51 protein-coding genes and 1 tRNA gene (1 of these 52 only partly in view) are annotated in these 56,217 nt (G+C 68.5%); 20 read left to right on the top strand and 32 right to left on the bottom strand.

What is annotated here, in order from left to right; all coding sequences use genetic code 11:
• From ACFXI3_RS04545 to ACFXI3_RS04535, 3 genes are all read right to left on the bottom strand, one after another.
• Positions 1 to 527, bottom strand: partial view of a siderophore-interacting protein gene (locus tag ACFXI3_RS04545; RefSeq protein WP_378398036.1) — the 5' portion only. 166 nt of this gene lie to the left of the window's left edge; only the first 527 of its 693 coding nucleotides appear in the window; it begins with the start codon at positions 525 to 527; the stop codon falls past the left edge of the window.
• A gap of 64 nt (positions 528 to 591) precedes the next feature.
• Positions 592 to 1,422, bottom strand: a complete 831-nt coding sequence (locus ACFXI3_RS04540; RefSeq protein WP_378398035.1) for a BTAD domain-containing putative transcriptional regulator — start codon at positions 1,420 to 1,422, stop codon at positions 592 to 594.
• A 165-nt stretch (positions 1,423 to 1,587) separates the two neighbouring features.
• On the bottom strand, positions 1,588 to 2,826 hold the full coding sequence (locus ACFXI3_RS04535) for a nucleotide disphospho-sugar-binding domain-containing protein (protein ID WP_378398034.1): 1,239 nt from the start codon (positions 2,824 to 2,826) through the stop codon (positions 1,588 to 1,590).
• Between the two features lie 111 nt (positions 2,827 to 2,937).
• On the opposite strand from ACFXI3_RS04535, the gene rfbA reads away from it, so the two are divergent.
• Positions 2,938 to 3,810 (top strand): glucose-1-phosphate thymidylyltransferase RfbA, encoded by an 873-nt coding sequence (gene rfbA, locus ACFXI3_RS04530; protein ID WP_378398033.1) that lies wholly within the window; start codon positions 2,938 to 2,940, stop codon positions 3,808 to 3,810.
• Here rfbA and ACFXI3_RS04525 read toward each other — a convergent pair.
• Complete coding sequence (locus ACFXI3_RS04525; RefSeq protein ID WP_378398032.1) at positions 3,777 to 4,427, bottom strand: dTDP-4-dehydrorhamnose 3,5-epimerase family protein; 651 nt, start codon at positions 4,425 to 4,427, stop codon at positions 3,777 to 3,779. The two genes, rfbA and ACFXI3_RS04525, sit on opposite strands and share 34 nt — an antisense overlap.
• A gap of 124 nt (positions 4,428 to 4,551) precedes the next feature.
• Between ACFXI3_RS04525 and rfbH the strand changes: the two genes are divergently transcribed.
• The 5 genes from rfbH to ACFXI3_RS04500 are packed head-to-tail and all read left to right on the top strand — an operon-like array spanning position 4,552 to position 14,805.
• The gene (gene rfbH, locus ACFXI3_RS04520; protein ID WP_378398031.1) at positions 4,552 to 5,859 is read left to right on the top strand and encodes a lipopolysaccharide biosynthesis protein RfbH; all 1,308 of its coding nucleotides are present in this window, start codon (positions 4,552 to 4,554) and stop codon (positions 5,857 to 5,859) included.
• A gap of 3 nt (positions 5,860 to 5,862) precedes the next feature.
• Positions 5,863 to 7,311, top strand: coding sequence for an NDP-hexose 2,3-dehydratase family protein (locus ACFXI3_RS04515; RefSeq protein ID WP_378398030.1), 1,449 nt, complete (start codon positions 5,863 to 5,865; stop codon positions 7,309 to 7,311).
• 5 nt (positions 7,312 to 7,316) lie between these two features.
• Entirely contained in the window at positions 7,317 to 8,285 is a 969-nt protein-coding gene (locus ACFXI3_RS04510; RefSeq protein WP_378398029.1) for a Gfo/Idh/MocA family protein, read from the top strand.
• Positions 8,282 to 9,220, top strand: coding sequence for an NAD-dependent epimerase/dehydratase family protein (locus tag ACFXI3_RS04505; RefSeq protein ID WP_378398028.1), 939 nt, complete (start codon positions 8,282 to 8,284; stop codon positions 9,218 to 9,220). The genes ACFXI3_RS04510 and ACFXI3_RS04505 overlap by 4 nt, the downstream gene beginning before the upstream one ends.
• Positions 9,217 to 14,805 carry an SDR family NAD(P)-dependent oxidoreductase gene (locus ACFXI3_RS04500; RefSeq protein ID WP_378398027.1) on the top strand — a complete coding sequence of 1,863 codons (5,589 nt, stop codon included), beginning with the start codon at positions 9,217 to 9,219 and terminating at the stop codon, positions 14,803 to 14,805. The genes ACFXI3_RS04505 and ACFXI3_RS04500 overlap by 4 nt, the downstream gene beginning before the upstream one ends.
• A 118-nt stretch (positions 14,806 to 14,923) precedes the next feature.
• Here ACFXI3_RS04500 and ACFXI3_RS04495 read toward each other — a convergent pair whose 3' ends face one another.
• The 11 genes from ACFXI3_RS04495 to ACFXI3_RS04445 form a co-directional block, all read right to left on the bottom strand.
• Positions 14,924 to 15,217, bottom strand: coding sequence for a gas vesicle protein K (locus tag ACFXI3_RS04495; RefSeq protein ID WP_344284139.1), 294 nt, complete (start codon positions 15,215 to 15,217; stop codon positions 14,924 to 14,926).
• A gap of 11 nt (positions 15,218 to 15,228) precedes the next feature.
• Positions 15,229 to 15,441 (bottom strand): gas vesicle protein, encoded by a 213-nt coding sequence (locus ACFXI3_RS04490; protein ID WP_378398026.1) that lies wholly within the window; start codon positions 15,439 to 15,441, stop codon positions 15,229 to 15,231.
• Positions 15,408 to 16,148, bottom strand: a complete 741-nt coding sequence (locus ACFXI3_RS04485; protein WP_378398024.1) for a GvpL/GvpF family gas vesicle protein — start codon at positions 16,146 to 16,148, stop codon at positions 15,408 to 15,410. Before ACFXI3_RS04485 ends, ACFXI3_RS04490 begins: the two co-directional genes overlap by 34 nt.
• Positions 16,145 to 16,477: a gas vesicle protein gene (locus tag ACFXI3_RS04480; RefSeq protein WP_378398023.1), complete on the bottom strand. Its 333-nt coding sequence runs from the start codon at positions 16,475 to 16,477 to the stop codon at positions 16,145 to 16,147. Before ACFXI3_RS04480 ends, ACFXI3_RS04485 begins: the two co-directional genes overlap by 4 nt.
• Before the next feature lie 15 nt (positions 16,478 to 16,492).
• Positions 16,493 to 17,521 carry an SRPBCC family protein gene (locus ACFXI3_RS04475; RefSeq protein WP_378398021.1) on the bottom strand — a complete coding sequence of 343 codons (1,029 nt, stop codon included), beginning with the start codon at positions 17,519 to 17,521 and terminating at the stop codon, positions 16,493 to 16,495.
• The gene (locus ACFXI3_RS04470; RefSeq protein ID WP_378398019.1) at positions 17,514 to 18,044 is read right to left on the bottom strand and encodes a hypothetical protein; all 531 of its coding nucleotides are present in this window, start codon (positions 18,042 to 18,044) and stop codon (positions 17,514 to 17,516) included. The genes ACFXI3_RS04475 and ACFXI3_RS04470 overlap by 8 nt, the downstream gene beginning before the upstream one ends.
• 13 nt (positions 18,045 to 18,057) lie before the next feature.
• Positions 18,058 to 18,294, bottom strand: a complete 237-nt coding sequence (locus tag ACFXI3_RS04465) for a gas vesicle protein GvpG (protein ID WP_344284121.1) — start codon at positions 18,292 to 18,294, stop codon at positions 18,058 to 18,060.
• Entirely contained in the window at positions 18,294 to 19,022 is a 729-nt protein-coding gene (locus ACFXI3_RS04460) for a GvpL/GvpF family gas vesicle protein (protein WP_378398016.1), read from the bottom strand. The genes ACFXI3_RS04465 and ACFXI3_RS04460 overlap by 1 nt, the downstream gene beginning before the upstream one ends.
• Positions 19,019 to 19,456: a gas vesicle structural protein GvpA gene (locus tag ACFXI3_RS04455; RefSeq protein ID WP_378398014.1), complete on the bottom strand. Its 438-nt coding sequence runs from the start codon at positions 19,454 to 19,456 to the stop codon at positions 19,019 to 19,021. The genes ACFXI3_RS04460 and ACFXI3_RS04455 overlap by 4 nt, the downstream gene beginning before the upstream one ends.
• Before the next feature lie 19 nt (positions 19,457 to 19,475).
• The gene (locus ACFXI3_RS04450) at positions 19,476 to 19,742 is read right to left on the bottom strand and encodes a gas vesicle protein (RefSeq protein ID WP_344284112.1); all 267 of its coding nucleotides are present in this window, start codon (positions 19,740 to 19,742) and stop codon (positions 19,476 to 19,478) included.
• Between the two features lie 263 nt (positions 19,743 to 20,005).
• A complete protein-coding gene (locus ACFXI3_RS04445; RefSeq protein WP_378398011.1) occupies positions 20,006 to 20,920 on the bottom strand; it encodes a hypothetical protein in 915 nt (304 codons plus the stop codon).
• A 184-nt stretch (positions 20,921 to 21,104) separates the two neighbouring features.
• Here ACFXI3_RS04445 and ACFXI3_RS04440 point away from each other — a divergent pair, with 184 nt between their 5' ends.
• Positions 21,105 to 21,848: a S1 family peptidase gene (locus tag ACFXI3_RS04440; RefSeq protein WP_378398009.1), complete on the top strand. Its 744-nt coding sequence runs from the start codon at positions 21,105 to 21,107 to the stop codon at positions 21,846 to 21,848.
• 62 nt (positions 21,849 to 21,910) lie between these two features.
• Here the strand turns inward: ACFXI3_RS04440 and ACFXI3_RS04435 are convergent, their stop codons facing one another.
• The gene (locus ACFXI3_RS04435; protein WP_378398007.1) at positions 21,911 to 22,507 is read right to left on the bottom strand and encodes a bifunctional DNA primase/polymerase; all 597 of its coding nucleotides are present in this window, start codon (positions 22,505 to 22,507) and stop codon (positions 21,911 to 21,913) included.
• A 465-nt stretch (positions 22,508 to 22,972) separates the two neighbouring features.
• Here ACFXI3_RS04435 and ACFXI3_RS04430 point away from each other — a divergent pair, with 465 nt between their 5' ends.
• The gene (locus ACFXI3_RS04430; protein ID WP_378398005.1) at positions 22,973 to 24,067 is read left to right on the top strand and encodes a serine hydrolase domain-containing protein; all 1,095 of its coding nucleotides are present in this window, start codon (positions 22,973 to 22,975) and stop codon (positions 24,065 to 24,067) included.
• A 44-nt stretch (positions 24,068 to 24,111) separates the two neighbouring features.
• Complete coding sequence (locus ACFXI3_RS04425) at positions 24,112 to 24,897, top strand: MerR family transcriptional regulator (protein WP_378398003.1); 786 nt, start codon at positions 24,112 to 24,114, stop codon at positions 24,895 to 24,897.
• Positions 24,898 to 25,387: 490 nt separating this feature from the next.
• On the opposite strand, the gene ACFXI3_RS04420 is transcribed toward ACFXI3_RS04425, so the two are convergent.
• Positions 25,388 to 25,816 (bottom strand): hypothetical protein, encoded by a 429-nt coding sequence (locus ACFXI3_RS04420; protein WP_378398001.1) that lies wholly within the window; start codon positions 25,814 to 25,816, stop codon positions 25,388 to 25,390.
• A gap of 334 nt (positions 25,817 to 26,150) precedes the next feature.
• On the opposite strand from ACFXI3_RS04420, the gene ACFXI3_RS04415 reads away from it, so the two are divergent.
• The 4 genes from ACFXI3_RS04415 (at position 26,151) to ACFXI3_RS04400 (ending at position 31,893) form a co-directional block, all read left to right on the top strand.
• Positions 26,151 to 27,137 carry an aldo/keto reductase gene (locus ACFXI3_RS04415; RefSeq protein ID WP_378397999.1) on the top strand — a complete coding sequence of 329 codons (987 nt, stop codon included), beginning with the start codon at positions 26,151 to 26,153 and terminating at the stop codon, positions 27,135 to 27,137.
• A 692-nt stretch (positions 27,138 to 27,829) separates the two neighbouring features.
• A complete protein-coding gene (locus ACFXI3_RS04410; protein WP_378397997.1) occupies positions 27,830 to 30,415 on the top strand; it encodes a Pls/PosA family non-ribosomal peptide synthetase in 2,586 nt (861 codons plus the stop codon).
• A 268-nt stretch (positions 30,416 to 30,683) separates the two neighbouring features.
• The gene (locus tag ACFXI3_RS04405) at positions 30,684 to 31,253 is read left to right on the top strand and encodes a D-alanyl-D-alanine carboxypeptidase family protein (protein WP_378398082.1); all 570 of its coding nucleotides are present in this window, start codon (positions 30,684 to 30,686) and stop codon (positions 31,251 to 31,253) included.
• Between the two features lie 4 nt (positions 31,254 to 31,257).
• Positions 31,258 to 31,893: a TetR/AcrR family transcriptional regulator gene (locus tag ACFXI3_RS04400; protein WP_378397995.1), complete on the top strand. Its 636-nt coding sequence runs from the start codon at positions 31,258 to 31,260 to the stop codon at positions 31,891 to 31,893.
• Between the two features lie 42 nt (positions 31,894 to 31,935).
• On the opposite strand, the gene ACFXI3_RS04395 is transcribed toward ACFXI3_RS04400, so the two are convergent.
• The gene (locus tag ACFXI3_RS04395; RefSeq protein WP_378397993.1) at positions 31,936 to 33,249 is read right to left on the bottom strand and encodes an amidase family protein; all 1,314 of its coding nucleotides are present in this window, start codon (positions 33,247 to 33,249) and stop codon (positions 31,936 to 31,938) included.
• Positions 33,250 to 33,317: 68 nt separating this feature from the next.
• Positions 33,318 to 33,908 (bottom strand): LuxR C-terminal-related transcriptional regulator, encoded by a 591-nt coding sequence (locus ACFXI3_RS04390; protein ID WP_378397991.1) that lies wholly within the window; start codon positions 33,906 to 33,908, stop codon positions 33,318 to 33,320.
• A 376-nt stretch (positions 33,909 to 34,284) separates the two neighbouring features.
• On the opposite strand from ACFXI3_RS04390, the gene ACFXI3_RS04385 reads away from it, so the two are divergent.
• Both ACFXI3_RS04385 and ACFXI3_RS04380 read left to right on the top strand, forming a co-directional pair.
• Positions 34,285 to 34,965, top strand: coding sequence for a response regulator transcription factor (locus ACFXI3_RS04385; protein WP_378397989.1), 681 nt, complete (start codon positions 34,285 to 34,287; stop codon positions 34,963 to 34,965).
• A gap of 5 nt (positions 34,966 to 34,970) precedes the next feature.
• Positions 34,971 to 36,275 (top strand): sensor histidine kinase, encoded by a 1,305-nt coding sequence (locus ACFXI3_RS04380; protein WP_378398080.1) that lies wholly within the window; start codon positions 34,971 to 34,973, stop codon positions 36,273 to 36,275.
• Here ACFXI3_RS04380 and ACFXI3_RS04375 read toward each other — a convergent pair.
• The 4 genes from ACFXI3_RS04375 to ACFXI3_RS04360 form a co-directional block, all read right to left on the bottom strand.
• Positions 36,264 to 37,487 carry a DUF1501 domain-containing protein gene (locus ACFXI3_RS04375; RefSeq protein ID WP_378397987.1) on the bottom strand — a complete coding sequence of 408 codons (1,224 nt, stop codon included), beginning with the start codon at positions 37,485 to 37,487 and terminating at the stop codon, positions 36,264 to 36,266. The two genes, ACFXI3_RS04380 and ACFXI3_RS04375, sit on opposite strands and share 12 nt — an antisense overlap.
• A 6-nt stretch (positions 37,488 to 37,493) precedes the next feature.
• The gene (locus ACFXI3_RS04370; RefSeq protein ID WP_378397985.1) at positions 37,494 to 38,792 is read right to left on the bottom strand and encodes a DUF1800 family protein; all 1,299 of its coding nucleotides are present in this window, start codon (positions 38,790 to 38,792) and stop codon (positions 37,494 to 37,496) included.
• A gap of 441 nt (positions 38,793 to 39,233) precedes the next feature.
• Entirely contained in the window at positions 39,234 to 39,440 is a 207-nt protein-coding gene (locus tag ACFXI3_RS04365; protein WP_378397983.1) for a hypothetical protein, read from the bottom strand.
• On the bottom strand, positions 39,431 to 40,135 hold the full coding sequence (locus tag ACFXI3_RS04360; protein ID WP_378397981.1) for a LysR family transcriptional regulator: 705 nt from the start codon (positions 40,133 to 40,135) through the stop codon (positions 39,431 to 39,433). The genes ACFXI3_RS04365 and ACFXI3_RS04360 overlap by 10 nt, the downstream gene beginning before the upstream one ends.
• Before the next feature lie 372 nt (positions 40,136 to 40,507).
• Here ACFXI3_RS04360 and ACFXI3_RS04355 point away from each other — a divergent pair, with 372 nt between their 5' ends.
• A complete protein-coding gene (locus ACFXI3_RS04355) occupies positions 40,508 to 42,010 on the top strand; it encodes a flavin-containing monooxygenase (protein WP_378397979.1) in 1,503 nt (500 codons plus the stop codon).
• Between the two features lie 246 nt (positions 42,011 to 42,256).
• On the opposite strand, the gene ACFXI3_RS04350 is transcribed toward ACFXI3_RS04355, so the two are convergent.
• Positions 42,257 to 43,855 carry an FAD-dependent oxidoreductase gene (locus tag ACFXI3_RS04350; protein WP_378397977.1) on the bottom strand — a complete coding sequence of 533 codons (1,599 nt, stop codon included), beginning with the start codon at positions 43,853 to 43,855 and terminating at the stop codon, positions 42,257 to 42,259.
• A gap of 35 nt (positions 43,856 to 43,890) precedes the next feature.
• Positions 43,891 to 44,364 carry a MarR family transcriptional regulator gene (locus ACFXI3_RS04345; protein ID WP_344284063.1) on the bottom strand — a complete coding sequence of 158 codons (474 nt, stop codon included), beginning with the start codon at positions 44,362 to 44,364 and terminating at the stop codon, positions 43,891 to 43,893.
• A gap of 929 nt (positions 44,365 to 45,293) precedes the next feature.
• Here ACFXI3_RS04345 and ACFXI3_RS04340 point away from each other — a divergent pair.
• Both ACFXI3_RS04340 and ACFXI3_RS04335 read left to right on the top strand, forming a co-directional pair.
• Positions 45,294 to 45,797 (top strand): acyl-CoA thioesterase, encoded by a 504-nt coding sequence (locus ACFXI3_RS04340; RefSeq protein WP_378397975.1) that lies wholly within the window; start codon positions 45,294 to 45,296, stop codon positions 45,795 to 45,797.
• Positions 45,798 to 46,287: 490 nt separating this feature from the next.
• Positions 46,288 to 47,907 carry an alpha/beta hydrolase gene (locus tag ACFXI3_RS04335; protein WP_378397973.1) on the top strand — a complete coding sequence of 540 codons (1,620 nt, stop codon included), beginning with the start codon at positions 46,288 to 46,290 and terminating at the stop codon, positions 47,905 to 47,907.
• A gap of 1,789 nt (positions 47,908 to 49,696) precedes the next feature.
• Here ACFXI3_RS04335 and ACFXI3_RS04330 read toward each other — a convergent pair.
• From ACFXI3_RS04330 to ACFXI3_RS04320, 3 genes are all read right to left on the bottom strand, one after another.
• Complete coding sequence (locus ACFXI3_RS04330) at positions 49,697 to 49,957, bottom strand: hypothetical protein (protein WP_378397971.1); 261 nt, start codon at positions 49,955 to 49,957, stop codon at positions 49,697 to 49,699.
• Between the two features lie 2 nt (positions 49,958 to 49,959).
• Positions 49,960 to 50,646, bottom strand: a complete 687-nt coding sequence (locus ACFXI3_RS04325) for a hypothetical protein (RefSeq protein ID WP_378397969.1) — start codon at positions 50,644 to 50,646, stop codon at positions 49,960 to 49,962.
• 240 nt (positions 50,647 to 50,886) lie between these two features.
• Positions 50,887 to 50,959, bottom strand: a tRNA-Asn gene (locus ACFXI3_RS04320).
• A gap of 175 nt (positions 50,960 to 51,134) precedes the next feature.
• On the opposite strand from ACFXI3_RS04320, the gene ACFXI3_RS04315 reads away from it, so the two are divergent.
• On the top strand, positions 51,135 to 51,314 hold the full coding sequence (locus ACFXI3_RS04315; protein WP_067586600.1) for a hypothetical protein: 180 nt from the start codon (positions 51,135 to 51,137) through the stop codon (positions 51,312 to 51,314).
• A gap of 24 nt (positions 51,315 to 51,338) precedes the next feature.
• On the opposite strand, the gene ACFXI3_RS04310 is transcribed toward ACFXI3_RS04315, so the two are convergent.
• From ACFXI3_RS04310 to dnaG, 4 genes are read right to left on the bottom strand one after another with little or no spacing between them, the layout of a single operon-like run.
• Positions 51,339 to 51,914, bottom strand: a complete 576-nt coding sequence (locus ACFXI3_RS04310) for a class I SAM-dependent methyltransferase (protein WP_378397967.1) — start codon at positions 51,912 to 51,914, stop codon at positions 51,339 to 51,341.
• Positions 51,914 to 52,681: a trans-aconitate 2-methyltransferase gene (locus ACFXI3_RS04305; protein WP_378397965.1), complete on the bottom strand. Its 768-nt coding sequence runs from the start codon at positions 52,679 to 52,681 to the stop codon at positions 51,914 to 51,916. The genes ACFXI3_RS04310 and ACFXI3_RS04305 overlap by 1 nt, the downstream gene beginning before the upstream one ends.
• 52 nt (positions 52,682 to 52,733) lie before the next feature.
• Positions 52,734 to 53,258, bottom strand: coding sequence for a hypothetical protein (locus tag ACFXI3_RS04300; protein ID WP_378397963.1), 525 nt, complete (start codon positions 53,256 to 53,258; stop codon positions 52,734 to 52,736).
• Position 53,259: 1 nt separating this feature from the next.
• Positions 53,260 to 55,173 carry a DNA primase gene (gene dnaG, locus ACFXI3_RS04295; RefSeq protein WP_377927143.1) on the bottom strand — a complete coding sequence of 638 codons (1,914 nt, stop codon included), beginning with the start codon at positions 55,171 to 55,173 and terminating at the stop codon, positions 53,260 to 53,262.
• A gap of 52 nt (positions 55,174 to 55,225) precedes the next feature.
• On the opposite strand from dnaG, the gene ACFXI3_RS04290 reads away from it, so the two are divergent.
• On the top strand, positions 55,226 to 56,167 hold the full coding sequence (locus ACFXI3_RS04290; RefSeq protein ID WP_378397961.1) for a sigma-70 family RNA polymerase sigma factor: 942 nt from the start codon (positions 55,226 to 55,228) through the stop codon (positions 56,165 to 56,167).
• Positions 56,168 to 56,217 lie beyond the last annotated feature (50 nt).

Genomic DNA, 56,217 nt, shown 5'->3' with positions numbered 1-56,217 from the left:
GCGGCGACGAGAGCGGCTGACGCGGCCGCCGGCGCGCCGTCGCGGTACCGCCAGGTGATCCGCTCCCCCAACGGGAGCCGATCGTCCGGGTGATCCACTTCGAGCACGCCGAATACGCCGGAGCCTTCGGGCAGCGCGCGCAGCATCGGCCCGAAAGCGACCATCGCGGTCTCCTCGCCGACAAAGACGTGGTACGGCGCGGAATGCGGGACCAGCTTCCCTTCCGGTTTGCTGAACACGACTTCCTGACCCGGCCGGGCGGACCGGGACCAGCGTGCCCCCGGTCCGTTCCCGCTGTGGTCCAGCACGCACAGTTCCACCGTGTCGTCCCGGCGATCCCACAGCGAGTAGGTCCGGACCGGCCCCCGGCCCGGCTCCCCGACCCGTACGCCGACCTGCTGCCCGGGCGTCCAGGGCACATCGCGAAGTTCCGGCCCGCTGATCAGGATCCGGCGCATTCGCCGCGCGATCCGGTCCACCGATTCGACCCGGCCGCTGACGTATTTGCCCATCATTCCCCCAGCCATTCCCGCCGTCTGGTCGCGATGGCGGCCGAAACCGCCCGTTCGCAGCGTAGCGCGGTCCGGATCATCACCCGGCGAGGGTCAGCTTGCCGAATCCGGCCGGTGCGGAATCGACATCGCTGAGCATCGCCTGGTGCAGTTTCCGCAATTCGCTCGACGGTTCGAGGCCGACCTCGTCGATCAGTGTGGTGCGCAGCCGCTGGTACGCGCCGAGAGCCTCGGACCGGCGGCCGGATCGGTGCAAGGCGAGCATGAAATGCCCGTGCAGCGTCTCGTTGTAACGGTGTTCGGCGACGAGCGCCGCGAGTTCGCTCAGCACTTCACGATGATGCCCGGCCAGCAGTTCGCTCTCGATGCACTGCTCGTGGGTGACCAGCCTGGCCTCCTGGAGCCCGCGCACTCTCGGCTCGATCACCGGTCCGGCGGGCACGTCCACCAATGCGTGTCCCTGCCAGGTCTCCAGTGCGCCGCGGAACAGCTTGGCGGCGAGCGCGGCCTCCCCCGCCGCCATCGCCTGCCGTCCCCGCGCGGTCAGCTGAGTGAACACGTCGAGGTCCAGTTGGCTCGGCTTCAGGCGGAACAGGTAGCCGCCGCGCATGGTGACAAGCAAAGTACGGCCGACCACGCTCTGCGGGATGCCGAGCGCGCCGGCGAGAAACTTGCGCAGGTGCAGGATGTAGGTCTGCAAAGTGGTCAGCGCGCTGCGGGGCGGCTCCTGGTCCCACAGCTCGTGCATGAACTCGCTGATCGGCACCATCCGGTTGCTGTTCAACAGCAACAATGCCAGCACCTGTCTCGGCTTGAACGCGCCAGGCGAGTGCTCGACCCCGCCGATCCGCAGGTGCAACGGGCCGAGCACGGTCACCCGCAGGTCGGCGTCGTTGATCTCCATGGCCATTGCGCCCTCCCCAGTGTGGCTTGCCTCCAGTGCTGCCCACCGAAGCCGGTGGGGCTAGAGGCATGATCGGGGCGCGCTGATGACTCGCTGGTGCCTGCGGGCGAGCTGCTCGGCCCAGGGAGCACTGGTGCTCGTCAGCCGTGCGGAGGACACGGTTCACGACAGTTACGCCAGTTTTTCCAGACTGGCGACCACTTCCGCGGGCGCCGGCTGGTTCGCGATCTCTTTGCGCAGCCGCTCCGCGGCTTCCCGGTGGGCCGGATCTTCCAGCAACCGCGCCGTTTCCTGCCGGATCGTGACAGTACCATCCGCTCCTTCCGGTATGTCGCTTAACAGCAGATTCCGGCCGGCGCCGGTGGCCGCCACGCGGTCGCCGAGCAACGCGAAGTGCGGCGGCCGGGACATGATCAGCTGCGGGACGCCGTGCGCCGCCGCGGTCAGCGCGGTGCCGGCGCCACCATGGTGGATGACTGCCGAACAGCTCGGCATCAGCATGCCGAGCGGCACGGATGCCGCCGGGAAGACGTTGGGCGGCAAGTCGTCGAGCCGGTCCCGCAGTGCCGGGCTGACCGCGGCCACCACCTCGACGTCGAGCTCCGCGAGCGCGTCGACGGTGCGCCGCACCAGATCCAGCAGGGCCGTGCCCTGCTTCTCGAAACTGCCGCCCCAGGTCGCGCACACCCGGGGTTTCGCGGGCGGCTCGCGCAGCCACTCCGGCAGGACACCGCGCCCGTTGTACGGGATGTTGCGCATGGGCAGCACGACGGAATCGGCCGGGTACGGGTATTGCACGCTCGGCGGGCACGGGTCGATCCACGCGTCCGGCTCGGTGCGCGGTTCGACCCCGTACTTGTGGAACAGGTCCAGGTACTGCGGAACGGCTTCGACGCCGTAGCAGCTCTCGATCCGCATCATTCCGGGCATGCCGAGCAAATAGCGCGCGCTCGGCGCGTTGAGCACCGCCGCGGCGACCGCTCCGGCGAACTGGTCGCTGTCGTACACGATCAGATCGGGCTGCCAGCTCCGTCCGAACTCGATCAGGTCGCCGAGCATCGCGTCGCTGATCGCGGCGGCCCGTCCGCTCATTTTGGCGAAATAGCCTTGCTGCGTGGCATTCAGCCGGTCCGGGAACCGCGGCCAGTCCGGCGCCCACACCTCACGCTCGATCTCGTCCTCGTGTGTTTTGCCCGGCGGCGGCGCCATTCCGGCGGCCTTGGTGATCGCCGCCGCCTGGCCGTCCGGGCCGATCGGGACGGCCGGCAGGCCGGACTCCACGACGGTGTCGACGAGCGCGGGCATGCTCGCCATCCGCACCTCGTGACCGGCCAATGCGAACGCCCAGCCGAGCGGGACGATCGGCAAGTAATGCGATCCCCACGGGAACATCGTGAACAGCACACGCATGAGGCCTACTGTCGTGCGCCGGACTCGACATTCGATGGAACCGGGGTGGAAGAATACCTCGGCGAGCGCGTCGCGAGCAGTTCTCGAGGCTGGGCGCTCAGCCTGCCACGAATGAAGGGAATCGTGCTGGCGACCGGGCGCGGAACGCGCCTGCACCCGATCACCCTCGCCGTTTCCAAGCACCTGCTTCCGGTGCACGACAAGCCGCTGATCTATTATCCGCTCTCCGTTCTGATGCTGGCGGGAATCGACGAGATCCTGCTGATCAGCACACCCGCGGACCTCCCCCGATTCCGTGCGCTGCTCGGCGACGGCAGCCGCTTCGGCATCGAAATCGGCTATGCCGCGCAACCGGAGCCGGGCGGCACGGCCGCCGCGTTCGTTCTCGGGGCCGACCACATCGGATCAGATTCCGTCGCGCTGATACTGGGCGACAACATCTTCCACGGTCCCGGGCTGGGCGGGTTGCTCCGCGCACAGGCATCCGACGTGAACGGATGCGTGCTGTTCCGGCACCCGGCCGGCGATCCGCGACGGCATGGAACCGGCGACGCCGACGACACCGGGAAACTGGTCGCGCTCGAAGAGAAGCCGCCTGGGCCCCGGTCCGGCCGGGCAGTCACCGGGCTTTACCTCTACGACAACGACGTGGTCGACATCGCCAAGAACCTGCGTCCGCCGCCGTTCGGCGAACTGGAGATCGCCGAGGTCAACCGGACGTACCTGGCGCGCGGCCGAGCCGCCCTCGTCGACCTCGGCCGCGGATTCGCCTGGCTGGACGCGGGCACCCCGGACTCGCTGCTGGAAGCAGGCCGGTACGTACGGATCCTCGAACACCGGCAGGGCATCCGGATCGCGTGCCTGGAGGAGATCGCGCTGCGGATGGGATTCATCGACGCGGACGCGTGCCATCGGCTCGGACGGAAGCTGGCGAACTCCGGATACGGCCGCTACGTGATGGACGTCGCCCGCGTCTTCGCTTGAACGCCGGCTCGCAGCCGTGCGGACCACGCGACGCAATCCTCGTACGCGGGAAGCAATCCGGCGTCGATCGCCTCTTTGAGGCTCGGCGAACCGGCGTCCTTTTCGGACACGACGGGATTGTCGACAAGTCCGCCGCCCGGCAGCCGCCAAGGCAGAGCGAGATCGGAATCGAACGGGTTGACGTCCAGCTGCGTTCCCGGCACGAACTCGGTCGAGCACAGGTATCCGACGCACGTGTCGTCGGCGAGTGCGACGAACGCGTGGCCGAGGCCGTCCGCGAGATACACCGACCGGCCGGATTCCGCGTCCAGCACGGTCGAATCGGAGACGCCGAAGGTGGGCGAGCCCAGACGCAAGTCGACCACGACGTCGAGCAGCGCTCCTCGATGGCACGTCACCACCTTCTCCTGGCCGGGCGGGAGAAGCGTGCCGTGGATGCCGCGCAGGACGTTCCGGCGAGACACCGAGTAGTTGATCTGGGCAGGGCGGAACGAATGGCCGATCGCCTCGGCGAACTCGCTGGTGCGGTAGGCCTCGTAGAAGCGGCCTCGGTCGTCCCGGAGCGAGTCCGGCTCGATCGAGTAAGCGCCGGGAACCGCGAGCGGGCGGAATCTCATGCGCGGCACCGTAATCCCGGCCGGTAGAGGCCCGGTCGAGCTCGCCGGCGCGGCGCTGTCGACCAGCGCTCGAGGAGACTTCCAGCCGCTGCCGACAGGATCCGGCGCAGGGAGGTGACCGCCCATGACCGACGACAAGGCCCGGATCCTGGAGCGGGTCCGCAAGTACCACCAGGAAACCGTCAGGCACGGGTTCGTCCCGGGGGTCACCCCCGTGCTGTCGTCCGGCGCCTCGCTGAACGAGGAGGACCGGGTCGCCCTGGTCGAGGCCGCGCTGGACCTGCGGATCGCGGCCGGGGTCAGCGCGCGCCGCTTCGAGCGCGAGTTCGCCAGGCATTTCGGGCTGCGCAAGGCCCATCTGGTCAACTCCGGCTCGTCGGCGAACCTGCTGGCGTTGTCCGCGCTGACTTCGCCGGAGCTCGAGGATGCCCGCCTGCGCCCCGGCGACGAGGTGATCACCGTCGCGGCCGGCTTTCCGACCACGGTGAACCCGATCATCCAGAATCGGCTCGTCCCGGTGTTCGTGGACGTCGAACTCGGCACCTACAACACCACTCCGGAGCGGATCGCCGAGGCCATCGGCCCGCGCACCCGGGCGATCATGGCCGCGCACGCGCTGGGCAACCCGTACGCGGTCGCCGAAATCGCCGAAATCGCCGCTCAGCACGAACTCTTCCTCGTCGAGGACAACTGTGACGCGGTCGGCTCTACCTACCAAGGAAAACTGACCGGCACCTTCGGCGACCTGGCCACGGTCAGTTTCTACCCCGCGCACCACATCACCATGGGCGAGGGCGGCTGCGTTCTCACCGCGGACCTCGGGCTGGCCAGGATCGTGGAGCAATTGCGGGACTGGGGCAGGGACTGCTGGTGCGAGCCGGGCGAGGACAACACCTGTTTCAAGCGGTTCGACTATCAGCTGGGCAGTCTGCCCCGCGGTTACGACCACAAATACATTTTCTCGCACGTCGGCTACAACCTGAAAGCCACCGACCTGCAAGCGGCGCTCGGCCTGAGCCAGCTCGCCCGGGTCGGCGATTTCGGGTCGGCACGACGGCGCAACTGGCGGCAGCTGCGGGAAGGCCTCGACGGCGTTCCGGGGCTGCTGCTGCCGAGCCCCACGCCCGGCTCCGATCCGAGCTGGTTCGGGTTCGTGCTCACGGTGACGCCGGACGCCCCGTTCACCATGCGCGCGCTCGTCGATTTCCTCGAATCGCGAAAGATCGGCACCCGCAGGTTCTTCGGCGGCAATCTCACCAGGCACCCGGCCTACGCGGACGTCGAATACCGGGTTTCCGGCAGTCTGGCCAATTCAGACATTCTCACCGAGCACACCTTCTGGATCGGGGTGTACCCGGAGATCACCGCGGAGATGGTCGACTACGTGGTGGCCTCCATTCGAGAATTCGTTCTCGCGGCAGGGCGGGGGTAGACGGTGTCCATTGTCGGTACTGCGCGCAACAGCGTACTCACGCCGGCCTCGAGCGAGGTGTCCCGCCGGTTCAGCGAATCGGCCGCGACCGGCGACAACCGGTTGATGCCGACGCCGCAGTTCCACGAGTGGTTCACCGAACGCAGGCTGAGCAACGATTATCTGGTCGAGCACGTGCCGTTCGACCGGATGGCAGGCTGGCGGTTCGAGCCGGACACCCGCGATCTCGTGCATGAAAGCGGCCGGTTCTACTCGGTGCGGGGACTGGAGGTGCGCACCGACCACCGCGAGGCGGCCGCGTGGAGCCAGCCGATCATCGTGCAACCGGAGATCGGCATCCTCGGCATACTGGTCAAGCAGTTCGACGGCGTGCTGCACTGCCTGATGCAGGCCAAGATGGAGCCGGGCAACGTCAATACGATGCAATTGTCCCCGACAATCCAAGCGACCCACAGCAATTACACGAGAGTGCACAAGGGAAACGCGATCCCGTACCTCGAGCACTTCGTGGCGCCTCGCAGAGGGCGCGTTCTCGCGGACGCGCTGCAATCCGAACAGGGCGCGTGGTTTCTGCGAAAACGCAACCGCAACATGGTCGTCGAGACGACCGAGGACATTCCGCCGCACGAAGACTTCTGCTGGCTGACCGTCGCGCAACTGCATGAACTGCTGCGCTTCGACAACCTGGTGAACATGGACGCGCGCACCGTGCTGGCGGGCTTTCCGTTCGCAGCGCCGGTCGATCGCCCGTCCGTCCTCGGCGAGGACTCGTTCCGGGGAGCGCTGACCCGGTCGCTGGCCGAGGAACACGGCGCGCTGCACGACACGGTGAACCTTCTCAGCTGGTTTACCGAACTGAAGTCCCGCCACAGCCTGCGGCAGCGGATCGTGCCGCTGGCCGGACTGAAGGACTGGCGCCGCACCGCCGATCGGATTTTCCACGAGCGGGACAAGTACTTCAGCGTGATCGGCGTCGACGTGCACGCGAGCAACCGGGAGGTCACCCGGTGGAGCCAGCCGCTGCTGGCGCCGCGCAGCATGGGCCTGCTCGCGTTCGTGACCAAGCGGATCGAGGGTGTGCTGCACATCCTGATCCAGGCCCGTACCGAGGCGGGCACTCAGGACGTGGTCGAGATGGCGCCGACCGTGCATTGCGCGCCGGAGAACTTCAGCCGTTCGCGAGACGACCCGCGGCCCGCCTTCCTCGATTACGTGGAATCCGCGCCGAGATCACAGATCCGGCACGATGTCGTGCACTCCGAGGAAGGCGGCCGCTTCTATCACGCGCAGAACCGGTACCTGGTGATCGAAGCGGACGACAGCTTCCCGATCGAGACGCCGGACGACTTCGTGTGGATGACAGCGCGCCAGGTGACCAACCTGATCCAGTACGGCAGCCACTTCAACGTCGAGGCCCGCAGCCTGCTGGCTTGCCTCCACACCCTGTGGTGAGCGGGATGGACGCGGCGATCCGGCTCGGCGTGCTCGGCTGCGCCGACGTCGCGGGCCGGAAAGTACTGCCCGCGCTGGCCTCGGTCAGCGAAGTGCGGCTGGTGGCGACGGCCAGCCGGACGACGGCCAAGGCCGAGGCGTTCGCGGCGAAATTCGGCTGCGAGCCGGTGACCGGCTACCAAGAGCTGCTCGACCGGTCCGATGTGGACGCGGTCTATCTGCCGCTGCCCTCCGGCCTGCACGCCGAATGGATCGAAAAGGCTTTGCTGGCGGGCAAACACGTGCTCGCCGAGAAGCCGCTTACCACGAGCCACGCGGAAACCGTGCGGCTGACCAGGCTCGCGGACTCGGCGGGTCTGGCGCTGCTGGAGAACTACATGTTCCCGCAGCATCGCCAGCACGACAGGGTGAAACAGCTGGTCTCGGACGGAGCGATCGGGGATGTTCGCGCCTTGTCCGCCTCGTTCACCATTCCGGCGCGCGCTCCCGGCGACATCCGGTGGCGGCCGGAACTGGGCGGCGGCGCGCTGCTCGACACCGGCGGCTACCCGATCCGCGCGGCCCAGCTGCTGCTCGGCGCGGATCTCGCGGTGCTCGGCGCGAGCCTGGCCCAAGACCGGCCGACAGGCGTGGATCTCGACGGCAGCGCGTTGCTGCGGCACGGGAACGGCGCCACCGCACAGCTCACGTTCGGCATCGCGCACGGGTACACGTGTGCCTACGCATTGCTCGGCAGTACCGGACGGATCACCGTGGACCGGGCTTTCACCCCACCGGCCGGCTTCCCGCCGAAGGTGGTGCTGGAACGCCGGAGCGGTGTCGAACAAGTCGAACTGCCCGCCGAAGACCAATGCGCAAAGACGATCAGGATGTTCGCCGCCGCTGTCCGGAACGGTCGAGGTACGCCCGCGGCGACCAAAGCCATGGTGCGGCAGGCGTATCTCGTCGACGAGATCCGAAGGACGGCGGTATGACCACCGCGATGGTGCTCGGCGGCAGCGGATTCCTGGGCAGGCACCTGTGCACGGCGTTCGCCGCGGACGGGTGGAACACGGTCTGCGTGTCCCGTCGGCCCGATCCGGTGGCGGGCGCCCGGACCGTCTCGATGGATCTGGCCGAGGTCCGGGCGGACGCGCTCGCCGGCTTCTTCGAGCGGGAACAGCCGGACGTCGTGGTGAACGCGGCCGGAGCGGTCTGGCGGGTGGACGACGGCCGCCTCGAGCTGTCCAATGTGGTGCTGGTGAAGCGATTGACGGCCGCCCTCGCCGCCTCGGACCGGAAGCCTCGATTGCTGCAGCTCGGAACGGTGCACGAGTACGGGCTGGCGGCCGCGCGCACCAAGTTCACCGAGAAGTCGCCGTCGAGGCCCGTGACCGAATACGGCCGTACCAAGGCGCGCGCGACGGAGATCGTTTTGTCCGCGAGCCTCGACGCGGTGGTGCTGCGCGTCGGAAACGTCGCGGGCCCGGGGACGCCGGAAGGAAGTCTGCTGGGCAACGTCGCGGCGAGCCTGGCCTCCAGCGCCGCGAGCGGCGCGCCCGCGGAACTGGAACTGCCGCCGCCCACGGTCTGGCGCGATTATGTCGACGTCCGGGACGTCGTCCGCGCGGTGCTCGCCGCGGCCGCCGCGCCGGCAGGCGGGCGAATCATCAACGTCAGCCGCGGACAGGCGGTCCGCGTCCGTGAACTGGTCGCCCACCTCGTGGCTGTCAGCGGGGCACCGGCGCGGATCGTCGGGCAGCCGGCGACGCGGCGGGAAACCTGGCAGGAAGCCGACATCACCGCGGCACGCGAACTGCTGGGCTGGCAGCCGAGGCACGATCTCGCGGACTCGATCCGCACCTTGTGGGCCGTGCTCCACCGCGGTTCGAGCAGCCGCCAAGAAGCCTCGGCCAAGGTACGAGGGTGACCGGGGAAGACTTCGCGACGGAAAGGCCGGCGGCGACGCGCGGACGGGCGCTGCTCGATCTCGTGCGGGCAGAGACCGCGGAGGTGCTGCGCCGGATGGCGCCGGAGGGGCCGCCGGTGACGATCGGCGACCGGCGGCCGTTCCGGGAGCTGGGAATCGACTCGCTGGCCGCGGTCGCGCTGCACACCAGGCTGGCAGCCGCGACCGGCGCGGCGTTGCCGGTGACGATGGTGTTCGACTATCCGAACCCGGCTGAACTCGCGGATTTCATCCGGTCCCGGCTGACCGCCGATTCCGCGGAGGAACCGGAGCCGGTCACCGCGAGCGCCCAGGACGAGCCGATCGCCATCACCGGGATCGGGTGCCGGTACCCGGGCGGTGCGACGACGCCGGAGGACCTGTGGAGGCTGGTCGCCGAAGGCAGGGACGTGGTGTCCGGATTCCCCGCCGACCGGGGCTGGGACCTGGCCGGCCTGTTCGACCCGGATCCGGCCAAGCCGGGCACCAGTTATGTGCGGTCCGGCGGGTTTCTGCCGGACGCCGCGGAGTTCGACCCGGAGTTCTTCGGAATCGGCCCGCGTGAGGCGCTGGCGATGGACCCGCAGCAGCGGCTTGTGCTGTCCGCGTGCTGGGAGGCGTTGGAGCGGGCGGGGATCGCTCCGGACGCCTTGCGCGGCACTCCAGCCGGTGTGTTCATCGGCGCGGAGCCTCAGGAGTACGGACCACGCCTGCACGAGGCTCCGGAGGGACTGGACGGCTACCTGCTGACCGGCGTCGCGCACAGCGTGGTTTCCGGCCGGGTCGCTTACGTACTGGGTCTGGAAGGCCCCACGCTCACCGTCGACACCGCGTGCTCCGGCTCCCTGGTAGCCCTGCACCTGGCTGTGCGCGCCCTGCGGCAGGGCGAGTGTTCGCTCGCGCTGGCCGGCGGGGTCGCCGTGATGGCTTCACCGGGTGCGTTCACCGCTTTCAGCCGGCAGCGCGGGCTGGCTCCGGACGGACGGGTCAAGGCGTTCGCCGCGGCGGCGGACGGCACCGGTTGGGGCGAAGGAGCCGGTGTTTTCGTGCTGGAGCGTCTGTCCGACGCTCTCCGCGACAAGCATCCGGTTCTCGGGCTGGTGCGAGGTACGGCGATCAACCAGGACGGCGCGTCCAACGGGCTGACCGCGCCGAACGGCCCGTCTCAACAGCGGGTCATCCGTCAAGCGCTGGCTGACGCGGGTCTCGCCGCGCGGGACGTCGACGTGGTGGAAGCGCACGGCACCGGTACGGCGCTGGGCGATCCGATCGAGGCGCAGGCGTTGCTGGCGGCGTACGGCCAGGATCGCGACCAGCCGCTGTGGCTGGGCTCGGTGAAGTCGAACATCGGGCACGCACAGGCCGCCGCGGGCTCGGCCGGCGTGATCAAGATGATCATGGCGATGCGGCACGGCGTCGTGCCGAGGACGTTGCACGTCGACGAACCCACGCCCAAGGTGGATTGGTCGTCCGGCGCGGTGAAGCTGGCGACCGAGGAGCAGGCGTGGCCGGAGACCGGACACCCTCGACGCGCGGGTATCTCGTCGTTCGGCGTCAGCGGCACCAACGCGCACGTGATCATCGAGGAACCTCCGCCCGCTCGTCCCCTGGCGGAGCGGCCCGACCTGCCCGCAGTGCTTCTGCCGGTATTGCTGTCGGCGCAAGGCGAACCTGCTTTGCGTGCGCAGGCGAAGCGCCTTCTGTCCGTCGCAGAGAACAGCGAAGTGCTGGACCTGGCTTACTCGACAGCGACCAGCCGGGCGGCGCTGACCGATCGCGCAGTCGTGCTGGCTTCCGGCCGCACGGATCTGCGCCACGGTTTGGATGCTCTCGCTGACGGACGGACAGCGCCAGGCCTCGTGCGCGGTTCGGCTCTGCCCGGAGGCCTGGTTTTTGTGTTTTCGGGTCAGGGTTCGCAGCGGGTGGGGATGGGCCGGGAACTGGCCGGAAGGTTCCCGGTGTTCGCCGACGCGTTCTCCGAGACGGCGGCCTTGTTCGATCCCCACCTCGACCGGTCCTTGTCCTTGCTCGACGCGGTCTGGGGACACGACCCCGCGGCCCTCGACCACACCACCTATGGGCAAGCCGCCCTCTTCACCCTCGAAACCGCCCTCTTCCGGCTCTTCGAGTCCTGGGGCGTGCGCCCCGACTACCTCACCGGACACTCCCTCGGCGAAATCACCGCCGCCCACGCCGCCGGCATCCTGTCATTGGACGACGCCGTCCTCCTCGTCGCCACCCGCGCCCGACTCATGCACCACCTCCCCCCCGACGGAACCATGGCCGCCATCCCCGCCACCGAACACCAAATCCAACCCCTCCTCGACCACCACACCGCCATCGCCGCCCACAACACCCCCCACAACCTCGTCGTCTCCGGACCCCGCCCCACCATCACCCGCATCCTCGCCGCACACGGCGGCACCCTCCTCAAAACCGCCCACGCCTTCCACTCCCCCCTCATGGACCCCCTCCTCCCCGACCTCCACCGCACCGCCAGAACCCTCGCCTACCACCCACCGACCATCCCCGTCGTCTCCACCCTCACCGGCACCCTCGCCGACCACGACATCTGCACCCCCGAACACTGGACACGCCACACCCGCCACACCGTCCGCTACACCGACGCCATCCGCACCCTCCACACCCACGGCGCCACCACCTACCTCGAAATCGGACCCGACACCACCCTCACCACCCTCACCCCCCACAACCTCCCCACCACCAACACCAGCAACCACGCCTTCATCCCCGCACTCCGACCCCACACCCCCGAAACCCGCACCACCGCCACCGCCCTCGCCCGCCTCCACACCACAGGCACCCCCATCAACTGGAACACCTACTTCACCCACACCCACACCACCCCACTCCCCACCTACCCCTTCCAACGACGCCGCTACTGGCCGGAGCCCGCGCCCCCTTCACTGAAGGCCGACGGGATCGGCCAGCGCACGATCGAGCATCCGCTCATCGGCGCCGTCGTGGAATCGCCGGACTCCGGGCGAGTGACCCTGACCGGCCGGATTTCGGCGGAATTCCACTCCTGGCTTTCCGAGCACGTGGTAGTGAATTCGACGCTGGTGCCGGGGACCGCATTCGTCGAATTGGCAATCCTCGCCGGCGACGAGGTCGGCTGTCCCGTCGTCAAGGAACTGACGCTGGAAGCACCATTGGCGCTGCCGGAACACGGCAGCGTCGCGCTCCAAGCCGTAGTCGACACCGCGGAGGGCGGTTCGCGGCAATTCGCCGTCTATTCGCAGCCGGACAGCACATCGGGTTGGACGCGTCATGCGAGCGGAGTGCTTGAAGCTTCCGTCGACACGGCGCCCGTCGATCTGAAGGACTGGCCGCCTCCGGATTCCGTGCGGGTCGACACCAGCGAGTTGTACGACGATTTAGCCGCGCAGGGCTACGAATACGGCCCGATTTTCCGTGGCGTTCGATCAGTCTGGCGGCGCGGCGACGAAATCTTCGCGGACGTCGCGCTGCCGGAGAATACGGATCCGGGAGCGTTCTCTTTGCATCCAGCTCTGCTGGACGCGGCATTGCACGCTTCCGACCCGATCGACGACGGGCAGGCGTGGCTCCCGTTCGCTTGGCGAGACGTGGTTGTGCACACGACGGCCGCGACCAGGCTGCGGGTACGCATTCAGTCAACCGGACGGGACGAGATCTCGCTGGCGCTCGCCGACCAGACCGGCGCCCCGGTCGCGACAGTCGGATCGATGGTCTCCAGGCCGATCACCGCCAAGCAGCTCGGTACCGGCCGTCGGCCCGCACCTCTGTATCGGGTGGATCAGGTCCCGCTGAGTTCGTCGGCGTCCTCCCCGGCGAATGTTGTTGTCGCCGGGCCTGACGATTTGGATCTGCGCACGGCTCTGGCCGTTCCGGCGTACTTCGGCCTCAGTGAAATCCCGGGTGCGCCGGATGCCGTGGCGGTCTCGCTCGTTAATCGAGGCGGCGACGTTCCTGCCGCTGTTCACGCGGTGACCGCTGAAACGCTGCGGTTGGTGCGAGAGTGGCTCGGCGAGTCGAGGTTCGCGTCGTCGCGGCTGGTTGTGGTGACCCGTGGTGCGGGTGATCCGGTGCTCGCGTCGGCACGAGGGCTGCTGCGGGCCGCGGCCGCGGAGAACCCCGGCCGCGTGGCGTTGGTCGATGTCGACGAGATCGGACCGGAGCTGGCCGTGGCGTTGGCTTCGGACGAGCCTGAACTCACGGTTCGCGGCGGTGCGGTCCTCGCGCCCCGGCTTGCCGAGGTCGCCGCCTCCGACCGGGAATTCTCGTGGGCATCGCCGGTGTTGGTCACCGGCGGCACCGGAGGTTTGGGCGCGGCGGTCGCCCGGCATCTGGTGGTCCGGCACGGGGTCCGGGAATTGGTGCTGACAAGCCGGCGCGGGGCTCACGCGCCGGGTGCGTCCTCCCTGGTCGCCGAATTGACGGAGTTGGGCGCCGAGGTTCATGTCGTGGCTTGCGATGTCGGAGATCGGGCGGCAGTGCGCGCTTTGCTGGCCGAACGTCCGGTGAGCGCGGTAGTGCATGCTGCCGGTGTTCTGGACGACGGCGTCGTGACCGCGTTGACCCCGCAGCGGCTTGGCACTGTGTTGCGCCCCAAGGCGGACGGGGCTTGGCACCTGCACGAGTTGACCCAGAACATGGACCTTTCGGCGTTTGTGCTCTTCTCGTCCGCGGCGGGCACAGTGGATGGCGCGGGGCAGGGAAACTACGCCGCTGCCAACTCTTTCCTCGACGCGCTGGCCGAGCATCGACGGGCTTCCGGGCTTCCAGCGACGTCGCTGGCCTGGGGGCTGTGGGCCGAAGGCATGGGGACCCGGCTGGATCCGGTCCAGGCCTCGCGCGCTGGCTTTCCCGCGTTGGCTGTTCCGGACGGGCTCGCCTTGTTCGACGCGGCCTTGGCGGTCGCCGATCCGGTGCTGGTGCCGATTCGGCTGGACGTCGCCGCTCTGCGCCGCGGGCCGGTTCCGGCCGTGCTGCGCGGGTTGGTGCGTCCGCCCTCGCGACGGAATGTTCCCGTCGATCCTGATTTGTCCGCGCGCCTCGCGGGCAGGTCCGACGCCGAGCGCCGGCGTGCGTTGCTGGATCTTGTGCGCACTCAGGTTGCCGCGGTGCTCGGCCACGACACCGCGCGAGACGTCGAGCCCGAGCGCGGTTTGCTCGACATGGGGGTTGATTCGCTGGCCGCGCTCGAACTCCGCAATCGGCTGGAGGCTGCCGCCGGTGTCCGGCTCTCGGCCACTCTGGTCTTCGATCATCCGACCGCGGCCGCTGTCGCCGAGCACCTTCGCGCGGAACTCGGCGGCGGCTCGGCGGCCAGCGCAGTGGACGCTGAAATCGGGAAGCTCGAGACAACCTTGGCCTCAGCCACCTTCGGCGAGGGCGACCGAGAACGGATCACCGCCCGGCTGCGGGCTATGACGCTGAAACTTCTTCCGTCCGGCGATTCCGGTTCCGGTGATCACGCACGCGAGGTGGCAGCGGCTTCCGTCACCGAGTTGTTCGACATCCTCGACGGGCAACTCGGGATTTCTTCCCCGGACTCGCCCTGAACCGGCAATGCCGCGAGGGAAGGGATCGCATGATCCAGTTGCCGCACCGCAACCGCCGCCGGCCGCGACCCTCCGTCTTCCTTCTCGATCCGGTCGGCTGCGCCTATCGCGGGAGCGGTTACAGCAGCGTTCCCAACGGCCCCAGGTCGAGGTTCAGATCCGCCGCCGCGAGCCCGTACCGGTCGCGGAGTTCGGTCAGCCGTTGTTCGAGCAGCATCAGGGTCAGGCCGAGGCGTTCCTCCTGGTCCTCGGTCAGTCCGCCTTCCTCGACGCGGCGCAGGGCCTGGCGTTCCATCAGCTGCCGGAGCAGTTCGACGACGGTCAGGACCAATTTCATCAGGTCGCGTTCCACCGAATCGGCATCCGTCTCGAGCCTGGTGGCTGCTCCGAGGAGTTCCTCGGCCTCGTTCATCGTCGCTCCTTTCACCACGGCACCGGACGACCTTCGCGGACCGAGGTGATCAACGCGCGCAAGGAAATGTGCACCAGGTCGACCTCGGCGACTGACAGCACCAGGTCGCCGGTGAGCACCACGCCGCCGGCGAGCAGGCGGTCCAGCAGGTCGACCAGTGCGAGCCGGTCGGGGTGCTCCACCGCGGCGCTCACGAGATCCCCGCGAACGAGTACGGGGCCCACGGGCCGGTCACCTCGACGGCGATTCCGGCTTCCGCCGGTTGCCGCAGTTGCTCGATCCGGGCGAGAAAGCGGTCCCGGGAGGTTTCGGGGACCAGACAGGCGAGGTTGAGGATGTTGCGGTCCGCGCGGCCGGTCAGGGCGGGATCTTGGGTGCGGTGCCGGTGAATTTCCGCGGACAACTGCATAAGCTCTCGTTCGATGCGCTCGGCGACCACGATTGCTTCGTCAGTACCGGCGTCCCGTGCCTTGCGTTGGCGAAGTCGTTGCCGCAAATAGGAACGGCCGTCGGCGGGTTCCTCCTCTTCGGGAGCGTTGCGGAGCGCGGCGAAGACTTTGACGCCCCATTCGGCATGATTCCGGACCCGGCGCAACGCTTCGATAAATTGCGCGGAATGCTCGGCTAGCATTTCTCGTACCCGGTGCTCGTCCCGATAGATCGTCGCCATCCGCAGCGGCAGCACGCCGGTCCGACGGCTCGCCTCGTCCACGACGGCGTGATGCGCGCGGGCGATTTCTTCCAGCCAGGGAAGATGTTCCAGGTTGGCCTGCAGGACGGTGTCGTCGAACTCCTCGTCCGGGACTGGGCTGACCAGCGCGGTCAGCCCAGCCGCGGAAAGGGCGGAAACCGGGTAGGCCCGGAGCCCGGTCACGCCCTTGGCCGGGTTTTCCGGCGCGAATTCGGCGACCGCGTAGCAATACCAGCTCACTGTTCGGCTCGCTCTCCCCGCGCGAGTTCGAGTTGCGCGCGCAGTCGTTCGTTCTCCTCGACCAGATTGTCCCGCCGCGAGCCCGACGACAGCGACGGATCGTGCTCCCACCAGTCGATGCCCATTTCCTTGGCCCGGTCGACCGACGCGACCAGCAGCCGGATCTTGATCGTCAGCAGCTCGATGTCGAGCAGGTTGACCTGGATGTCCCCGGCGATCACGATTCCCTTGTCCAGCACCCGTTCCAGGATGTCGGCGAGGTTCGCGCCGCCGGAACCCGCGCGGGACACGCCGAGCGGCCTCCCGGCGGACAGGCTGGACTCGCTCATCTTGCTGCCTCCTCGTCACCGTGCCGAGACTGTCCGGCGGCCGCGGGGCCGGTCTTCCTCGGGTTCGTCTTCGTCGACGTCCTCGTCTTCCTCTTCGACGTCATCGACCTCGTCGGGTTCGGGTTCTTCCGGCTCGTCCTCGTCGAACTCCTCGTCCTCGGGCTCGCCGCCGGTGTCCTCCTCCTCGCGCGGTTCGTCCTCGTCCTCGCGCACCTGCTCCGGAGAGCGCACGACCTCGCCGTCGCGGATCTCGCCGCGCCAGCCGTCTCCCGACGCCTGCCCGGCCATCGTGATGAACCGGCGGAAGTGCTTGAGATCCAGCCGCGCCCGGCGGCCCTGCGCGCGCCAGATGTTGCCGGTCTTCTCGAACAGACCGGACGGGTAGTACTCGATGACCAGCAGGACCTTCGTCAGGCTCGGGGCGAGTTCGTGAAAAGTCACCACGCCCTTGATCGAACCCTTGGCCCCTTCGGTGGTCCACGCGATCCGTTCATCGGGAATCTGTTCGGTGACGGTGGCCTTCATCGACCGATTCGACCAGAAAATCTTGAAGCGCCACTGCGAAGTGGTGTCGCCGGTCTGCTCGGCGCCGGTGACGCCCTTGGTGAAGCTGCTGAACTTCTGGTACTCCGTCCACTGGTCGTACGCCTCGCGGACCGGCACGCCGACGTCGATGTCCTCGATGATGTTGATGACCTTCTTGCCGCCGGACCCTCCCCCGCGTTTGCCGAAGAGACCCGACACGGAGTTCTTCACCGCCTTGCCGCCGGCCTCGACCATCGACCTGACCGGCGATTTCCCTTCGGCGATTTTCTCGCCGACGCTGAACAATCCCTTCAGCGAGCCGTTTCCTCCGGCATCGGCAAGCCGACGGGACGCCTCGCCCAGTTTGCTGCCCGCCGAGGACATCACCTGCTCGGCCTTCGCCTGTGCGTACTCCTCTCCGGCGTGCAGCAGTTGTTCTGTCGCGGGATTGCGCGAAGCCAGTTCCCGAAGCTTCGCCAGGGGTCCGATTTCGTCGTTGCCAGAACGGGATTCAGCCACGGTTCACCCCCGAACTCTTCTGCGCCCGACTGTTCGACGGCGCCCGCTTCCGCGGTGCCGATCCGCCGGACGTCTTGCGCGCGGGTTTGCGCTCCCCCTGAGCCGAACTGCGCGGTTTCGCGGTGCGTTTGCGGGGCCGCGTATCGCTGTCCTCGCCGTCGTCCGGCTCCCCATCAGGCGAATCCTGGCTGCTGCCAAGAGGAAGCCCGGCGGCCTTGTCCCGGAGGTTCTCGGTGTGCCCCTGCAACGAACCGGCCAGCCGCCCGGCCTGATGCGCCAGGATGTCCGCGGCCAGGGTCTTGCCCGCACCCACCACCTCGTCCCGCACCTGATCCCGCACCCCGGCCAGTTCCGGCGACGAAGCCAATTCGTGCGTGAGGTCCGAGAGCAGCTTCTTCGGGTCGAGATTCAGTTTCCTCCCGACGAGCCACGCGCCCATGGTGATGGCCAGCTTGGCTTTTTTCCTTCTCCCGAGCACGTAACCGCCGACCACGGCGGCCGCGACCTTCATTCCCGGTGTCATCTGTTCGCTCCGTTCATCCGGCAACCCCCCGGTCGAATTCTTCGAGCAGATCGAGTATTTCGTCTTCCCCGCGGTCGAACTCCTCCTCGCTGATGCGGCCCGCCACCAGATCTCCCTCCAGGGAAACCAGTTCCCGCCGCAACTGTGCGATTTTCTCGTGCTCAGCGGCATCGACGACCTGCTCCGTCACCCAGGCGGCTGCCCGCACCGGCGCCAGCGGAAGCAGGAGAAGCTCGCCGAGCAATCCCATTACTGGTCCTCGGTGAAGCTGTAGGGCGGCAACGGTCCCTGCACGCGGACCTCCGCGACTTCCTCGACAAGAGCCCGCAGCCGCTGTACCGCGTCCTGGAATTCGGCTGTTTTCTCCTTGGGCACCAGGAAGGAGCAGTTGAAAAAGCACCCGTCGACCCGAGGTCCCGGAGAATGCTCGGACGCCAGCGGGAGCAGATAGCCGAGCACCGCGTCGGCGTCCTCGGCCTCGCGTTCCTCGAGCCGGCCGGCGACCAGCTCGCCGAACCGGACCTGTTCCGCCTCACCGCGTCCGGCGTCCTCCCGCAGGCTCGCGGCCAGGTTCCGGATTTCCTCGTCCCCGGCGAGAATCTGCCCGAGGACGGCTTCTTCCCGGTGCGAGACTTTGACGTTCATCTCCACGTGCCCGCTGACGCGTCGCAGGACAGCCGTATACACCTCGGCTTTGGCCGCGATCTCGTGCGCCACGGCGGTATCGTCGTCGGCGACGATACCGAAGCGCATCGGCAACGTCGGCCCGCTGTCGCACAATGCCCGCAGGATCTCTTGATGGGCAAGCAGATCCCGGCGTTTCGCCCGCAGCTCGCCCTCGACGTCGCCTACTACCGCGCTGAGTTCGTCCCCAGCGGGCAGCACCCGCGCGGGCGCCGGCGACGGCCCGACGCCGCGCAGATCGCCCACCTCGGCAGGATGATCGGCGAACGTGATGCCGTACAGGTAAGTGCTCATTCGCTCGACCTCGCACTGCTGCGCCGGCTGCGGCTGCGCGGGCGCTCCTCAGCCTCTTCGCCGTCCTTGTCGCTGGACTTCTGGAACTGTTCGGCAAAGGTCTCGACAGCACCGGTCAGCGCGCCTTTGGACTTTCCTTTGGCGCCTTTCTCGGTGACCTCGCCCAGCAAGTCGGGCAGCGTCGTGGCGCTCGAAGCGCGCGTGAGGTCCAACCGGTTGCACGCCTGCGCGAACCGCAGGTAAGTGTCCACACTGGCCACCACGATCCGCGCGTCCACAGTGAGCAACTCGATGCCCACCAGCGAAACCCTGACGAAAGCGTCGATCACCAGACCCTTGTCCAGTATCAGTTCGAGAATGTCGTACAGGTTTCCGGTTCCCGGCCCCCGCTGCAGCTGGCTGCCCGAGCTCGACCGTCCGGTCGCCATGGTCATGAAATCCCCTTTCCCTCTCTCACGCGTCGACCTGGCCGCGCGCGTACTTCCGCACCTGCTCGTAGCCGAGGAAGCCGCCCTGTGCGTCCACCCGGACGCAATAGGTGGCCATCAGGCTGGTGGTGTCCGGAACCCGTTCCAGCTCAAGCACTTCCACCAACAGCTTCCAGCCGTCGCCGTCCTTGGTGAACGCCGACACGGACTCGATGTCCTTTTCGGTCAGCTCCTCGAACACCGCGCGCGCATCACGCATGAGCCCGGCAGGCGATCGGCGCTCCTCAGCCATCCCGCCTCCGGCCGTCGTCGCGTCCACTCACACCTGGCCGTGGGAACATGTGGGGTCGGCTACCCGGACCGTCCCGGCCAAAACTGGCTACTCGCGAGGAAAAACAGAAATTCGGCCGAACAGCGCAGCGATGCCCCGCCAGTCAGCGGAAATCGGACTCTCAGTAGCCGCCCGCACGCGAAGCGCTCCGCTCCGCACGGAAGACGTCCGTCCACGAAGGACTCAACAAGGGTGTCCTCAGTGGAATCCGGACGCCCGGCGGCTCACCACCGCCATCGCATCCCGTGAATCCCGGACCCCTGCCCGGTCCGGATGACGTGCACCGGCACGCCGGACCGCACCCGCGCCTCCGCGGTCTCCAGCTCCGGCCCGGCAGGCGAATCCTGCCGGTACGAAACGCATTCCACGGGCAACGCCGCCGGATCGAAATGCACTTCCAGCAGGTGTTCCGCGATCGGCAGCCGGAACCGCCGGTCGTAGCGCGAGTCGGGTTCCTCGTCCCGGAACGCGAACCGGTACTCCACGATCGCCGTCTCGCCCGGCGCCAGCGGATGGTCCAGCACCAGCTCTGTCACCGAGAACGCCTGCTCCGGCGTCGTCTGCACGATCCCCGGACGGCAATACCGCGCAGACACCAGCTCCGGCGACTGTCCGGGTGTGAATCCCCGCAGCGCCACAATGCGCACGAAAGCCGGTTCGTCCAGCGCCCGCAGCACTTCTCGCACGTGCAGACTGCGCATCCGGCCTTTGGCGTCGACGTGCAGCGTTTCGTGCACGCTAACCGATTCCGGGGAAGAATCCTCGAACGAATTCAGCACCATCGGAAGCAGGCTGCGGTTCTCCCACAGCCGATCCCACCGCGCCGCGCGCGGGGCCGGGCCACCGGTGCGCGGCCGGTCGAGCAGCGCGCGCAGCGTGCCCGGCGGCACGTCCAGCACCGGTTCCAGCAAGGCCAACGCCCGCAACGATTCCGGCCGCTCCGGACGGCTACGACCGGTGCGCCACGAGCTGAGCGTGGTCGTGCTGACCGGAACGCCGGACGCCGCGAGCCGCTCGCGCAGCCGCGCCAGGCCGAGGCCGCTGCGCTCGATCGCCAGCGAGAGGGCGCGTTCGAACGGGCCTTCGGCCAGTGCCTGGGCCAGCTGCTCCCGCACCGGAGCCGAGGCGAACAACCGCATTTCGCCCCTCCTGGAAAAAACGGACTGAGACGGATTGTCGGCACTGTTTCACCGATTGGCAACCCGTCGAAAGTCGCGTTGCCGCCGCTTGCCCGCGACGGGCGTTTCGGCGGATTCCGCCGCGGCGCCGCGCTGCTTACGTTCGGAAGCGTCCCCATCGGAAACGCCTTCCCCAAGGAGCGACATGCGCGCACTCACCCGGGCCCTCGCCGTGCTGACCGGTTCCTGCGCGGTGCTCGGCGCGTTCGCCGTGACCCCCGCGTCCGCGAGCCCCGCCGCGCCCGAGGCCCAGCCGTCGATCATCGGCGGCAGCACCGCGCAGAACCCCGGCTACATCACGCGGTTCAACGGCCACGCCAACGGGTACACGTTCTTCTGCACCAGCACGCTTATCGGCAGCCGCTGGGTGCTCACCGCGAAGCACTGCATGTACGACAACAACGGCCAGCGCCTCACGGACATCGACCTCTACGTCGGTTCCAACAGCGCCAGCGGCGGCGTGCACGCCAAAGCCTCGTCCACGTACGTCTACTCCGGCGGCGACCTGGCGCTGATCAAACTGGACACCGACGGCGGCAGCACCTTCGCCCGCCTGGCCAGCAGCTCCAACGACGCGCAAGAGGGCGACAGCGCCACCGTGTACGGCTGGGGCGCGACGCAGAGCAGCGACGAGGGCCACCACCAGTCGAGCGTGCTGAAGCAGGCCGTCGTCACGATCTCGAACACCCAGGACAGCGACAACGCCGGCGGACCCGCGATCACGGCGAGCACCCCGAACGGTGCCGTGGCCGGCGGAGACTCGGGCGGACCGATGGTGGACGACGGCGTGCAGGTCGGCGTGTGCTCGACGAGCGACCGCTCCAGCGTGACGACCTACGGCAGCGTGGCCGCGGGCCGGGACTGGATTCAGCAGGTCTCCGGGGTCTGATCGGCACGGCCCGGGCCGGAGGGATTGGTGCGTATCCCCTCCGGCTCGGGCCGTCGCGTTTCTCACCCGGATTCGCCGGAGAGGTCGCCAAGCTTGCCCAGAATCCCGGCACCGTCGCCTAGCGCGTCGCGATCCGCCGGCGAAATGCGCCACCACACGACCCCCGAGACGACCCTGCTCGGCGGAAGGACAACCAGGTCCCCCGGCGCGAGGACCTCAACCCCGGGGGCCAGTTCGCAGTCCACCCGGAGGCCGGGCTCGACGAAGAAGTACGCCCCGTGCGGCGACAACGCCACCGGACCGAGCGGCAAGCCGCCTTCGAAGGCGGCCAGCGTCCGCCAGCCGAGGTGGGCGGTAGTGCGCAGGACGTCGAAATGCCGCCCGACCGGCGCGAGAATCGCCTGCCGATGCACCGACCACCACTCCGAAATCACGCGGCGGTCGACGGTCGCACCGGACGGCGACACCGCCGTCTCCCGGCCGCCGAGCAGCTCGAGAGTGACCGGATCCCAGCTGGTCAGCCCGTCGCACACCGGCCCAGGCAGCACCGGCCAGCCCCGCGCGGCGTACTGCTCGGCCGCCGTGCGCAACGAACGCAACGCGGCCCCGTGGTCCCCAGCCAAACAGCGCGAACGGCTGCCGCGCGCAACGAGGGTCATCGTGAGAATCCCTTCCGAGAGAGCACGCCCCGGCCGCGCAGTTCACGGTGGACTGCGCGGGACGAGCAGGAATCGGCTGCCGGAGTGCCACCGACCACCATGGAACCGCGACGCGTCCCAGACCAGCCGGAAAACCGGCAGTAAACCGGGAGCTGCCGGGCGTCGCCAAACTGGACTCGGCCAGGTCAGCCCGCAGCCGCACCGAGGGCAGTTTCTGTCGGCACGAAGACATCCCCCTGACGCCGCGCAGCGGGATCTTGTTGCCCCGCCAAGATCGAAGACCTGGGCGGGCACCTCTGTCCGGGGTGTCCGGTTGAGATAACGCTCCGCTTCCACCCGGCCGCACGCAAGCCTGACCAAGGCATGAGCCAGGTCACAGTTGAGGTTGACCTCGGGTCAAGGTGGAGGCTCGTCGCAGCGGCACGAAGCCGACCGGGCAGTACCGACCCGCAGGAGCGAATCACCATGACGATCCCCACCGCCCTCGACCGTCCGAAGTTGCGGCAGACGATCGAGGAAATCGTCGATTCCGGCTTCGTCGGGGTGTCGCTGCTGGTACAGGACGACCGAGGCGAATGGACCGCAAGCGCCGGGGCGGCAGAGCTGGGCGGGAGCGCGAAACCGGCGACGGACGGGCACGTCCGGATCGGGAGCAACACCAAGACCTTCACCGCGACGCTGGTGCTGCAACTGGTGGCCGAGGGCCGGGTCGCACTGGACGCCCCGGCGACCGGCTACCTTCCCGAGTTCGGCCTGGACGAACGGATCACCGTCCGGATGTTGTTGCAGCACACCAGCGGGCTGTTCAACTTCACCGGCGAGGTGAACGAGGACGGGACATTCGCGCTGGGGATTCCCATGCCCTACGGCCCCCAGGGCGAGGCGTGGCTGAACCGCCGGTTCACGACGTACCGGCCGGAGGAACTGGTCGAACTGGCGCTGACCAGCCCGGCGCGGTTCGAGCCGGGGACGGGCTGGAGCTACTCCAACACCAACTACGTGCTGGCCAGGCTGCTGGTCGAGAAGGTCACCGGCCGTTCGGCGGCCGAGGAGACGAGGCTGCGGATCGCGGAGCCGCTCGGGTTGTCCGGCACCCTGGTGCCCGGCGACGCGGAGATCCCCGAGCCGCACGCGCACGCCTACTACCGCCTCGAGAACGCCGGTGCGCGGAAGACGGTCGACATCACCCGGCAGGACCCTTCCTGGGTGTCCGCCGGCGGCGACATGATCTCGACGGTCCACGACCTGGCCACGTTCCTTTCCGCCCTGCTGGGCGGCAAACTCCTGCCAGCCGATCTGGTGGCCGAGATGTGCGCCCCTTACCCGACAGGCATCCCGAACATGGATTACGGCCTGGGAGTGTTCGTGCTGACCACCGAAGACGGCGGCACGGTCATCTCCCACAACGGGGCGCAAGGCGGCCACGCGGCGCTGATGTACAGCAATCCGGACGGAAGCAAGACCCTGACCGCCGCCCTGAACTGCGTGGACGACGCCAGCATGTCCGTCGCGGCAGCGTTCCAGAGCGCCCAGCAAAGGCTTCTGCGCGAAGTGTTCTGAGGGGAGCCGGGCCATGCCGCGCGAGCACCAGGCAGGCTGAGCAGATGAAGAACGGGGTCACCATCGGGCAGGCGGCGGCATTCGTCGGCGTCACGGTGAAAACGGTGCGGCACTACCACAAACTCGGTCTGGTCGCGGAGCCCGAACGCGACAGCTCCGGGTACCGGCGGTACGGATCGGCCGAGTTGCTGCGGCTGGTCCAGGCCCGGACCCTGGCGTCGGCCGGAGTGCCGCTGGCCGAGATCGGAACCCTGCTCGACGCCGACGCCGCCACGCTCGCCACCGCCCTAGCCGACGTCGAACGGCAACTCACCGAACGGATCGCGGAGCTGACCGAGCGACGCACCTTGCTGAGCCGCCTCGCCGACGGCGACCGAGCACTGCTGTCCGACCGCGCCGCGGCGCTGCTGGAGCGGATGCGCGGCCTAGGCTTCCCCGCCCCCGAGGTAGCGGCGACGAGGGAGGGCTGGGTGCTGGCCAAAGCCCTTGCGCCCGAAGGCTTCGACGACTATCTCGCCGATCTCGAACACGCCCTGGACGACCCGCGCTACGTCGCCTTGATCAAGCGTGGTGCCGAAGCCTCGACCTGGGAACCGGACGACCCTCGGGTCGAAGAACTCGCCACCGCGATGGCCGAGCACTTTCTCGCCAACCCGGCCCACCTGAAGATCGTGACCGGTCTGCAGGCCCGCACCGAAGCCGCGACCCGATACCACCTGATCGCCCACCACGGCGAAGAACAGGGCTCGGCCGCGGCGAAGGCTCTGGCGCTTGTCGAGGGCAAGCTCCGATCCGCCGGCGTCCGCATTCCGCGGCCGGGTATCCGCTGACTGCCTCGCGGCTGACTCCGCGCGCATAGTTGGAGAGTTTTGGGAGAGTATGGGCTGTCGCGCGCGAGCACGTAAAGAGCCCATGCCTTGGACCAGCGCTTTTGCGTCCTGGCTTGGACTCGTACCAAGAAACCTCCGGTTAACCGGAACCTATCCGGCCGGTCGTCACCTGATGTCTCGTCGTGTCGCGCCAAAGCTGGACTGGAGTCGCTCGGCGTGGGCGACACCGGCTGACCTCGCGTCCATAGTTGGACAGTTATTGGACACCTGAGCTTGTCGTTGGCGCGCACGAAAACTCCCAGGCGCTTGGCCTGGGCTTTTGCTCCCCCGCCTGGACTCGAACCAAGAAACCTCCGGGTAACTACTTTCTACGTTTCGAGTCGATGTCCGTCGTTCGAGCCCGTCCGGCGCTGCGGAAAGGTGCGTCGCCACTGCGAGGCCTGCGTTCGAACTGGGGACAGCCTCACGACCGCCCCCAGCTCGAATCTGGTCAGTTTTCCGGGGTGACCGCTACGACTTTGATAGTCCACGGGCAGTACTGCTTCACTTTCCATTCGCTCGCGTTGCTGACTTCGTGCGGTTGACCGTCGCACGCTTCGGCGGTGCTGTCGGCCCACTGGAAGGTGGCGGGGTCGATGTGCCAGTCATAGCCGGTGTTGACGCCGGAGGAACCCCGGACGATGTCGCCGATCGGAATTCCCGGATGCGTGGCCTGGCCGTTCATAAGTCTGACCGCCTGGTCCACGTCGGCCTGCTTGAGCAGTTCTACCCGGTAAATGTCGCCGCTGGAGAAAACCTGGATCGTGGCGATGTGGGCGCCGGTTTGCTGGGCGGGCCCGGCCGCGAGCGCGGGCCCGGTTCCCAGCAGCAGTGCGCTCGTGGCCGCGGTACCGGCCAAAATCGCTGTGAGCGTACGCATGTGCGGATCCTCCCTGTCGTCCCTCTGGGCGTGGTTGCCGCCCGTTTCCGACGGTAGCGGCGGCCTTCCGGAGAGGAATCAGGTTTTCGTGCACTTTCGTTGCATATTCGTCCCGACAAATGACTCCATCACTTTCACAGCTATTCGCAAGTTCAGTCAAGGAACAATTCTGCGCGGACAGATTGTCTGCCCGCCGGGCAAAGGGGGCACCGGCAGTACCTGTATCGGCCGGGCCTCCCCGTTGCCCGCACAGCGACCTAATCTGCGGTAACCGGCCCCGGCTGAACAGCGGGAGCACTAGGCCGGATGACGCTTACCGAAGGAGCACTCTCCAGTGCAGAAACGCAAACTTGGACAGCATCTCGAAGTTTCCGCCCTGGGACTCGGGTGCATGGGCATGAGCTTCTTCTACGGTTCGACCCCGGACCCAGCCGAGATGACCCGGCTGCTGCGGGCCGCCGCCGACCTCGGTGTCACTTTCTTCGACACCGCCGAAGTCTATGGCCCTTTCACCAATGAAGAACTGGTCGGCGAGGCGCTGGCACCGGTCCGCGACCAGGTGGTGATCGCGACCAAATTCGGGCTCAAGCACGGAGAGCACGGCCCGACCCCGGCCTCGGGGCTCGACAGCAGGCCCGAGCAGATCCGCCGGGTGGCCGAGGCCTCGCTCCGGCGGCTGCGAACGGATCGCATCGACCTGTTTTACCAGCACCGCGTCGATCCCGACGTGCCCATCGAAGAGGTAGCGGGCACGGTCAAGCAGCTGATCGCCGAAGGCAAGGTCAAGCACTTCGGTTTGTCGGAGGCCGGCGCGACGACGATCAGCCGCGCCCACGCCGTGCAGCCGGTGACGGCGCTGCAAAGCGAATACTCGCTCTGGACGCGAGAGCACGAAGCCGAGATCATCCCGACCCTGGAGAAGCTGGGCATCGGCCTGGTGCCCTACAGCCCGCTCGGAAAGGGCTATCTGACCGGCACCATCGCTCCCACCACCTCGCTGGCCGACAACGACCTCCGCCGCATGCTGCCTCGCTTCGCTCCCGAAGCACGGCAGGCCAATCAAACCCTGATCGACTTGCTGCGGCAGATCGCCGGCGACAAGGGAGCCACGCCGGCCCAGATCGCTCTCGCCTGGGTGCTGGCGCAGAAGCCGTGGTTCGTGCCGATCCCCGGCACTACCAAACTGCATCGCCTGGAGGAGAATCTGGGAGCGCTCGACGTCGAATTGACGCCCAGTGACCTGCAACGAATCGAGGCGGCCGCGGCCAATATCCAGGGTGAGCGCGTCCCGGAGGGATTTAAGTCCCTGTTCGGCCGCTAAGCCCGCCTATTTTCGGCACCGGTCCGGACGGTGGTCGTTGCCCGCCGGACGGACCGGAGCCTCCGGGGGCGGAACCGGCCAGCATCGTCTGTTGCCGCATTCCGGGGCGCGCACCGCAGCGGTATCGCGGACGGACCGCAGGATTTCCAGGGCTTTTCGTCGCTCCAGTCGTGGAGAACCCAGCCCTGCAGGTCGGTCCGCGGCAAGGCGATCCGGACGATTCCGCTGCTGGACTTCGCCGAACCCGCCGTCGCCGACCGGTGCCGCGAGGTGCTGCTCCGACTCGCCCGCGAGGACGACGACTGAGACGTCCGCAACGCCGCGATCAGCTTGCTCCTCCGGCGACTCCGACCGGTCCGCGCCGCCGGATCCCCCGAAAGGGAATATTCGCATTACCATTCGCCCCAGTTTCACAAGCCATCGAGAATTCTTATCCGACAGAGCCCCGGCGAACGCGACGAAACAATATCGACCAGTACCCATCTTGCGATAACCGCATTGATTACACCACCGGACAACGTTTCCAGCACCAATTACCCGCAGCCACGAAAAACATAATCCAAAGCGGTCTGGACCTCCATTAACCGCATTGAGTCTTTTGTCATACACCTTGCACATCAAACAGGTTGCGAAAGAGTCAAACTCCGCCATTGAGCGGTTACGCCGAAATCGCGTCGTGCGATCGTCGCGGCATGGATCTCACCGAATCCCCGGTCGTCCGCCCCTGCCCTCCGGACGAAACGGGGCGGGCGTTCGCCGACGTGATGGCAGAGTTGACCGGACGGCAGCAGGTTCCGGTCGACAGCAACTTTTTCTCCGATCTCGGAGCCAATTCGCTCATGATGGCGCAGTTCTGCGCCCGGGTGCGCAAGCGGCCGGAACTGCCGTCGGTGTCTATGAAAGACGTGTACCGCACCCCCACCGCCGCCGGGCTGGCCGCGACCGCAACTGTCGCCAAGTCCGCTGAATCCGCGGCCCCCGGTCTCGCCGCGGAACAGCCCCCGGCGAAACCGGCCGGACCGCGGCGAAGAGCGAGCCCGCTGGAATACCTAGGCTGCGGAGTGCTGCAAGCGCTGCTCTTCGCAGCCTATTCGTTGCTGGCCGCGGAAATCCTCGGCATCGGCACGGACTGGCTCATCGCCGGTTCCGGAGTGCTGAGCTATTACCTGCGTTCGGTCGCCTTCGGCGCCGCCGTGCTGTTCATCGGGAGCACGGTCCCGATCGCGCTCAAATGGGTTCTCGTCGGCCGGTGGACGCCGAGGGAGATCCGCGTGTGGAGCCTGGGCTATGTCCGCTTCTGGCTGGTCAAGACCCTCGTCCAGCGGAATCCGCTGCTCCCGTTCTTCTCCGGCTCGCCGCTCTACTCGCTGTACCTGCGGGCGCTCGGAGCCAAGGTCGGCCGCGGTGTGACGGCCTTGTCGGCTTTCGTGCCGGTGTGCACCGACCTGCTGTCCATCGGCGAAGGCACGGTGATCTGCAAGGACACCTACTTCACCACCTACCGCGCCGAAGGCGGGGTGCTCCGGACCGGCCGGGTCGACATCGGCGCGCACGCCTACCTCGGCGAGATGTCCGTGCTCGACATCGACACCCGGGTCGGCGACGGCGCGGAGCTCGGGCATGCCTCGGCATTGCACCCCGGGCAGACGGTCCCGGACGGGGAGAGCTGGCACGGTTCGCCCGCGGTCCCGGCGGACGTGCGGTACCGGCGGGTCGAGCCGAGGTCCTGCGGCAGCGTCCGCCGGGCCTGGTTCGCCGTGCGCCAGCTGTTGTTCGCGGTCCTCGTGGCGACCCCGCTGGCGCTCGGCGTGCTCTATCTGCTGCTGGTCGCCGCTCCGCAGCTCAACCCGCTCCTCGGACTGGGCTCGGCCGAACTCGACTTCACCGACGCGAAGTTCTACGGCAAGGCCCTTATCGTCTCCGCGATCCTGTTCGCCGGAGTCCGCCTGCTCAGCTTCGCACTCAGCGTCACCGTGCCCCGGCTGCTCAACCCGCTCCTCAAACCGGGCGAGACCTACCGCTTCTACGGCCCGCGCCACGCCGCGCACCGGGTGATCCGGCGGCTCTCCAACGCACGGTTCTTCAAGGACGTCTTCGGCGACAGCGCGGCCATCGTGCACTATCTCCGCAGCGTCGGCTGCAGGGTCTCCAAGGCCGAGCAGACCGGTTCCAATTTCGGGCAACAGGAGAAGTTCGAAAACCCGTTCCTCTTCGCGACCGGCGCGGGCACGATGGTCGCCGACGGGCTGTCGGTCCTCAACGCCGAGTACACCAGCACTTCCTTCCGACTGTCCCAGGTGCGCGTCGGAGCGAAAAGCTTCCTCGGCAACCACATCGCCTACCCGGCCGGAGCCAGGACCGGCGACAACTGCCTGCTGGCCACCAAGGTTCTGGTGCCCCTCGACGGCCCGCTCCGCTCGAACGTCGGGCTGCTCGGCTCGCCGAGCTTCGAAATCCCGCGCTCGGTCGACCGAGACAGCCAGCTAGGCCATCCGGGAACCCCGGCCGAATTCCGGCGCGGGCTGGCCGCGAAAACCCGGCACAACACGGTGTCCATGCTGATGTTCGTCCTGTACCAATGGCTGTTCACCTTCGGGCTGATCCTGCTGGCCTGGGCGTCGAAGATCTACTACGCCAAGCTCGGCGCTCCGCTGTTCGCGCTCGACGCGGTGGGCATGACCCTCTACAGCGTCGCGTACTTCGTCGCCGTGGAGCGGATCGCCGTCCTCGTCCGGCCGCTGCGCCCGATGTCGTGCTCGATCTACGACCGGCGTTTCTGGCGGCACGAACGGTTCTGGAAAGCGGCGTCCGCGACCGAGCACATCCAACTGCTCAACGGCACCCCGTTCAAGGCGCTGACGTGGCGGCTGCTGGGCGCCAAAGTCGGCCGCAGGCTGTTCGACGACGGCTGTTTCATCGCGGAAAAAACGCTGGTACGCATAGGAAACGACGTCACGCTCAACGCCGGTTCCGTCGTCCAGTGCCATTCGCAGGAGGACGGCGGTTTCAAGATGGACCGCATCGCCATCGGCAGCGATTGCTCCGTCGGAGTCAACGCCTTGGTGCACTACGGCGTGAGAATGGGCCAGGGCTCGTCACTCGCCGCGAATTCCTTCCTCATGAAGGGAGAGGAAGTCCCGGAGAACGCCCGCTGGGGCGGAAACCCGGCGCACGAGGTCGCGTCCGGGCTTGCTCGGCAGCATTCGCTCGCCGGGGACGGACGCGGGAAGAAAGGCGTCGACGTGAATCCAGGGCTTTCCCGGGGAACTGATCAGTAACCAGAGCACGAAAGAAGCCCCAGACCGCCGCGGTCTGGGGCTTTGCTCCCCGCTTGGCCGCTTGGTACACCGGCGATCCCGCGCGGCTCGTCGAGGTCTGCACCGGTCAACGCCGCCGCACGGCTACATCCCGGCTTCGGCCGTCGACGCACTCAAGTCGACGGCAAGACCCCTTGAGCAGTTGCTCAAATCTCGTCTATGCTCCGATTTGAGCAACTGCTCAAAAGCGGGGTCGGCGGTCGTGCGCACGACCGGAGTGGGGGTAGCGATGACCAGCGTCTGTCCCGATCGCGGCTGTGCACACCGCCGTGATCGTTGGTACAGGGCGATTACCCGGCTGCTGGCTGTAGCACTGCTGCCGGTGGCGTTCGTGGTCACGCCGCGCCGAGCTCGGCATACGGCCTGCCAATGGGCCCTGGCTGTGCGTTTTCCCGCCGAGGACCTCACTGGCCTGACGCCGGCGACCCGTGCGGCGTTCATCGCAGCGCGCACGCAGGCGTTATGGCGCGACGGCGAACTCATCGGGCTCACCTCGGGACACCGGGATGCCGGGGAACAGGAACGCTTGTTCGCCGCGGAAGTCCGCCGGAGCGGGTCGTCGACGGCGGCCCGGCTGCGGGCACTGCCGCCGGATGAGTCCCAGCACGTCGCAGGGACGGCCCTGGACGTGCGACCTGTCGAAGGTGCGTGTTGGCTGGAGCGGTACGGCGCACGCCATCACCTTTATCGGGTCTACGACAACGAGTGGTGGCATTTCGAGTACCGGCCCGCCGGCCCGCCGGAGCGGCTGCCGCACCCGGGTGCCGTCGGTCGCCGGCTGTCGGGGCCTCTACGGTGAAGCCGTGGCCGACACCCGACAACGCCTGATCGATGGCACGATCGAGACGATCCGCACGCACGGGCTCAACGGGACCACGGCGCGGAGCATCGCGGCCACCGCCGGGGTCAACCAGGCGCTGGTCTTCTACCACTTCGGCACCGTCCACGACCTGCTCCAGGCCGCGTGCCTCGCCGCGACGCAGGCCAGGGTCGCACCGTTCGCCGAACGCCTCGGCCAGGTCACCGACCTGCGGCAGCTTCTCGCGCTCGGCCGCGCCCTGCATGCCGACGAACGCGCCCAGGGCAACGTGACGGTGCTCGCCCAGATGCTCGCCGGCGCGCAGGCCGACCCCAAACTCGCCGAAGCCTCCGCAGCGGCCCTGCAACTGTGGATCGCCCCGATCGAGGATGCCCTGACCAGGTTGCTGGCCGACTCCCCGGTATCCGAGGTGATCGACACCGCGGGCCTCGCACGCGCAGTGAGCGCCGGGTTCGTCGGACTGGAGCTCTACGAAGGCGTCGACCCGGACGGGACCCAGGCAGCCCTGGACGCACTCGACCGGCTGGCCGTGCTCATCGAGGTGGTCGACGACCTCGGGCCGATCGCCCTGCGCGCGCTGCGCGGCAAACTCCGCAGAACGACCAAGAAAGTGCGGTAGCGCGCGATCACCTGTTTCTGCGGGATTCGCGCTCCAGCCCAATCAACCAGCCCGGTTGGCGGTGTTCGACAAAGTCTCCTCAATTCGTTCGGCGAGGAGCAGCACACGACGGTCGTCGAACCGCGCTCCTTGGACGGTCAGCCCGACCGGAAGACCCGCCGCGGGGGTGGCCAGCGGGAAGGTGACCATGGGAGCCCCAAACATCGCGCCTGGCGTCGTGTTTCGGGTATATAGCTCGAAAGCGTCGACGTGGCTTCCCAGATGCTCCACCGTCCCGGCACAGTCGACGGGCGGTGCCGGTGCGGGCGTGGCCGGAAATGCGAGCGCGTCGAGTGCGTGCTTGCGCAGCAGGTCCGCGTAGCGCGCTCTCGCTTGCTCGGTTTGCCGCTGGGCGATCGCGTACGCGTCGGGCGATACCGGGGACTCCAGCTCCGCTACCAGGATCTGCCGGACATCAGGACTGCGCACCTCCGCGGCCAGCCGGGCGAACGCCTGCTCCGCGTTCAGGCCAAGGGCGCGCCCGGCGACGTCGCCGAGCAGCCGGCGGGCTTCCCAGCAGACGATCGGCATCGCCGCCGCAGTGGTCAGCTCTCCCACCTCCGCGAGCTCCATCGGCACCAGCTCGACGATGTCCGCGAGCGCGTCCAAAGCCGAATCGACCGCCGCTTGCGTACTGGGGTGCAACTCGCGGAACAGTTCGGCGGGCATCCCGATCCGCGGGCGGTCCTGCCGCGGGTCCTGGCCGGTTGCTCCGCCGAGCATTGTCAGATCGATCTCGGCGAGGCGCCGCACCGATCGCGCGAAGACCCCGGGAGCGTCCCGCGTCCACGACAGGCCGACGATGCCCGCGGTCGGCCAGCGTCCGGTGCTGGGGCGGAATCCGGCGACCCCGCACAGACTGGCCGGAATCGAGATCGAGCCCCCGGTGTCCGTGCCCAGTGCGACCTCGGCATGGCCGCGCGCGACGACCGCGGCGCTGCCGCCCGAGGATCCCCCTGCCAGGTAGCCCGGACGGCCGGGCAAGCGCACCGCGCCGTAGCTCGCGTTGTGAGACGTGATCCCGAAGGCGAGTTCGTGCATGTTCGCCATGCCCACGACCACCGCGCCGGAGCGGCGCAGCAGCGCGACCACCGGGGCGTCGGCCTCCTCCGGTCCGATGTCCAGGAGCGCGCATCCCGCGGACCGGCGCAGTCCGCGCACCGCGATGTTCGCTTTCACCGCGAGCGGATACGGCTTCCCTCCCGCCTCGGGCAATTGCGCGGCGATCTCGTCGGCAGTGCAGGTTTGCGTCCACTCTCCCGGTTCCGATTGGTGCAGCGCTTCCAGGACAGGGGTACGGGCGACGCTCGGCGGCATCCGGAGCTCCTTTGCGGCGAATGAGGCTTATCCGGGAGTCTCGGCAGGTCGCGTCGCCTCCGCCATCGTCATTTCTGACGATGGCGGAGGTGATACGCCGCCAGGGCCGCGCGGTTGGGCGCGCCGGTCTTGGCGAACGCGTTGCTCAGGTGGGTCCGCAACGTAGGCGGCGCGATGCCGAGGGCCGCGACGATCTGCTTGTCGCTGTACCCGTCCGCGACCAGCTCGGCCACCTGGGCTTCGCGCCGGGACAGCGGCTTCTGCCCGGACGGGGCCTCCCGCGGCCAGGTCCGGGCGACCAGGTCCCCGAAAGACCGGAAGACCCGCGCGTCGGCCTCGGTGAACGCGCGGCCGCCGCGTCCCCGCCACAGCCGCAGGTCCACCGAACCGGGACCGGCTCCGGCCGGGAAGTAGTTCATACCGTGGTGCATGCCGCTGCGATGCAGGAAGTCCTGGACGAACTCGGCGGAGACACCGGCCGCCGGAGTGACCCGGGAAGCGCTTCCCCGCGCGAAAAGTTTCGGGGTCAGGTCGTCTACGTGCCGGAAATGCCGGTGGTAGGCGCGAAGCGCGTCGTCGCCGAGGTCGAGCTGGACCGGATCGGCGTAGGGCCCGGACGCATCGCAGACAAAGGAGGCGAAGACGTCCGCCTTCAGCATGCGGCGAAGGACATCGCCCAGCAGAAGCCGCTTCGTCCCCTGTGGAGAGTCCGAGAGGACGATGTCAATCGCTTCGCACGTCAGTGCGTACTCCTGGCCCATACTGCCTCGCTTCGGTGCGAAGTAGCGAGCGCGACGCCGGCTCAGCTCCGTCGGCTCCTTGCTGGCACGAGAGTGTACGGGGCCATCCCGCTGCAACGGTGCGGATACGAGGGGTGAGACCAGGGGCTGCCGATCATGGCGCGCAGTGTGCGGACTTCCTCACGAAGAATTGCTACGTATCATTCTTCTCGAGACGCTCTCCAATTACTTCCACTGAGATGCCCGCTTCGCTACGGCCGTCAGCGGTCCGCGTCGAGACGCCTAGACTTCGGCCATGGTCCAGGGCGAACCGCGCATCCTCGTCGTCGAGGACGCCGACGCGATCCGGCTTTCGGTGGAGGTCGCGTTGCGGGCGGCGGGATTCGCGGTGCGGGCGCTGCCCGACGGCGAACAACTCGAAGCGGAACTGGCCCGTTTCCGGCCCGATCTGGTGGTGCTCGACGTGCTGTTGCCCGGGCGCGACGGGTTCGCGCTGCTGCGGGTTGTCCGGCGGCACTGCGCGGCGGGGGTCGTGATGCTCACCGCGCGGGACGGCGTCGAGGACCGGCTGCGCGGGCTCGGCGAAGGCGCGGACGACTATCTGGTGAAGCCGTTCGTGCTGGCCGAACTGGTCGCGCGGGTTAACGCGGTGCTGCGGCGGACGGGTCGTGCGCGGCCGGCGGTCGAGGTCGGCGATCTCGTCGTGGACTTGGACGCCGGGCTCGCGCTGTGCGGCGGCGAGCAGATCGAACTGACGGCCACCGAGTGGAAGCTGCTGGCGTATCTGGCGGTGCATCGCGACCGCGTGGTCGGGAAGGCGCAGATCCTCAGCGCGGTGTGGGGTTACGACGAGTACAGCGCGAATCTCGTCGAGGTGAATGTCAGCACGCTGCGCCGGAAACTCGAAGCGCACGGGCCGCGGCTGCTGCACACGGTGCGCGGGCAAGGCTATGTGCTGCGCGGTGACCGTCCGTGAGCCGGATGAAGACGGGCTCGCTGTACCGCCGGGTCACGGTTTCCTCGCTGCTCGTGCTGGTCGCGGTCCTGGCGCTCGTCGGGTTCGTCGTGTTCGCGGTGTTCCGCGCTCAGGCCGAGCAGGACGTGAACCGGGTGCTGGCCGGGCGGGCTCAGCTCGCGCAGCAGCTCGCCCGGCAGAACGTGAGCCCGCGCAGCCTGTTGCGCCGGGTCGAAACGACCGGCGTGCACGGGCGGCTGGCGTTGCCGGACGGCACGGTCGTCGGGGAACCGGCGCCGCCGGCCGGATCGCGGCTGAAGCAGGTCAAGGCGACGTTGACCGGTCCGGCGCGGATCGACGGCGCGAAGCTGACGTTGATCGCGGACGATTCGATCGTCGCCGGAGCCGAGCAACGGCTCGGAAAGCTGCTGCTGATCACCGGGCTCGCCGCGATCGTCGCGACCGCGCTCCTGCTGCTCGTCGGCGTCCGGCTGGCGCTGACGCCGCTGGACGCGATGACCCGGCTCGCCCGCTCGATCGTGTCCGGCGGGCGGGGCGGCCGGTTGACGCCGACCCGGACGAACACCGAACTCGGCCGCGCGGCGGAGGCCTTCGACGCGGCACTCGACGCGCTGGAGGGCGCGGAGCAGGCCGCCCGGGCGTCCGAAGAACGGACCCGCCAGTTCGTCGCCGACGCCGCGCACGAGCTGCGGACGCCGATCGCCGGGGTCCAGGCCGCGGCGGAGGCGCTGGTGCAGGCGTCCGGCGACCCGGGGCACGCCGCGCAGCTCCAGCTGCTGCTGGCCCGCGAGGCGCGGCGCGCCGGAAAACTGGTGAGCGACCTGCTGGATCTGGCCCGGCTGGACGCCGGTGCCGAGATCGCCCGCGAGCCGGTCTCGCTGCTCGCGCTGGCCCGCGCACAAGCTGACCGGATCGCGTTGCTGGCCCCGGAAACCGTTGTCGAAGCGACCGGAATGGACACCGTCGTCCGCGGCGACGCCGACCGGCTCACCCAGATCCTGGCCAACGTCGCCGACAACGCGGTGCGCGCGATGCGCGGGCAAGGCAGCCTCACCCTGACCGTCACCGCGGACGGGTGCACGGTGACCGACACCGGGCCCGGCGTCCCCGAATCGGATCGGGAGCGGATCTTCGACCGGCTCGTCCGGCTCGACGACGCCCGCGACCGCGACTCCGGCGGATCCGGCCTCGGTCTGGCCATCGCGCGCGGCTTCGCGCGAGCCCACGGCGGCGACCTCCGGTGCGTCGAAGCTCCCGGCGGCGGCGCGCGGTTCATCCTGTCCGGATTGGAGCCGGTGCTAGGCGAGTAGGCCCTCCAGCCGGCCGGAATGGCCGGGCAGCACCCGGCCCGGGTCGGTGCCGAGCACCTGCTCCAGCATGGTCGCGTAGACGTCGCGGAAATCGGTGGTTTCCTTCAAATCCCCGTCGGCGAGGTCGGTCAGGCTCGGCTCGTCGCCGTGGAAGCCGCCGCGAACTCCGTTGCCGAGAACGAAAACCGGACCGGCGGTACCGTGGTCGGTGCCTTCGCTGGCGTTGGCGACGACCCGACGGCCGAACTCCGAGTACACGACCACGACGGCCTGCTTGCCGCGGTCGGTGCGGCCGAGCCGCTGCACGAACGGCGTCAGCGCGCCGTCCAGTTCGGTGAGCAGCCGCTGCTGGGTGCCGCGCTCGTCGGCGTGCGTGTCGAAACCGCCCAGCGACACCGAATACGCGCGCGTCGGCGCCCCGGCCTCGATCAGCCCGGCGACGACGTCGAGCTGCGCGGCCAGCGCGCCGTCCTTATGGCCGCCGGCGGCCTTGTGCGCGCCCTTGGCGGGGTGTGCCGCCGAGCCCAGGACCTGCTCGGCGCGATAGAGGTCCGCGATCGAACGCGCCGCCTTCGCCTGCCAGTAGCCCTCGCCGTTCTGCGCACTCCCGAGTGCTTGAAAAGCCTTGCCCAGCGCGCCTTTCGGCACTGTCAAGCCACCGACCGGCATGGACGCCGCCGCGGTCTGCGCCCCGGCCAGCATCGGCGGCAGCACCGGCTCGACCGACAGCGCGCGCAGCGGGTCGTCGCCGGACGCGTCGAGCCACCGGCCGAGCCAGCCGGTCGGCACCGGCGTGTCCGGCGAAGCGGTCTGCCAGATCGCCATCGAACGGAAGTGGCTGTGGTCCGGCTTCGGGTAGCCGACGCCGCGCACGATCGCCAGCTCCTTGGTGTCCCACAAGCCTTTCAGGCCCTTCAAGCCCGGGTTCAGACCCAGCCCGTCGCCGAGGTCGAGGACGTCCTCGGGCTGGTACGCCAGCTCCGGCCGGGCGTTCTGGTAGGCGCGGTCGCCGGCGGGCACGACGGTGTTGAGGCCGTCGTTGCCGCCGTACAACGTCACGACGACCAGGACGCCGTCCTTCGGGTCGAGCGGAGTCTGCTGGGCCGCGGACATCAGGTGCGTCCAGTCGACCTGGGTGGCACCTGCCGCGAGCGCTCCGGCGGCCGTCACGCCGCTGGCGAACAGGAACCGCCGACGAGTCAGTTTGTTCATGGTCTCCTACCCGCTCACCACGTACTCGGGCGCACACGCCGCGATCGCCGCCAGCTGCCGGGGATCGTTCACGACTCCGCTGAGACAGGCGCGGGTCCGGTCGGACCACCCGTCGACCCCCAGCAGTTCCCCGATTGCCGCCGGTTTGTCCTGCGCTTTCGCCACCGCGCCGAGATCGGCGTGCTGCGCGACGAGCTGCGCCAGATGCAGCCGGGCGAGCCCAGCCGACGTCGTCAGCCACGCACCGCCGGCCGCCCAGCCGCCCACGCTCGGCGGCTCGAACGGCACCTGCCCCATCCCCCGCAGCCCGGTCAGCAACTGGGCGCCGGTTTTGGCGTCGAGCGCGGACGGACGTACCCGGAGCGCGCGCAGCAGGCCGCCGAGCCATTCCACCGGCTGTTTGACCAGAGACGTCGCCGAGTCGTGGAACGCGTCCTCTTTGACCAGCGCGGTCAGCAGAGACCGGATGTCGCGGCCCGGTCCGTATGCCGCCACCAGCCGGGCCAGCGTGTCCGCTGTCGGCGGCGTCGCGGAGACGAGCCGGAACCAGAGCCGCCCGACCACGAACGGCGCCGAGGACGGCCGGGACAGCACGAGGTCGACGAACGAGCCGGCGTCGAAGTTCGCGGTCTGGCCGAGAACGGTCTTCGCCGTCGAGTCGTGGCGGCGCGCGGCCAGATGAGCGACCGGGTTCTCGCGGGTCGCGGTCCAGCCGGTGAGGGCACGCGCGGCTTCCCGGACATCGGTCTCGGTGTAGTTGCCGACGCCGAGGGCGAACAGCTCCATGAACTCGCGCGCGAGATTCTCGTTCGGCTTGCCGGCTTTGTTGCTGTTGCCGTCGAGCCACAGCAGCATCGCCGGGTCGACGATCATCGCGTGCGCGAGCTGGGTGAAGCTGCCCATGGCGAGCGTCCGCAGGGTCTGATTCTGCGCGAGCATCAGGCGCGGGCTGCGCACCTTTTGCTCGCTGGTCGCGAAATGCCCGTGCCAGAACCAGGTCAGCCGCTCGACCGCCGGACGGTCGGCCGCCGCGATCCGGTCCAGCCACCACAGCGCCGCCTGCGTGACCTGCCCCTGAAGTTGTTGCGCGGCTTGCTGTTTCGCCGTCTTGTCCGCTTTCGCGGGCCGCGGGGGCGGCGTTCCGACGTCCGGAAGCGGGGTCGCCTCCGCACCCGCGTCCGGTCCGGCGGCCAGCAACCGCGCCATGGTCGCGGACAACCCGGCGTCGAGATCGCCCGGCCGGGGCCCGAACCCCAGCCGATCGTGCAGCCGCCGCACCGCCGCGCGCTCGGAAATGACCGCCATGCCCCGATCTTCGGGACACCCGGGGCGAATGGCCAGCAGCCGGGGACTTCCTTAAGGGAACCCACAGCTCCAGCCGCTTCGACGCGAGACCGCCTGTCATGCGGCCGGGGCTCCCGTCCTGTCGACACGACACGGGTGTCTTCCTTCGCCTCCCGCAGTGAGCTCGCGGGAGGGAACTTCCGACGCTCCACCCGTACCTCCTCGTCGAGTGGCGCGAAATCTCGTCGCCAGAGTGGGCGCGGGTCAGCAGCAGCCGCTGTGGTGCCTGCCAAAGCCGAGGTTACGGCTGCGGAACCGCCGCCAGCGTCCGCAACCGCATCTCCTCGCGGTGACCACAGGTGACTACGCCGCAGCGACAACGCTGCTAGGTGGTCAGGCCAGCAGCTTGGCCAGCCCGGCGGGAAGCTGCTGGACACCTCCACCGGGCACGCCGGCACCGCCTCAGTAGCTCGCCTCGGTCAGCAGGGCCTGGGCGGACCGGCGAAACGCGGCCACCAGGTGTGCGCTTTCCCCGGCGCGGGTGGCGAGCACCACCTGACACGGCTCGACCCCGTGCAGCGGGATCGCGGTCAGGTCCGGCCGGGTGCCCTCGGCGCGCAACCCGGCGGGCAGGATGGCGACCACCTGCCCGGACGCGATCAGTTCCAATGCGTCCTCGAGGTGACCGACCAGCGCCCGTCGGGTGCCGGCGTGCCGTCGGGACGGGGGTCGACACGCCGGAACGCGTCCCACTCGGCAGCGGGCAACCTCGGCACCGGCTCCGTCGCGATGTCCTCGAGGGTGACTGATTCCCGGCCGGCCAGCCGGTGGAACCGGGCGACGAGCAGCACCCGGGGCTCGTGGTGCAGGACGGTGACCCGCAGTCCGTCGGTGGCGAACGGCAGCCGAGTCACGACCGCGTCCACGCGGTGGCCGAACAGGGCCGTCCGCACCTCCGCCAGCTCCAGGTGCAGTGTGTGCACCTCGGCCTCGGTGTGCTGGCGGCGCAGGTGCCGTACCGCCGGAGTAATGATCAGCCCGCGCGTATGGCCGACGGTGAGCCGGCTTGGCACTGCGGCCGCACGGGCGTCCGCCACAGCCCTTGCGGCGACCGACAGCAGTTGCCTGGCGTGGGGCAGGAACGCGGCCCCGGCGGGCGTCAGGCGGGTGCCCTGCCGGTCGCGGTCGAGCAGCCGGGCTCCGACACGCTGCTCAAAGGTCCGGATCTGGCGGCTCAGGGTCGGCTGGGTGATGTGCAGCAGTGCCGCGGCACGGGCGAAGTGCTGCTGCTCGGCGACCACCGTGAAGTAACGGACCAGCCGGAGTTCGAACTCGGCCGGCGGAACCGCGTTGGCTGTGCCCACAACACCGCAAGATAGCCCACTCGCGGCCCGTGATGCCTGGAACGCATCACGGGATGCGAAACAAGCCTTGGACGCGCCCCCTGGGCAGCGTGGAATGTGGGTACCGGCGAGGAGGACGCCATGCGACCGCGATAACCGCCGAGATGTTCCGAATCGAGTGACGGGGAAACATTGGTATCCATTGCCAGCGTGCCTTCCCCCGCTCTTTTCGGGGCTTCCGGAGCTTTATCGCCACGTCGGCTGATCGCGTCGTCGTTCTCTGTGAAAGCCGTTGCCAGGACGGCTTTGGTGAAGCGGGATGACGGGATCGGGGCGAATTGATTCCCGCCATGCACGACAACCGCTTTGTCAGAACCGAGGTGGAGTGAAATCATGATCGAGTACCACGAGACCGTCGTTGTCGGCGGGGGTTTCGGCGGAATCTGCGCGGCGCACGGCCTCCTGGAGGAAGGCCGGGGCGACTTCGTCATCCTCGAGCGCGCCGGAGAACTGGGCGGCGTGTGGCGGGACAACCGCTACCCCAATGCGGCCTGCGACGTCCCGGCACATTTCTACAGCCTCTCGTTCGCGCCGAACCCGACGTGGACGCGCAGCTACGCGCCGTGGGACGAGATCCTCGCCTATATCAACAAAGTGGCCGACGATCTGGGAGTCCGGGACCGCGTCCGGTTCAACACCACGCTGATGTCGGCGAGCTGGGATGAACTCGCCGGGGTGTGGAACCTGCGTACCGCCGAAGGAGCATCGCTGTCGTGCCGGTTCCTGATCATGGCAAGCGGTTCGCTCAGCACCCCTCGCATTCCTGATCTTCCGGGGCGCGAAACGTTTCGCGGCGAGGTGATCCACACGGCGGAATGGGACGAGCGAGTCTCCCTGGAAGGTCGGCGCGTGGTGGTCGTCGGTGCGAGCGCCAGTGCCGCGCAGGTTCTCCCTTACGCCGTCGAGGTGGCCGTGATGCCGAAAGACGAACAATTCTACGACCCCGAGGCGCAGGCACGATTCCGGGACGAACCGGAGCGAATGGAAGCTATCCGCCTCGACGCCGAACACAGGTTCAATGTCGAGGCGGAAACACAGGCGGTCATGGACGAGACCCAGCTCGCCAAGGTCGAAGGACAGTGGCGTGACTACCTGGAGTCGGTGATCGCCGATGCCGGCCTGCGCGAGCTCCTGACGCCGTCGTACCGGTTCGGCTGTCGCCGGCCGGTCCTCTCCAGCACGTTCTACCCCACCCTCGCCGACCGCAGAACCACCGTCTGGTCGACCGGGATCTCGGCGATGACCGCGACCGGCGTCGTGACCGGCGACGGGCGCGAATGGGACGCCGACGTGGTCGTTCTCGCGACCGGCTTCACCGCGACCGACATGTACGCCGGGATCGAGTTCCGCGGTGAATCCGCGCAGTCGCTAAAGGCGGATGCGTGGTGCGAAGCGCCGAATGCGTACAAGGGCACCGTCGTCGCGGGGTTCCCCAACCTCTTCCTCGTGACCGGGCCGCACACCCAGGCGAGCGGGTCCATCATCGCGGTCATCGAGGCGCAGATGAAGCTGATCATGCAATACCTTCAGCTGGTCGACGAGAGCGGCGCTGTCTCCGTCCAGCCGTCGCGAAGGGCTCAGCAGAGCTTCAACAACTGGGTCGACAGCGCGATGGCAGACTCCGTCTGGGAGGCCGGTGCGTGCCACAGCTGGTATCGCCTGGGCATGGCGGGCAAGGTCGTGACCAAATGGCCCGGAAGCCTCGCGAGCTTCCAGAAAATGGCCAGCACGGTCGACCTGGGAGATCTCGTGCTGAAGCCGGGCAGGCCCGGGGAAGCGGGACACTTGTCGACCTGCCATGACGTGCGGTGCGGGAACGACACGGGTGCCCCGTAGGACGACGTCCTGCCCGACGCTCAGTCCGGCGACGCAGGACCACGCGCGACGCAGCCGCACGGGCTCGACAACGAAGTGGCTAATTTCGTGAACACGCGGCTTATCGAGGACGGCGAAGCGGGCCTCGGCGATGTGAATTGAGGCCCACTTCGTGCATATGCCTGCTGAATGCCGGGACCGAACACGCCGTCGGTGACCGTGGCCAATTCGCATCCGTTGGCGGCAGATGCCGCAGGGGTACGGCGGTTAGCGCCGAGCCGGAGCTTCCGGAGTCTGGCTCGCATGTGCCAGCGGGGCGCCGAGCCAGGTCTGCAGTGCCTTGTCCAGCGAGTCCTGGCCAGGTTCGCCTGCCCAGGCGACGTAACCGTCGGGTCGTACGAACATGGCCGCCGGAGCGTCGTCGGTCAGCGGGGCCGTGGCGATCGTCCGCATGCGGTCGCGGTACGGGGCAACGAGGTCGTGCCGCGCACCGGAGGGGTCCAGCAGGAGCGCCCTGCCGTCGTGCATGTGGTCAGCGAGCCGGGACCCGTCAGCCAGCTCGTAGTCAGGTGCGCTGACACCGACCAAGGGATTGTCGCCGGAAAGGTCGTATCGCTGACCGATGCCTGAGATCTTCTTCGCGAAGTACGTGGCACCGTCCACGGTTCGCGCCAAGTCGGCCACCACCTCGCGCAGCGCGCGGGCATGGGGCTCCGGGCGCATCACCGCGATCTGGGCACGCGTCCAGTCCAGCACCCAGGCCCCGAGGGGATGCCGCTCGGCGGTGTAGGTGTCCAGCAGCCCGGCCGGCGCCGTCCCGCGCACAGTCGCGGCGAGCTTCCAACCGAGGTTCATCGCGTCGCCCACACTCAGGTTGAGCCCCTGTCCGCCGAACGGAGGGTGCACGTGGGCCGCGTCGCCGGCGAGCAGCACTCGCCCCTGCCGGTAGGTCGTGGCCTGACGGGTGTTGTCGGTGAACCGGGTCAGGCTCGTGATCCCGGTGACCGTGGCGTCGGCGCCGGTCACGTGGCGGATGGCTGCCTGCAAGTCCTCGGCGGTCGCTGGGGTGTCGCGGTCGGCCGGTGCGCCGTCGAACGCGACCGTGGTGATTCGCCTGCGCGGCGGGTCGTTGAGGTAGACGCCGGTGTCGGTCGCGTGCCAGCCGACACCAAGGTCCTCCACGCCGACGATGTCGGCGACCCCGTGGTAGCCGGTGATTTCCGGGTCGGTGCCGGGAAAGTCGAACCCGGCGAGCTTGCGCACCGTACTGCGGCCGCCGTCGCAGCCGACGAGCCACCCGCACCGGATCGGCCCGTTGTCAGTCGCGACCGTCACCCCGTCGGCGTCCTGCTCGAAACCAGTCACCTCCACCCCGCGGCGAACTTCCACGCCGAGCCCGGCGGCGCGGTCGGCGAGGATCGCCTCGACCTGTTTCTGGTGGACCAGGTCGACCATGTCCGGGGGATAGAGCCCAGCCAGGTCCGGGTCGGACTCGTCCAGCATCTCGTCGCCGAGCATGATCGCCGCGAAATGTCCGGAGAACCTGGGCAGCGCGCTCGTGCCGTCCGAGCGGCGGCTGGAAAGGTAGGAGACGGTCCACTCCGTCTCCTGCTGGGCTTGCCGCAGCACGGGAAGCAGGCCGCGCCGGTAGAACGCCTCGATATTGGGCCGATTGAGGGTTCCTGCCTTGAGGATCGGATTGACCTCGGTCAACCGTTCCAGCACGATCACCGAGGCGCCGCCGGCTCGCAACTCACCGGCGAGCATCAACCCCGCGGGACCGGCCCCGGCGACCACCACGTCGCAGTCGACCGGACGCTCGGCCGCACGGGATCGCGGGGGGCCGGCAGTGGATGGCGTGGCCATGGTTGTACCTCCCAATGGATCGAGTGGCCAAGTCGTCAGGACCCGGCCTGGTTGTCTGACCGGCGGGCGGTTTCGATCAACCGCTGGATGATCGGGCGGGCCACATTCATCGCCAGCCGAAGCGAGGCGTCGTCCTCGGGGGAAAGCGTCGCCAGCAACTCCGCCAGGCGGTCACGGCGATCGCGGAGACGGGTGGCCACCAGGGTGCGGCCGGCGTCGCTGAGCGCGATGAGCGACGCCCTCCCGTCCTGCGGGTCCCTGACTCGCGCTACCAGCCCCTGCCGCTCCAGGCGCTGCACCAACTGGCTCGTCGAGGGCTGACTGGAACCTTCCACCGCCGCCAGTTCCGTCAGCCGCGTCGGGCCGTCCCGGTAGAGCCTGCCGAGGCACATGATCGCGGTGAACGACAAGCTTCCGTGGTCGGCCAGATGCCGGATCATCAGGCGGACAACCTCGTCGAAAGCCTCCGTGACGCCATCCCGCCCTTGGTCGCGCTCCAGCTCACCCATGACCCATTTATATCATGAGATGATGTAACTCGCCTCCAAACTCGACGACCACTGCCCGTTTCGACACTATTTTACCTTTTATAGCTTGATTTTCCTGAGTGGCGCTCGTCCGCGAGCCCACAGTCCTTCAGATATTTATATAATTTCATTATGTGAACATGAACCAGTCCGGGTCGGCGAGACACGCGGAGGCACGCCCGACTACACGGCAACCACCGGGACCTGACCGGACAGCGCGGGCACGGTCGAGGCCGTCCGGGTGACGGGGATGCAGGTTCGGGACGGGATAGCCGACTCCTTCTCGCAGTCGGGTGCCGTCCGAGGAAGCGCCGACCGAGAAAATCAGGCGCGTGGAACGTAGCCGGCAACCGAAAAAACCCCGGAAATCGCCACGCCGCCCACCTGATCCTTGCCCACCTTATTCCGCGACCGAGCTTTTATGCGCCCGCGTTTCCCCCTGTCGCGATACTGCCACAGCGAGCGAGGCAGTCCTCAACCCGCTCGACGACGCACCCCGGAATGGACGACCGACGCCCGCCCCTCGCTCGGAGCGATTCCGGAATCACGATCGCGCGTCACCCGAAATCGCACAATGCGTTTGGTTTTCATGTTTCGGTCATCGTTCGCGTGAAGCGGGCACAATCGCACGGAGCGACCTTCTTGCCATGCTAGGATCGATTCAGAGAACATCCACTGACCGTCGAGGCGCTCCATCAGCGCAGTCCCCCAGCCCGAACGGGAATCGTGCCCCGATCGGGCTAATTCGGCATAGTTCCGGGAGACCCCCGGACATGCGGACGTGTCTCGCCGGGACGAGCGGAATTCCACGAACAGGTTCCGCCGCACCCTTGAATTCCCCTGCTTTCCCACCGCGCTGACGCGCGGAATTTTTTCGCGCGAACCACCCGACGACCGAAAGGAATACCGAGATGAGCACCAGTTCGTCCGCTCCTTGTGCGCGGACACTCGTTCAGCGCACCTTGACCCACCTGGCCCAGCCTGCCGACCTCAACCATCAGGGAGACGTCGCCGGCGCGGTTATTTTCCGGCTGATCGACCACGCGGCCTGGCTCGCGACCCTCGAATACAGCAACGGGCCGACGGCGACCCGCGCGGTGAAGCGGATGGAATTCCTGAACCCCGTGCGCGAAGGCGGTTTGCTGCACGCCTGCGCGCAGATCGAGCGGGTCAACAACACCTCCATCGAAGTCCGCACCACGGTGACCGCTACCTATTGGTCAGGCTGGGCCGACGATCCCGAGGACCTCGCGGCTCCGCCGACGCCGGTGGCTTCCGCGGAGCTGGTGTTCGTGGCGATCGACGTCACCGGAACCCCGCGAGCCGCGACCCCGGTGCCGGGGACCAGGCCGTCGTCGGAGAACCTGTACCTGCACCAGGCTGCGGCTTCCGGCTATCGCCGCGCCAGCCCGTAACTTCTCCGGCATCCCGCGAGAAACCCGGTGCTGAGAGCAGCGTCAGCAACCGCGGTCGTCGCGGACCGAGCGGGCTAGCGGCGAGCCGAGTGCATGCCGCTAGCCCGCTTCGCGCTGCCTGCGGCGAAGCGGAACCGGCGACCTGAATCGGCGGCGTCGGGGAAACTCCGCCGCACGCCGGTCCCCGGCGGCTGGCCCGCAGACCGACCCGGCGGAGACAGCGCGACCGGCCGCCTCCGCGGACTGCGGCCGGTTCGCAGTGCCCACGCGGTCAGAACGTCTTGGCATGTCGCGCGACCACGGGTGCCGCGGCATGTCAAGACGGAGAAACTGCGGTGCCGCTGATCTCCGGGCTGCGGTAGCGCCAGGACTGTCCGGTACCGATTCGATCGCGGCACTCCGCGCCACCGACCAACGGCGGTTGTCCCGCCCTGACCAGCGCTATAGGAATAGCCCGTTCACTGGCGAAATACCCAAAAGGGGCAACCATATGAGACGACTCCGCTACGCGGTGGTGATCCCGGCGATCGCCGGCACCTTGCTGGCCGGGTTCACGCCCGCCTTCGCGGGCCAGGAGGCTGCCGGGGGCAAGCAGCCGCCGAACCCGACCGGCATCCCCGCGCAGTACGCGAGCCAAAAGCTGGACTGGCACACGTGCGCGGTCCCCTCCGAGCTGCCGACTCCCCCGCCCGAGGGCGCTAAGGACATGGAGTGCGCGACCTACAGGACGCCGCGCAACTGGTACCAGCCGAACGCCCAGATCGACCTGACCATCGCGGTCAGCCGGCTGAAGGCGACCAAGAACGCGACAGCCAGCGTCGTCACCAACCCGGGCGGCCCGGGAGCTCCCGGGCGCAACTTCCCGGCGCGGCTGCGCAACCAGGCCAAGCTGCGAGAGCACCAGGAGATCGTCGGATTCGACCCGCGCGGCACGGGCAAGAGCACCAACATCACCTGCGGCGGCGCCATCGGCACCGGCTCGGACCTCGACCCGCGCGACCGCAGCAAGCAGAACCTGAACCTGATCCTCCAGGCGACGAAATACGCGGCGCTGTCCTGCCAGCAGAAGTCCGGCGAACTGGGCCCGCTGATCAACACCGACCAGACGGTCAAGGACATCGACCTGCTGCGCGTGCTGCTCGGCCGCGACAAGATCAACTGGGTCGGCTATTCGGCGGGCACCTGGATGGGCGCGCACTACGCCCAGGCCTTCCCCGCGCACACCGGCCGGTTCGTCCTCGACTCCGCGACAGAGTTCACCACGACCTGGCAGAAGTCGTTCGACGCGCAGCCGCTCGGTTTCGAGCGCCGCTGGCGGCAGGACTTCCTGCCGTGGATGGCGACCTACGACAAGCTCTACCACTTCGGTGCCACCGGCGAGGCGGCCCGCCAGACCTACGAGCAGGTCCGGTACGCCCTGACCCAGAACGCGGTCACCCTGCCGGACGGCTCGCACGTGTCGGCCAACGGTCTCGACTCGTTCATCGCGGCGCAGATCTACTCGAAGCGCGCTTTCCCGGGGCTGGCCGACTACCTGGTCAACGTCCGCGCGCTGACCCAAGGCACGACTTCGGCCCAGGACAAGGCATCGGCCGCGCAGCGGGTCAAGGCCGCCGACAAGAGCACCACGACCTCCGGCCCGCAGCCGCTGATGGTGCCTGCCGACGGTGACTCCTACGACGCGTCGTTCTGGACGATCCCGTGCAACGAAGGCCCGTGGACCGGCTCGACCCAGAGCGCCGTCAAACAGTCGCAGAAACTGATCGACCGGCAACTGCCGCTGCTCGGCGCCGGCTGGTTCATCCAGCCGTGCCTGTTCTGGAAGAACACCCCGGCCCCGCTGCCAGTGCTCAACGGCAAGGGCGTTCCGCCGGTGCTGATCGTCGAGTCGGAGCACGACCCGGCGACGCCGATCGAGGGCGCGCGCCGCGCGCACAACGCGTTCGACAACTCGCGGATGCTGACCATCACCGGAGAAGGCGACCACGGCATCTACGCCGGCGGCAACGCGGGCGTGGACAAGGTCGTGGAGGCCTACCTGGTCGACGGCGTCGTGCCGAATGACCAAAACCTCCCCGGCATGCCGCTTCCGGTGCCCCCGGGAGCCTGACGCCTTTGCCTTCGCGGCCTTGCGGAATCGGCGTTGTCGGCCGGGCAGCAGACCCCGCTGCCCGGCCGACGCGCTGTGCCGCCAAGCTGTAGGTATCGGTCGCTGCGGCGGCAATGATCAAGTTCGCCGCGAATGCGGTACCTGATCGTGTTTTCGCTTGACGCGTTGCCAGCGGCCGAACGTCGCCAGCGACTCGTGGACAGCGTGGCCGGTCATAGAGCTGAGTGACGCTCTCGTCGATCCCGGCGACTTCCGGAAATCCCGTGGATGGAGTGTCGTCGTTCCGCCGAGCAGTTGTATGCCAGAAATGGCGGCGTCGGCCCAGAATGGAGTCCGAGCGGCCCGACGGACCGACGCTCCGCCGCGCCGACGAGGAACACGCCACGCGCTAGCGGGTCCGGTAATCGCACGACCGCGGATTCCCGGATCTGCAGCGGGCAACGCGGCGTCGCCCCACCGCTCCGAACCGCCACCAGCCCAGCGAACCATCAGCGGCCGGACCGCCGGCCGGTTGGACGACCGTCAAAATCGACACCAAATCGCCCCTGCCGACGGGCAGCAAAAAAAGCCCAGGTCTGAGACCTGGGCTTTGCTCCCCCGCTTGGACTCGAACCAAGAACCCTCCGGTTAATTGTTGCGAACAATTTCGATTCGACGTCATTAGATCCAGCTGGTAAGTTTGCAAAAGTTCATGCCCCGATTCGCTCTCGATCATCCTCAGTCGGTGCTTAAAATCGACAGTAAATCGCCACTAGTTCGACTGGCGGCACCCGTCGTCCGTCAGCCGCCGCGCTCGTCCGCCCGGATGTCGCTTTGTATGAGGGCAGTTCCAGCGCGCCTTCGAAACCTTGGGCGACACTCCTGGTGGGCCTACTCGCTGTGATATCGGTCCAGTTTGTGGCGAACGCTGTACCGCGGAATCCTTCGGGAGGCTCGCGGGAGGCGCGGACGCTCCGCCTTCGTCATCTCCGGACCCGGCGGACACGGTCACTTCCACAGCAACCGCACGAGGATCCGGAACTGCTCCGGTCGAGCGCGGGCACGCGGCTCCTATCCGTGCGCCCGCGCTCCCGGTCCCAGTTGCGGGGTGCTCAAGGACCATTCGCCGTTGGGCATGTCGCGCCGACGGAACCAGCGCCACTGGCGCACTCCGCGGCGCCACGCCCACGCCGGCGATGCACAGCAAAGCGGCGCACGCCGCGTAGACGGACAACCGCGGGTCCGGACTCGCCACCGCGACCCAGCACAGCACTCCGCACGCCACGGAGAAGCCCACGGCTGCCGCCATCCACATCAGCGGCCGCCACGGCCCGGCGACCGCATGGCGGATGACCACATTGCCCGTCACGGTCCCGACCTGCACGACGGTGCGGGCGTTGCCGTGATAGGTGCTGGTCACTCGCGACTGCGGGTTGTGTTGAGCCACCTTGCCCCTCACGACCCGTTCTGCGCGATCTTCTCGTGAGCCGCCCCGGCTCTACCTGCCCGGTACCGCAACCGGCGTGACTCAACGAGCGAAAGGCCCTGCACCGACGGCGCACCTGCGCAGGTTGCGCTGTCGCCAAGGCACGCACGGCATGACGATCTGCCCCAACGCGACGGCACCAGCCGATCGTAGCTCGCGTAAGACATGCTCTTTGGCTACCAGCTCAGAGGGGCGAGTCCAGCGGTCGTCGTGCATCGTCAGCTGCCGGTGGCCGCTTGCGGCCAGCGTCAGTGGTTGAGGTATTCCAGGTCCGGGGAGAACAGCGGCTCGGCGCGACGACGTGCCGAGCCGCGGCCGCCGCGGCTACTTCTTGTTCTCTTTGTTCCGCAGCTGGGCTTTTCTGTTCCAGTAGGCCACGCTGCAGATCCACGTTCCCACCAGCGCTACGAGGACAATCGCCCCGAACACGGGCGGGTACACGCCTGTGCTCCACAGGAATCCGGTCGAGAAAATGAGGATTCCCAGCAGGGCGTGGCTCACCGCTTCTCTCCAGCCGACCAGTTCACGTCGCACGTGTCGATCGAACCGCTCTCTTTTGCCTTCCATGGTCACCTCGCTCGTCATGCCTAACATACGAAAACGCTCGCCAATCCGATGCCGAGCCCCATCCCGCCGATGAAGAACTGCGCGCCCGGGATGAGCAGGCCCAGACCGAAGACCCCGGCGCCAGAGCCCCAGGCTCCGGCACTGCATACCCTCGATTCCGACCAGTACTTGTCTTCGTCCTTGTGGTCGTGGTGGGAGCTGCTGAGGATTTGCTGCACATAGGTGCATCCCAGGTTGAGGGGTATGTTGCAGTCGGGGTTGGTGATCATGCCGGGCCCGCACAGCATGGTGGTGCACCAGGCCGCGACGGGTCCCTCGCCTTGGAGACAGCCGGCCGGCAGCGGGCCCGCGCCGCCGTAGCCTCCGGCCGCGCCGCCACCGCCGGCGGGCGGGTTTGGCGGGTGGGCGATGGCCTCCCTGAGCGCCTGGCTGGCCTCGTGGGCCGCTTGTGCGGCGTCCTTTCCCGCAGCGATCGCGCTGGAGTAAGCCGCACGGGAAGCTGCATAGGCGCCGCGGGCGGCGGAGCTGGCACGTGCGGCGGAGGCGTTGGCCTTCGTGGCAGAGGTGGCCGCGGCGCGTGCGGCCTGGACCGCAGTGGTTTCTGCCCGGCGTGCGGTCGCGGCGGATTGCGCGGCGTGCTGGGCGGAATCCTGGGCTTGCTGGGCGAATCGCTGTGCGGTCCCAGAACTCGATCGTCGACCTGACACTGCCTCAGGCCCTGGATGCACGCGTCAAGCGACGAATCGACATATCGGGCGGGATCAACCGCGCCAAGATCGACTGCGGCCAAACGCAGCGCCGACCCACGGCTTCGAACTGCCACCCGGCAACCGCGGCGGACCACCGGCGAACCCGACAGCCGACCGCTTGGACGACCGTCAAAATCGACACCAAACCGCCCCTGCTTACGGGCAGCAAAAAAGCCCAGGTCTAAGACCTGGGCTTTGCTCCCCCGCTTGGACTCGAACCAAGAACCCTCCGGTTAACAGCCGAATGCTCTGCCAGTTGAGCTACAGGGGATCGTGCTTCGCCGGTCCGGATCTCTCCGGGCTGACAGGAAGAACTTTAGCCCATGCCGTTCCGCCCTCGCACAGGGGGGTGGGTCTTCGGCCCGGAGCCGGGGGCCCCGCACGGAAGGCGGTTGTGTTGGACAATGGACAGTCGGAAGTCCTGCTGACGAGAGGTGTGTCCGCCGATGAAGAAGTTCCTGCTGGGCGTGGGCCTGGGGTACGTGCTGGGCACCAAGGCCGGCCGGGGACGGTACGAGCAGATCGTGCGCACCTACCGCAAACTGGCCGACCATCCGATGGTCCAGGGCGCGGCGGGGGTGGCGCGGGCGAAGCTCGGCGAGAAGTTCGGGCGCGGGAACGGCTGAGCCAGCACCCGGCGAAACCCCAGCTCAGGATGGTTTTTGCCAGGTGAGCGAGTACCGGCGCAGCACGTGCCGCCGGTATCTCACTCCTGGCAGCAACCGTTGCGCGGCCGTTCGTACCTCGCGGTAGCTCATCCGCGGCTGCATCGCTGGCATGCCGTCCGGGCCGTGTGCTCGGCGCAGCACCTTCGCGATGCGCACGATCGGCGCGGCCGCGATCGTCGCCGCCCGGTCCGTCATGCTCGCGTCGCGGGCCAGTCCGACGACCACCAGCGCGCCGCCTGGGCGCAGCAGGTCTCGCATTCGGGCGAGGGCCCTTTCGAAATCCAGGTGGTGGATGGTGGCGACGGAGCAGATGAAGTCGTAGGCGCCGAGGTCAGCGGAGAGAAAGTCGCCCTCGACGAAGGTGTCAGAGGACAGCGAACGGGCCTGAGCGACCATCTCCGGCGATTTGTCGATCCCGGTGACCGACGGCACCGCCTCAGCCAGCTTCCGCACCAGCAGGCCGTCTCCGCAGCCGACGTCCAGCGCGGTCGCGCATCCGGCGGGCACGGCGCGGAGGATGCCCGGATGGCGGGCGACGTTCGTGTTCCAGTAGGCCATCAGTCCGGGATCTTCGCAACGAAGAAGATCCGCCGGAATTCGAACCAGGTCGTGCCGTCCGCGCGGGGCGGGTAGGCCTCGTCCAGGAGCGGGGCCAGGTCGTCCTGAAACGAGGCCCAGTCTTCGTCGCCCAGCGCCGCGCGGATGGGGCGGAGCGCGGTGCCGGTGATCCACTCCAGGACAGCTCGCGGACCGGAAAGCTGTTGTACGTACGTGGTTTCCCAGGCGTCGACCAGGCATCCGGCGTCGGCGAGAAGGTCCGCGTAGTCGCGAGGTTCACCGACGGCGTCCTCGGCTCGCAGCGACACCGACGACAGCCGCGAAGCCCACGCCGGAGAAGCCGCCAGCTGACGGCTGATGGCGTGCGAAGGGGCGGAGAAGTTGCCGGGGACCTGCACCGCGAGCACCGCTCCGGCCGGGAGTTCCGTGGCCCAGCGGCGCAGCAGGTCCACGTGGCCGGGCACCCACTGCAGGACAGCGTTCGAGACGACCACGTCGGTGTCCGGTTTCGGCGTCCACGACCGGACGTCGCCGACCTCGGCGGCCACCCCGCGTTCGCGGGCCGCGGCGACCATCTCCGGCGAGCTGTCCATCGCCTCCAGGACCGCGTCCGGCCAGCGGAGCGCCAGGTCGAGGGTCAGCGTGCCGGGGCCGCAGCCCAGGTCGGCCACTCGACGGGGCGAAGCCGCCGAGATTCGCCCGATCAGGTCGTAGAACGGCCGGCCACGCAGGTCGGAGTAGTCAAGGTACTTCGCCGGATCCCACACGAGCAGCCTCCCGCCGAGTAACAGTACAGACGTACTGAGTACGAGCGTACTGCTAATCGGCGCGGTTGGCCAGCTTCTCCGCGACCTCCGCCGCGACCGCCTCGACCAGCGCCGGATCGGTGCCCGGGTCGGGGCGGACCTGCAGTTCCACGCCGTCGCGGCCGGGGACCTTGCGCTGGACGAACCACGCGCCGCCCTCGGGGAACTCGTGCCGGTGCCGTCCGCGCACCGAGCCGTCGACCCGCAGGCGCACCTGTTGCGGCACCTTTCCCGGCTGCGGCAGCCGGAACCGCACCGGCTCGCGGTCGGCCAGCACCGCGACCGCGCCCGTCCGCCCGGTCTCCTCCGATTCGGTCAGCGTGAACACGCCCTCGCCCCAGGTCGCCTTGCCCACCAAGTGCCAGCCGACCCGTCGCGTCGCGCCCTCGCCGGTCGGGATCCACAGGCCCAGCGACGTCACGACCAGGTGCCCGCCGCCCTCGACCGCCGCCGCGGCGACCGGGTCCTCGCCCTGGTCCAGCTTGCCGGGGAATCCCGAGGGCAAGCCGCCGCCGAAGAACCGGTTCAGCAGTCCCACGTCACTCCCACCCGCTCGCTGCCTGCTCGCGCAGCGACTTCCGGTACTGCTCCAGCGCGACCAGGTCGCCGAACAGCGCGCGGTAGTCGTCCGGGGCCTCGACCGGCGACAGCCGCTGCAGCTTCGACTTGATCTCGCCGATCTGCCTGCCGACGAGGTTCTCCTGCACGCCCGCGAGCACGCCGGAGATGTAGCGCGAGTCCACTTCCCCCAAGGCGCGCAACGGTTCCACCGCCAGTTCGCTGAGCACCCGGCGGACCGTCCCTTCCGGACAGTGCGCCGACGCGGCGTCCAGCAGCGCGGGCCCGGTGAGCCCGGAGGCCGCCCCGCCCGCCTTCAGCACGGCCAGATGCACCGCGATGTACACCGGATGCGTGAACGCCTCTTCCGGCAGCGAGTCGTACTCCGGACCGGCGATCGCGGGCTGCTGCAGCGCGGCCTTGAGCGCCTCGCGCTGCCCGACGAACCTCGGGTCGTTCGGCGCGGGACGCGGCAGGTCCTGCTTCTCCGGTTCGGGCGCCGGGGTTTCCTGCCGCGACGCGCCCCGCCGCAGCTGAGGTTCGGCCGGACCGCGCCGGGACGCCGCTCCGGCCGCGCCGCGCACCCGGTTGACCACCTGCGCGACGTCCTGCCAGCCGACCCACCAGGCGAGCTTGGAGGCGTAACCGTCCCGGCTGGCCCGGTCCTTGATCGCGGCGACCATCGGCACGGTCTTCTGCAGCGCGGACACCTGGCCGTCGACCGAATCCAGGTCGAACTGCTTGAGCATGCTCTTGATCACGAACTCGAACAGCGGCGTGCGGCGGGCCACCAGGTCCCGTACCGCGGTGTCGCCCTTCGCGATGCGCAGCTCGCACGGGTCCATCCCATCCGGCGCGACCGCGATGTAGGTCTGCCCGGCGAACGTCTGGTCGCCCTCGAACGCCTTCAGCGCGGCCTTCTGCCCCGCCTCGTCGCCGTCGAAGGTGAAGATGACCTCGCCGCGGAAGGCGTCGTCGTCCATCATCAGCCTGCGCAGGACCTTCATGTGGTCCTCGCCGAACGCGGTACCCGAAGACGCGACCGCCGTCGGCACGCCCGCCGCGTGCATCGCCATCACGTCGGTGTAGCCCTCGACCACCACGACCTGGTGCCGTTTCGCGATCTCGCGTTTGGCCTGGTCGAGGCCGAACATGACCTGCGACTTCTTGTAGATCTGCGTTTCGGAGGTGTTGAGGTACTTCGCCGAGATCCGGTCGTCGTCGAAGAGCCGCCGCGCGCCGAAGCCGACCACGTCGTTGCCGACGTCGCGGATCGGCCACACCAGCCGCCGGTGGAACCGGTCCATCGGGCCGCGCTGGCCCTCCTTCGACAGCCCGGATGCGAGCAGCTCCTTCACCTCGAACCCGCGGTTGAGCAGGTGCTTGGTGAGCTTGTCCCAGCCGCCGGGCGCGAAGCCGCAGCCGAACTGCTTGGCCGCCGCGGCGTCGAAACCTCGCTCGGACAAGAAGTCCCGCGCCGCCCGCGCCTCGTCGGTGACCAGCTGCTCGATGTAGAACTCGGACGCCGCGCGGTGCGCCTCGATCAGCCGGGACCGGGTGCCCCGGTCGCGCTGCACCGACGCGCCGCCGCCCTCGTAGGTCAGCCGGATGCCGACCCGGTCGGCGAGCCGCTCGACCGCCTCCACGAACGACACGAGGTCGATCTTCTGAATGAACTTGATGACGTCGCCGCCCTCGCCACAGCCGAAGCAGTGGAAGGTCCCGTGAGTGGGGCGCACGTTGAACGACGGGGTCTTCTCGTTGTGGAACGGGCACAGGCCCTTCAGGCTGCCCCCGCCGGCACGGCGCAGCGCGACGTACTCCCCCACGACCTCGTCGATCCGGTTGCGCTCACGCACCTCCGCGATATCGCTCTCCCGAATCCGTCCTGCCACGGGAACCACAATAGTTCTCCCTCCCCCCGCGCCGTGCGGCACACTCGGGGACATGAGCACACCGACCGCGCTCGAGGAGTTCGCCGCCGAGTTCGACGCCCACCGGCCGCACCTGATCGCCGCGGCCTACCGGCTCACCGGCACCCGCGCGGACGCCGAGGACGCGACGCAGGAGGCCTGGCTGCGGCTGTCCGGGCTCGACGACGCGGGCCGCGCCGGGATCCGCGATCTGCGCGGCTGGCTGACCGCCGTGGTCGGCCGGATCTGCCTCGACCGGCTGCGGTCGGCGGCCGTGCAACGCGAGAAGTACGTGGGCGAATGGCTGCCCGAGCCGATCGTCATGCCGTTCGGCGTGCCCGCGAGCGAGGATCCGTTGGAAGCCGCGGTGCGCGACGACGGCCTGCGCATGGCCGCGATGGTGGTGCTCGACCGGCTCAATCCGGAGCAGCGCGTGGCGTTCGTGCTGCACGACGCGTTCGCGGTGCCGTTCGCGGAGATCGCCGACGTCCTGGGCTGCAGCCCGGCCGCCGCGCGCCAGCACGCCTCCCGCGGCCGCCGCGCGGTCGAGGACTCCGACCCGCCCGCCCGGCTCGAACTGGCGGAGCAGCAGCCGGTGCTGGAGAAATTCGTGGTCGCGCTGCTGGCGGGCGACATCCGCGCGGTCACCGAACTGCTGCACCCGGACGTGGTCATGATCGGCGATTCCAACGGCCGTTCGCGCACCAGCCGCCGGATGATCGTCGGGCCGGACAAGGTCGCCCGCTTCGTGCTCGGCGTACTGGCGAAGTACGCGCCGGGCACGATGGAGAACGGACGGCCGGTGCTCGTCAACGGCGACCTCGGCCTGTGGCTGCCGCAGCTGCCCGCGGTCGACGGCTACCTCGCCCTCGACGAGCGAGTGCAGACGTTCAGCGTGCGCGACGGCCGCATCGTCGGCCTTTACGACCAGGTCAACCCGGAGAAGCTCACCCGCATCACCCGGCCGGAGCAGTAGTCCGTGAAGGGCTCCTTGAGGGAATCAGATTCCCTCAAGGAGCCCTTCAC

The organism is Amycolatopsis sp. NPDC059235, assembly GCF_042754125.1.
GTDB classification, from domain to species: Bacteria; Actinomycetota; Actinomycetes; order Mycobacteriales; family Pseudonocardiaceae; genus Amycolatopsis; species Amycolatopsis albidoflava.
The sequence above is the reverse complement of the archived record's forward strand: the minus strand, read 5'-3'. Positions and strand labels throughout refer to the sequence as shown.

Bases quoted from the DNA above. Each gene is read 5' to 3' on its own strand.
- ACFXI3_RS04460 (WP_378398016.1), bottom strand. From the start codon at position 19,022: ATGAGCACTTACCTGTACGGCATCACGTTCGCCGATCATCCTGCCGAG.
- ACFXI3_RS04540 (WP_378398035.1), bottom strand. From the start codon at position 1,422: ATGGCCATGGAGATCAACGACGCCGACCTGCGGGTGACCGTGCTCGGC.
- rfbH (WP_378398031.1), top strand. From the start codon at position 4,552: ATGACCGACGACAAGGCCCGGATCCTGGAGCGGGTCCGCAAGTACCAC.
- ACFXI3_RS04440 (WP_378398009.1), top strand. From the start codon at position 21,105: ATGCGCGCACTCACCCGGGCCCTCGCCGTGCTGACCGGTTCCTGCGCG.
- ACFXI3_RS04455 (WP_378398014.1), bottom strand. From the start codon at position 19,456: ATGACCATGGCGACCGGACGGTCGAGCTCGGGCAGCCAGCTGCAGCGG.
- ACFXI3_RS04315 (WP_067586600.1), top strand. From the start codon at position 51,135: ATGAAGAAGTTCCTGCTGGGCGTGGGCCTGGGGTACGTGCTGGGCACC.
- ACFXI3_RS04495 (WP_344284139.1), bottom strand. From the start codon at position 15,217: ATGAACGAGGCCGAGGAACTCCTCGGAGCAGCCACCAGGCTCGAGACG.
- ACFXI3_RS04380 (WP_378398080.1), top strand. From the start codon at position 34,971: ATGAAGACGGGCTCGCTGTACCGCCGGGTCACGGTTTCCTCGCTGCTC.
- ACFXI3_RS04505 (WP_378398028.1), top strand. From the start codon at position 8,282: ATGACCACCGCGATGGTGCTCGGCGGCAGCGGATTCCTGGGCAGGCAC.
- ACFXI3_RS04470 (WP_378398019.1), bottom strand. From the start codon at position 18,044: ATGACACCGGGAATGAAGGTCGCGGCCGCCGTGGTCGGCGGTTACGTG.
- ACFXI3_RS04310 (WP_378397967.1), bottom strand. From the start codon at position 51,914: ATGGCCTACTGGAACACGAACGTCGCCCGCCATCCGGGCATCCTCCGC.
- ACFXI3_RS04425 (WP_378398003.1), top strand. From the start codon at position 24,112: ATGAAGAACGGGGTCACCATCGGGCAGGCGGCGGCATTCGTCGGCGTC.
- ACFXI3_RS04410 (WP_378397997.1), top strand. From the start codon at position 27,830: ATGGATCTCACCGAATCCCCGGTCGTCCGCCCCTGCCCTCCGGACGAA.
- ACFXI3_RS04345 (WP_344284063.1), bottom strand. From the start codon at position 44,364: ATGGGTGAGCTGGAGCGCGACCAAGGGCGGGATGGCGTCACGGAGGCT.
- ACFXI3_RS04290 (WP_378397961.1), top strand. From the start codon at position 55,226: ATGAGCACACCGACCGCGCTCGAGGAGTTCGCCGCCGAGTTCGACGCC.
- ACFXI3_RS04445 (WP_378398011.1), bottom strand. From the start codon at position 20,920: ATGCGGTTGTTCGCCTCGGCTCCGGTGCGGGAGCAGCTGGCCCAGGCA.
- ACFXI3_RS04340 (WP_378397975.1), top strand. From the start codon at position 45,294: ATGAGCACCAGTTCGTCCGCTCCTTGTGCGCGGACACTCGTTCAGCGC.
- ACFXI3_RS04375 (WP_378397987.1), bottom strand. From the start codon at position 37,487: ATGAACAAACTGACTCGTCGGCGGTTCCTGTTCGCCAGCGGCGTGACG.
- ACFXI3_RS04335 (WP_378397973.1), top strand. From the start codon at position 46,288: ATGAGACGACTCCGCTACGCGGTGGTGATCCCGGCGATCGCCGGCACC.
- rfbA (WP_378398033.1), top strand. From the start codon at position 2,938: ATGAAGGGAATCGTGCTGGCGACCGGGCGCGGAACGCGCCTGCACCCG.
- ACFXI3_RS04435 (WP_378398007.1), bottom strand. From the start codon at position 22,507: ATGACCCTCGTTGCGCGCGGCAGCCGTTCGCGCTGTTTGGCTGGGGAC.
- ACFXI3_RS04510 (WP_378398029.1), top strand. From the start codon at position 7,317: ATGGACGCGGCGATCCGGCTCGGCGTGCTCGGCTGCGCCGACGTCGCG.
- ACFXI3_RS04370 (WP_378397985.1), bottom strand. From the start codon at position 38,792: ATGGCGGTCATTTCCGAGCGCGCGGCGGTGCGGCGGCTGCACGATCGG.
- ACFXI3_RS04480 (WP_378398023.1), bottom strand. From the start codon at position 16,477: ATGAGCGAGTCCAGCCTGTCCGCCGGGAGGCCGCTCGGCGTGTCCCGC.
- ACFXI3_RS04405 (WP_378398082.1), top strand. From the start codon at position 30,684: ATGACCAGCGTCTGTCCCGATCGCGGCTGTGCACACCGCCGTGATCGT.
- ACFXI3_RS04450 (WP_344284112.1), bottom strand. From the start codon at position 19,742: ATGGCTGAGGAGCGCCGATCGCCTGCCGGGCTCATGCGTGATGCGCGC.
- ACFXI3_RS04430 (WP_378398005.1), top strand. From the start codon at position 22,973: ATGACGATCCCCACCGCCCTCGACCGTCCGAAGTTGCGGCAGACGATC.
- ACFXI3_RS04535 (WP_378398034.1), bottom strand. From the start codon at position 2,826: ATGCGTGTGCTGTTCACGATGTTCCCGTGGGGATCGCATTACTTGCCG.
- ACFXI3_RS04355 (WP_378397979.1), top strand. From the start codon at position 40,508: ATGATCGAGTACCACGAGACCGTCGTTGTCGGCGGGGGTTTCGGCGGA.
- ACFXI3_RS04330 (WP_378397971.1), bottom strand. From the start codon at position 49,957: ATGACGAGCGAGGTGACCATGGAAGGCAAAAGAGAGCGGTTCGATCGA.
- ACFXI3_RS04525 (WP_378398032.1), bottom strand. From the start codon at position 4,427: ATGAGATTCCGCCCGCTCGCGGTTCCCGGCGCTTACTCGATCGAGCCG.
- ACFXI3_RS04385 (WP_378397989.1), top strand. From the start codon at position 34,285: ATGGTCCAGGGCGAACCGCGCATCCTCGTCGTCGAGGACGCCGACGCG.
- ACFXI3_RS04350 (WP_378397977.1), bottom strand. From the start codon at position 43,855: ATGGCCACGCCATCCACTGCCGGCCCCCCGCGATCCCGTGCGGCCGAG.
- ACFXI3_RS04465 (WP_344284121.1), bottom strand. From the start codon at position 18,294: ATGGGATTGCTCGGCGAGCTTCTCCTGCTTCCGCTGGCGCCGGTGCGG.
- ACFXI3_RS04420 (WP_378398001.1), bottom strand. From the start codon at position 25,816: ATGCGTACGCTCACAGCGATTTTGGCCGGTACCGCGGCCACGAGCGCA.
- ACFXI3_RS04390 (WP_378397991.1), bottom strand. From the start codon at position 33,908: ATGCTGAAGGCGGACGTCTTCGCCTCCTTTGTCTGCGATGCGTCCGGG.
- ACFXI3_RS04395 (WP_378397993.1), bottom strand. From the start codon at position 33,249: ATGCCGCCGAGCGTCGCCCGTACCCCTGTCCTGGAAGCGCTGCACCAA.